This is a genomic window from Cellulosimicrobium sp. JZ28 (assembly GCF_015327065.1).
GTDB classification, from domain to species: Bacteria; Actinomycetota; Actinomycetes; order Actinomycetales; family Cellulomonadaceae; genus Cellulosimicrobium; species Cellulosimicrobium funkei.
On record NZ_CP017660.1, the window covers coordinates 2,854,868 to 2,912,538 of the forward strand.

Below are 57,671 nucleotides of genomic sequence, written 5' to 3' on the forward strand. Positions count from 1 at the left end.
GGGGCCGGTGGACTCGTAGTGCGACGCCGGGCCGTTCGGGTTCGCGTACTGGTTCGGCTTCCAGGCGCCCGGGATCTCACGGACCAGCCGGTCGGAGACCGAGTAGTAGGAGTCCGGGTGGTCGGGTGCCACAGCGGTCGGCGTGACGACGACGCGCGCGCCGTACGCGCGCAGCACGTCGCGCTTGTCCTGGCTCACCTTGTCCGGGCAGACGAAGACGCAGTCGTACCCCTTGCGCTGCGCCACGAGCGCGAGGCCGACGCCCGTGTTGCCCGACGTGGGCTCCACGATGGTGCCGCCGGGCCGGAGCTCGCCCGACGCCTCCGCGGCCTCGACCATCTTCAGCGCGATGCGGTCCTTGACGGAGCCGCCGGGGTTCACGTACTCGACCTTGGCGAGGATCGTCGCGCTGAGGCCTGCGGTGACACGGGACAGCCGGACGAGCGGGGTACCGCCGACGAGCTCGGACACGTGCTCTGCGTATCTCATGCCCCGATCATCCCCGATCCGGCGCCGCGCGCGTGCTCGGCCGGGCGCCGTCCCGACCGACGCCGGGCGTGAGGTGGCTCGCGACGGGAATTCCCGTACGGTGTAGAACGTTGAGGACGCCGACATCCCCGACCGAGAGGTGACCCGTGCCCGAGCCCACGACCGCCGCCATCCGTCCCGCGTCCCCCGCGACGGCCTCCGCGCCGCCCGCGCTCCCCCCGCTGCCCGACGTCGTCGCGCAGGCCGAGCGCCTCGTCGCGCTCGACGTCCACGAGATCGCCGGTCTCACCGCGGACACGTTCCGCGCCGCCGCGGCCGACCTCGCGGCGACCGCCCCCGCGGGCGCGCTGCTCGTCGTCGACCCGGCGCTCGCGCCGCCGTCGGCCCTCGCACCGCTGCTGCGGCTCCCGGCGAAGGACGGCGAGAAGGAGGGTTTCGTCGTCGTCGACATGACGGACGTGGACCGCTTCGCGCCGATCGAGGGGATCGTCGTCCCGCCGGGGCCGCTCTCGCTCGTGACGGGCGTCGACCGCGGCGACGACCTGGCGAGCTGGTCCCCGGACGAGGCGCTGCCGGAGCTCACGGCGCGCGGCCGGACGCCGCTCCTGCTGCACGAGGGGATCCACTGGGCGCTCCAGGTGCCGGACGTCCTCGCGCGCAACCACTGCTACATGACGGTCGGCTCACGGCTGCGCAAGCCCGACGGCCGCCTCGACACCCGCACCCCCGCGCTCTGGGTCTCGAACGGCACGGGACGCGACGGGCGCGAGCGCCGCGGCGCCCCGAAGGTCGGCTGGTGCTGGGCCGGGAACCGCCACACGTGGCTCGGCTTCGCCTCGGCCGCCGGCCGCCTCCCCGCCTGACCCCACCCGCTGAGTGCGGAAGGAGTCGCGGCGGAGACGTCCGACCGCGGCTCCTTCCCGCACTCACGGGGTGGGGCCGTCAGCCGACGAGACCCAGGACCGCGACGAGGACCACGACGACGCCGAGCACGACGACGAGCAGCGGGCGGTCGGAGGCCTCGGGCGCCACGAGCCGACCGAGACCCGCCCCGACCGCGGCGGTGACCCCGACGACGGCGGCCGCACCCGCGACGAGCGCACCGCCACCGCCCGCGCCGGCGTCGGCGAGCTGGCGGGCGATGCCGCCCGCGAGCAACGACCCCCAGAGCGCTCCGGCCACGAGGCCGAGCGCCGCGAACACGAGCGCGGCCCGGCGCTCCGTGGCGTCGCGCGTGATCCGGGTGCCGAGCCAGGCGACGGCGGCACCCGCCGTCGGGACGCTGAGAAGGATGAGGAGCGCCGCGAACGACAGCCACGCGGGCGGCGCGCCCGAGACGACCATGTAGAGGACCTGGACGCCGAGCATCGCGGCCGCCGCGACGACGAGCCCGGCCAGAAACACCGGCACCCGCGGCGGGAGGTCCGCCGCGGGTGCCGGTTCACGGGTGCTGCGCGCCACCGTCAGTCGCTGCTCTGCAGGATCGCGAAGAGGCGCAGGAACTCGAGGTAGAGCCAGATCAGCGTGACCATGAGGCCGAACGCGGCCGACCACGCGAACTTGGCGGGGACGCCGGCCTCGACGCCACGCTTGATCGAGTCGAAGTCGACGATGAGCGACGCGGCGGCCAGGCCGACCGCGATGAGCCCCACGACGATGCCGATCGTGCCGCCGCGCATGCCCCAGCCGTCGAGGACGCCGAAGAGCACGAGGACGACGTTGACGAGCGAGAACGCGAGGTACCCGACCATCGCGATGAGCAGCCAGCGCGTGAACTTCGGGGTGACGCGCACCTTGCCGGAGCGGAACAGGAACAGCGCGGCCGCGAACGTCGCGACGGTCGCGAGGACCGCCTGGAAGACGATGTCCGTGAGGTTCCCGCCGTTGCCGACGGTCATGGTGCCGAACGCGAGGCTGATGCCACCGAGGAACAGGCCCTGGGCCACGGTGTAGGCGATGATCAGGGCCGGGCTGGGGTTCCGCTTGAACGCGTTGACCAGGCCGAGCACCAGGCCGGCGATCGCACCCAGCAGGTAGAGGAACGGCATCTGCGGCGTGAGGTACCACGACGCCGCCCCGACGACGACGAGCAGCGCGAGCAGGCCGCCCGTCTTCATGATCACGTCGTCGTACGTGAGGCGCTTGGTGTCCGCCGTGGTCGCCGACGGCGCGCTGTACATCGCGTCGAGCTGCGCCGCGTCCGCGGTCTGGGCGCCGTACGCACCCCACTGCGCGCCCTGCGGGGGCGTGCCGTACGCGGGGCCCTGGCCCTGTGCGGGCGGGCTCCCGTAGGCGGGCGCGGCCTGCGTGGCCGCCCCACCGCGCCGGTTCTTCGGCTCGCCGAAGACCGCGCTGTTGTTGAAGACGGGGTTGCTCATGAGCTCCTCCTGGTCGCGGCGTCCACTACCTCTCAGCGGGCCTCGTCATCGGCGTCTCGCCTCGAGTCGGGTGTCGCTGGCCTGTGTTCATCCTAGGGAACGTGCGAGTCCCGGCCACTGTTCCCGCGGGTTTTCCGCGCCTCGCGGGCGAAGTCCCGACCAGCGGACCACGCGCCGGGACGTCGCGTACGCCGCGCGGCGTACACACTCCGGGTCACGCCGGCGGCAAGATACGTCGCAAGGTGGCTGCCCGGCACCGAGCCCGTCCGTAGGCTCGAGACGTACCTCGCGGTGAGGGGCCCGGCCGGACCGGAGCGACCTTCCCGCGGTGCACCAGGACCATCCCGGACGAACGACCCTCGGAGGGGCGAAGTCATGATCGAAGCACGCGGCCTGACCAAGAGGTACGGGCCCAAGACCGCGGTGGACGGCGTCTCGTTCACCGTGCGTCCCGGGACCGTGACCGGCTTCCTGGGCCCCAACGGCGCGGGCAAGTCCACGACCATGCGCATGATCATGGGCCTGGACCGCCCCACCGCCGGGACCGTCACCGTCAACGGGCGCCCCTACGCCCAGCACCGCTCACCGCTGACCGAGGTCGGCGCGCTGCTGGACGCCAAGGCCGTGCACACCGGCCGCTCGGCCTACAACCACCTGCTCGCGATGGCCGCCACGCACGGCATCCCGACCAAGCGCGTGGACGAGGTCATCGAGATGACCGGCCTGCAGCCGGTCGCCAAGAAGCGGGTGGGCGGCTTCTCCCTCGGCATGGGCCAGCGCCTGGGCATCGCGTCCGCGCTGCTGGGCGACCCCAAGACCCTCATCCTGGACGAGCCCGTCAACGGCCTGGACCCCGAGGGCGTGCTGTGGGTGCGCAACCTCGCGCGCTACCTCGCCTCCGAGGGCCGCACCGTCTTCCTGTCGAGCCACCTCATGAGCGAGGTCGCCCTCACCGCCGACCACATCATCGTCATCGGCAAGGGCCGCATCATCGCGGACGCCCCGGTGAGCGACATCGTCAACGGCTCGCAGCAGCGCACGGTGCGCGTGCGCACCCCGCACGCCACGCAGCTCGCGGAGCTCCTCACGAGCGACGGCGCGACCGTCACGAGCGACGAGCCGAGCCTGCTCGTCGTCACGGGCGCGGACGCCCCCGGGATCGGCGAGCTCGCCGCGGCCAAGGGGTTCGTGCTGCACGAGCTCACGCCGGTCACGTCCACGCTCGAGGACGCCTACATGGCCCTCACGGCGGACGCGGTCGAGTACCAGACCGACTCCGCGCAGAACCACATCGGCCACGGTGCCGCGGGCGCGACCGCGGGCGCACCGGCCCCCACCGACTCCCTCGAAGGAGCGCAGCGATGAGCGCCACGACCCTCGCCACCGGCGCCGGCCCGACGGCGTCCCGCACCTCCCCCTACCGCCTCTCGTTCGGCCACGTGCTGCGCTCGGAGTGGATCAAGTTCCGCACCCTGCGCTCCACCTGGTGGACGCTCGGCATCACCGTCGTCGTCATGGTGGGCTTCTCGCTCATGTTCGCGGCCGTCATGTCCTCGATGCAGTCCGCGGGCGCCACGCCCGAGGAGGCCGGCATGGGGTCCGCCGACGGGGTGGGCATCACCGTGATCACCGTCGGCTACACGTTCGCGCAGCTGGCCGTGGCCGTGCTCGGGGCGCTCACCGTGACGGGCGAGTACTCGACCGGCATGATCCGCTCCACGCTCTCCGCCGTGCCGAGCCGTCTCCCCGCGCTCGCGGCGAAGATGATCGTCGTCGGCGTGGTGACCGCGGTGACGACCGTCGTGGCCGTCGGGCTGTCGTGGCTGGTGACGTACCCGATCCTGTCGGGCAAGGACATGACCGTCGACTTCTCGTCGGCGGACGACCAGCGCGCCCTGATCGGCGTCGTGCTCTACCTCACGACCGTCGCGCTCTTCTCCGTCGCGGTCGGCGTGCTGCTCCGCAGCTCCGCGGGGGCGATCTTCACGCTCGTCGCCGTGTTCTTCGTCCTGTCGATGGTCCTCGGGATCGTCATGGGCGTGACCGGTGCCGACTGGGTCCAGACGCTCTACAACTCCCTGCCCGCGTCCGCCGGCGAGCAGATCGTGCTCGGCGGCAACATGTCGGGCAGCGACACGATCGCGCCGTGGCCCGGCTACGCCGTGCTCCTCGGCTGGACCGCCGCGCTGGTCGCCGCGGCCGCGGTCGTCCTCAAGCGCCGGGACGCGTGACCACCCGGCCCACCACCCCGCCGACGCCGGACGAGCAGGCCGCTCGTCCGGCGTCGGCCGTGGCGCGCCCGGAGCCGGTGGAGCCCGCCGCCCCGGGGAGCCCGGGCTCGTCGACCCACCCCCTGCGCCCCGCGCCCGCTCCCTTCACCGAGCTCGACGCGCGCCGGCTCGGCCCCGTCCGCCGGTACTTCGCGCGGCACCCGGTCGTCATGGACTGGGTCGTCGTGGCCGTCTTCGTCGTGCCCGGCGTGCTGTACGCGCTCACCGCGTCGCAGCCCCGCGGGACGACGGCGCTGTCGCTCGTGTTCTTCCTCGTCGGCGGCGTGCTCCTGTACTGGCGCCGCCGTCGGCCCGTCACGGTCGCGCTCGCGCTCACCGTGGTCGGGGTCGTCGCCATCGGAGTCACCGGCGACACGGCCGGGTTCGAGGTCGCGGCCATGTTCGCCGTCTACGCCGTCGCGGCGTCGCGGCCCTCGCGCATCGCGTGGCCCGTGCTCGCGATCACCGTCCTCGCGCTCTCCGGCGCGACCCTGCTCTGGTACGACGTCGTCACCACCCCGGAGGGGGAGGTCCTGCGCCAGAGCGTCGAGCCGGGCCGCGCGACCGTCGACCGCATCGTCGGCATGCTCGTGACCACCATCCTCTGCCTCGTCGCGCTCGCGATCGGCACGAACGTGCGCGCGCGCCGTCAGCACGTGTCTGACCTCGTCGAGCGCGCCAACTCCATCGCGCGCGACCGCGACCAGCAGGCGCAGCTCGCCGCCGCCGCCGAGCGCACGCGCATCGCGCGCGAGATGCACGACGTCGTCGCGCACTCCCTCACCGTGATGGTCGCCCTCGCGGACGGCGCCAAGGCGTCGGGCGCCAAGAACCCCGAGCTCGCAGGCCACGCGCTCGACGAGCTCACCGCGACCGGCCGCGCCGCGCTCGCCGACATGCGGCGCGTCCTCGGCGTCCTGCGCGAGCCGGGCGGCGAGCAGACCGTGCCCCTCGCGCCCGCGCACGAGACGCCCGAGCTCGAGGAGATCGTCGAGCGGTTCCGCACCGCCGGGCTGCCCGTCCGGCTCGTGCGCTCCGGCCCGCAGCCGACGCCCGGCCCCGCCCTGCGCCAGACCGCGCACCGCATCGTCCAGGAGGCCCTGACGAACGTGCTGCGCTACGCGCCCCTGTCCCCCGTGGTCCTCGTGGAGGTGTCGCGCCGCGCCGAGCCCGGCGCCGACTGGCTCGAGCTGCGCGTCGTCAACCAGGCGGGCCGCCGTCCCGGGGAGGGCGCGAGCGCCGACGAGCGCGGGCTCCCGCCGTCCGTCGCGGAGCAGCACCCGCCCGGCGTCCCCGTCGGCACCGGGCGCGGGATCATCGGGATGCGGGAGAGGGCCGCGGTCTACGGCGGTACCGTGTCCGCGGGGCCGAGCGGGACGGGCTGGGAGGTGCGGGCGAGCCTGCGCCTCGACCTCGACCCCGGCCGCCAGGCCGGCGCACGCGACGACGGACGGGAACGCACATGACGGGAACGGGGGCACCGATCCGGGTGCTGCTCGTCGACGACCAGGCCCTGCTGCGCATGGGCTTCCGCATGATCCTCGCCGCCGAGGACGACATCGAGGTCGTCGGCGAGGCCGGGGACGGCGAGACGGGGGTCGCGCAGGCGTCCGCGCTCGCGCCGGACGTCGTGCTCATGGACGTGCGCATGCCCGGCACGAACGGCATCGAGGCGACGGAGCGGATCGTCGCCGCCCAGCCCGGGTCGCGCGTCATCATCCTCACGACGTTCGACCTCGACGAGTACGCCTTCGCCGCCCTGCGCGCCGGAGCGAGTGGCTTCCTCCTCAAGGACGCCAAGCCCGGCGAGCTCGTCGGGGCGATCCGCGCCGTCGCGAGCGGCGACGCCGCCGTCTCCCCGCGCATCACGCGCCGCATGCTCGAGATGTTCTCCGGCCAGCTCCCGCAGGACGGCACCGCCGCCCCCGCCCAGGCGCCGACCGGCCGGGACGACCCGCGACTCGCCGACCTCACCGCGCGCGAGCTCGAGGTCTTCGAGGCCCTCGGTGAGGGGCTGACGAACGCCGAGATCGCCGAGCGCTTCGTGCTCTCGGAGGCGACGGTCAAGACCCATGTCGGGCGCGTCCTCGGCAAGCTCGGCCTGCGCGACCGCGTCCAGGCCGTGGTGCTCGCCTACGAGACGGGCGTCGCCCGCCCCTCCTGACTCTCCCGACCCCCCGCGCCGAACAGGTGGTCCTGGCGCGTCCAAGACCTCTGACGCGCCAGGACCACCTGCTCGGCCCGCCGGGATCGCCTGGTCGGCGGTCCCGACGGGTCCGGGGGGTCGGGGACGGTCGGGCGGTTCAGGCGTTCGCCGTCGTCTCCTCGGCGGCGGCGGCCTTGTCGGCCTCGGCCTGGGCCTGGGCCTCTTCCTTGGCCGCCTTCCTCGCCGCGCGCTTCTCGCCGCGGCGCTCGGCGAGCGTGTAGAGCACCGGGACGACGACGAGCGTGAGCAGCGTCGAGCTCAGCAGGCCGCCGATGACGACGAGCGCGAGCGGCTGGGAGATGAACGCGCCGCCGCCCGTGATCCCGATGGCCATGGGCGTGAGCGCGAAGATCGTTGCGGCCGCGGTCATGACGATGGGGCGCAGCCGCTTGCGCGACCCCTCCAGGACGGCGTCGTCGAGCGCCCGCCCGCGCTCGCGGTACTGGTTGATGAGGTCGATGAGCACGATCGCGTTCGACACCACGATGCCGACCAGCATGAGCAGGCCGATGAGGGCCGGCACACCCAGCGGCGTCCCTGTGGCGAGCAGCAGGAGCAGCGCGCCCGTCGCGGCGAACGGGATCGACACGAGAAGGATGAACGGCTGCAGGAGGCTGCGGAACGTCGCGACCATGACGAGGTAGACGATGAGGATCGCGACGAGCAGCGCGAGGCCGAGGTCGGCGAAGGCGTCGGCCTGGTCGGCGGCGACGCCCCCGACCTCGACCGTCGCGCCGCCCTCGAGCTCGAGCCCGTCGATCGCGGTCGTGAGCTCGGTGGTCAGCGCGCCGAGGTCCTGCCCCGCGGGGGTGACGGCGATCGTCGCGCTGCGCTCGCCGTCGACGCGCGTGATCGAGGTGGGGACCTCGACCTCCGCGACCTCGGCGACCTGCGTGAGCGGCACGGGGCCCGCGGCGGTGGGCAGCACGACCTGCTCGAGCTCGGCGACCGTCGCCGGCGCCGCGCCCGCGACCACGCGCACCTGCACCGGGCCGTCGCCGAGGTTCACCGTGCCGACCGGGGCCGGGGACATCGCCCCCGCGACCGTCCCGGCCACCTGCGTCTCCGTGAGCCCGACGGCGGCCGCCGCCTCACGGTCGACCGTCACCTGGACGGTGGCCTGGGCGGCGGCGAGGTTGTTCGTCACCTGCGCGGCGCCGTCGGTCCCCTCCGCGAGCTCCTGCACCTCGGCGGCGGCCGCGGCGAGGGTGTCGGTGTCGGGCGCGCGGACCACGAGGTCGACCGTGGAGCTGCCGAACGCGGCGTCGGCGCCCGCGACCTCGATGCCCTCGCTCGCGTCCCCACCCAGCCCGGAGACGGCGTCGCGCACGTCCTCCTGGGCCGCCACGGCGTCGGCGTCCGCGTCGAGCGTGACGGCGAACGTCGCCGTCGGGGACCCGCCGCCGCCGAAGAACGCGGCCTCCGGGCCGCCCGCGGTGCCGACGGTCGTCTGCACCGTGGCGACGCCGTCGACGTCGAGGAGCGCCTGCTCGACGTCGCGCGCGGCCGCGTCCTGCGCGTCGAGCGACGTGCCCGGCGCGAACGACTCGGTGACGGTGAGCGTGTCCTGGCCGGTGTCGCCGAGGAAGTTGGTCTCGAGCCGCGGCACGAGCGCGAGCGTCCCGGCGAGGATCGCGACCGACACGCCGAGCGTGATCGCGGGGTGGCGCAGGGCCGCCCGCAGCGTCGGGAGGTACGCGCGCTGCCACAGCCCGCGACGCTCCTTGGCCTCCGCGGCGGCGCGGGCGCGCTCGCCCGCGAGGCGCGCGGCCTCCGGGTCGGCCGGAACGGGCGGCGACGTGATGAACCAGTACGCGAGGACCGGGACGATCGTCAGCGCGACGAAGAGCGAGGCCAGCATCGCGATGGCGACGGTGAGCGCGAACGGCCGGAAGAGCTCACCGACCATGCCGCCCACGAGCGCGATCGGCAGGAACACGGCGACGGTCGCGACGGTCGAGGCGGTGATCGCGCCCGCGACCTCCTTGACCGCACCGATGATGGCGCCGACCTTCTCCTCGCCGTACGACAGGTGCCGCTTGATGTTCTCGATGACGACGATCGAGTCGTCGACCACGCGGCCGATCGCGACCGTCATCGCCCCGAGCGTGAGGATGTTGAGCGTGTAGCCCGTGGCGTTCATGACGATGAACGTCACGAGCAGCGACAGCGGGATCGACACGGCGGAGACGAGCGTCGAGCGCAGCGACGCGAGGAACAGCAGGATCACGACGACCGCGAAGAGGAGCCCGAGCAGGCCCTCGGTCGCGAGGCCCTCGATGGACTCCTCGATGAACGGGGCCTGGTCGAACACGACCTCGACGCGCACGTCCTGGGCGTCGAGCACACCGGAGAGGTCGTCGACCGCGTCCTGGACCGCGTGCGACACCTCGACCGTGTTGCCGGCGGGCGTCTTGGTGATGGCGACGGCGAGCGCGGGCTCGCCGTCGAGCCGGGAGAACGACGTCGCGGGCTCGGGGCCCGCGGTGACGGTCGCGACGTCGCCGAGCGCGACGGGCGGGGTGCCGGGCGCCGCGGTCGGGGACACGAGGGGCAGCGCGGCGAGCTCGTCGACGGTCGTGACGGCCGTGCCGACCTGCACGCTGAGGGTGCGGTCGCCCTCCGCGACGGTGCCCGCGGGCACCACGACACCGTTGTCCTGGAGGATCGTGGAGACCTGCTGCGGGCTGAGCCCGGCGGCGGCGAGCGCGGCGGGGTCGAGGGCGATCGTCACCTGCTGGTCGGCGACGCCGCTCACGGCGACGCTACGGACCCCCTCGACGTCCTCGAGCGCGGGGACGAGGCTCGACGTCACGGTGTCCGCGAGCGCCGCCTCGTCCGCGCCGCCCGACACGGCGAGCTGGATGACCGGGAGGTCGTCCACGGAGCCGGTCACGACCTGCGGCTCGACGTCCTCCGGGAGCTGGGACTGCAGCCGCGTGACGGCCGTCTGGAGCTGCGAGGCCGCGGCGTCCATGTCCGTGCCGTACGCGAACTGGACGGTCGTCACCGAGAGGCCGGTCGACGACGTCGACGTGACGTCCTCGACCCCCTTGACCCCGCGCGCGGCCGTCTCGACGGGGACGGTGACCTGCTGCTCGACGATCGCCGGGGCCGAGCCCGGGTACGCGCCGACGACGGCGGCCGTGGGGATCTGCAGGCTCGGGATGAGCTCCTGCTTGAGCGATCCCATGCTGAGGACGCCGAAGATCGCGATCGCGACGGTGGCGAGCGCGACGAGCGCGCGGTTGGCCAGCGACAGCCGGGCGAGACGGGACACGGAGCCTCCAGGGGTTCCAGGTCGGGCGGGAGACGACGTCGGCGTCGCGATTTCGTTAGCGTAACGCGAAGCATCTCGGGATGGTTCCCGCGCCCACCGATAGAGTCGGCGCCGTGACCCACCCCGCCGACGACGAGCGCGCGACGCTCGCCCGGCGCCTCGAGGACGCTCAGCGCCGGCTCGCCGACCTGCTGCTCGCGCAGCGCCTCGAGCCGCTGCTCCGCACGACTCTGACGGTCCCCCAGCTCCGCGCGCTCGCCGTGCTGCAGCTCGACGGGGAGACGAGCTCGCACCGGCTCGCGGACGTGCTCGGCATCTCCCCCGCGACGCTCTCGGGGATCGTGGACCGGCTCGAGGCGGCGGGCATGGCGTCGCGCCGCCCCGACCCGCAGGACGGTCGCGTGCGCCTCGTCGCCGCGACCCCGCGCGGCGCCGCGGCGGTGCGCCGGCTCGTCGCGCAGGAGGACGAGCCCCTCACGGACCTCCTCGACCGGCTCGACGTCGCGGACCTGCGCGCGCTGACGGCCGGGATCGAGGCCCTCACCCGGGCCGCGGAGTCGGCCGCGACCGAACCCGAGCCCGACCCGGCGGCCAGCGCGCCGTCGGGCACCTCGGGCGACGGCTCGGCCGACGCCGGGACCGACCCGGAGGGCTGAGGGTCCTGGGCCGCGCGGCCCAGGACCCTCTCCCCCGTCGTCGGCGACGCCGGCGGCTCAGACCTCGCCGAGCGCCTCCTCGGGCGTCCCCTCGACGGTCCGGGCCCGGCGGTTCCACCGGGACCACAGGACGCGCTCGCCGAGCTCGCCCGCCATCCGGTGCCCGTACGCCACGAACACGACGACGCCGAGCACGAGGATCCCCGCCCCGAGCCAGAACGGCGCGGTCGCGGACACCGGGTGCAGGAGCCCCGCGATGACCGGGGCGGGGGCGGCGAAGCCCCAGCGCACCAGGTTGAACGCGCCGGTGGTCACGCGGCGGTCCGGGTCGCCGAGCGCGAGCGAGAGGTCCGTGAGGTTGGCGTTCGCGATGCCCATGAACACGCCGGCACCGACGAGCACGACGACGGACCAGGCGGTCCCGAGGTCGAGCGCGAGGAGCACGAGCGCGACGAGGACGCCCACGACGGCCACGCCCAGCGTCTGGACGGCGCCGACGCGGTGCGCGAGCCGGTGCCCGACGACGAGGATCCCGACCGCGAGCCCCACGCCCCACGCGGTGAAGACGAGACCGAGCGGCACGACGTCGAGCCCGAGGAACACGGGGGTGTACCCGAGCACGACGAAGAAGCAGAAGTTGTACGCGGCGGTGACCGCGGCGAGGGCGAGGAAGCCGGGCTTGCGGAACAGGCGGAAGACCTGGCCGACGCGCAGCGGCGCGGGCTTCGCGGCGGGGTCCTTGAGCCGGGTCACGGACACGAGCAGCGCCACGAGCATGAAGACGCCGCACACGAAGAACGGCACACGCCAGGAGATGCCGCCGAGCAGCCCGCCGAGGAGCGGCCCGACGGCGAAGCCGAGACCGACGCACGTCTCGAAGAGCTCGACGACCCACTCGCGGTCGTTCGCCAGGGAGACGAGGAGAACCATCGCCGTCGCGAAGAACATCGCGTTGCCGAGGCCCCACAGGCCGCGGAGCGCGGCGAGCTGGCCGATGCTCGTGCTCAGCGCCGCGAGCACGGCCGCGACGGCCACCAGGCTGACGCCCGTGGCGAGGATCTTCTTGTAGCCGAAGCGCCCGGTCGCCATGACGGCGGGGATCATGCCGAGCGCCATGACGGCGATGTAGGCGGTGAAGAGGAGCTCGATCTGCCAGGTCGACGCCCCGATCTCCTCACCGATCACGGGCAGGATCGGGTCGACGACGGCGATGCCGGCGATCGCGAAGAACGCGGTGAGGGCGGTCGCGTAGATGGCGGTGCGGTTCGGTTCGTTGCGTGTGGAGGCCACTCGGTCGCACTTCCTGGTGAGGGAGGCCGCCGCACGAGGGGCGGTGGCGGGATAAGTACCTGTATCTAGCAGGCAACTATCTGTAGAATACACCCATGTCGGTTGCCGAGGGAAACGATCAGCCGCAGGCCGAGGCGCGCGGGGACGCGACCGCCCAGGACGTGCTGGGCACGATCGAGCTCGAGGTCGCCCAGCTCCTGCGCCGCGCGGAGCGCACGCGCGCCTCCGGGAGCCCCGGGACGTCGCGCCGGGGCGGCACGCTCGACCGGTCCGGCTACCTGCTGCTCCACACGCTCGGCACCCACGGCCCGCTGCACGTCAACGCGCTCGCCGAGCGCCTCGGCCTCGACGCCTCCACCGTCACCCGCCAGGTGGTCGCGCTCGAGCGGGCCGGGCACGTGCGCCGGGCCCGGGACCCGCACGACGGCCGAGCGGTCGTCGTCGAGCCCACGAGCGCGGGCCTCGACGAGCTCGCGGCCCACCGCGTGGCGCGCACCGCGCTCTACGCGGACGTGCTCGGGGACTGGTCGCGCCTCGACCGGGCCCTCCTCGCCGAGCTCCTCGGCCGGCTCAACGACGACCTCGACGCCTACCGTCGCCGCCGCGACGAGGCCTGACCCGCCGGGCGAGCCTCGCCGTCAGGCCCCGGGGAGCGCCCACCGCAGCAGCCGCGTGACCGTCTCCCCCGCCGGGTGCGCCCACCGCTGGGGCAGTCCCCGCACGCGCGGCATGCCCGCGCGTGCCCAGTCCGGCAAGGACGCCCTCGCGGCCACCGCGAGCCCCGCGTACACCCGACGCACCGCCCACGGCAGCGGCGGCTCGACGAGGAGGAACCGCGCGGCGTCGAGCGCTGCCGGGGTGAGGCCGAGCACCGGCCGGTACCCGGCGACGGCGTCGTCCAGCTCGCGCACCGTGACCGGCACGTCCTCGACGCCCAGGGCGCGGCCGACCACCGCCGCCTGCGCGACGTACTCGTCGCACCCGGCGGCGTCGAGCGGGCGGTGCCCGAACTCCTGGTGCGCGACGAGGAAGCTCTGCGTCTCGGCGACGTGGACCCAGCGCAGCAGGTCCGGGTCGCTCGCGCGGTAGGGGCGGCCGTCGGGCGCGACGCCGCGGACCCGCTCGTGGACCGCCCGGACCGCCGCCACGGCGCCGGCGGCGTCGTCGGCCGTGCCGAAGGTCGTCGTGGCGATGAACGTCGAGGTCCGCTGGAGGCGCCCCCACGGGTCCCCCCGGTAGCCCGAGTGCGCCGCGACCCCGGCCATCGCGAGCGGGTGCAGGCTCTGCAGGAGCAGCGCACGCAGCCCGCCGACGAACATCGACGCGTCGCCGTGCACCCGCTGGACCGCGGACCCCGCCGGGAACCAGCGCGGGCCGGGCGTCTCGTGGATGCGTGCCCGCGTCGCCGTGGCGTCCGGGCCCGCGACCCGCAGGAAGATGGCGCGCTCCGCCGCGCCGCGCACCCGCTCCGCCACCTGCGTCATGCGCTCGATGCTCGCACCTCGCGCACGCTCCCGCTCCCCGCGCGGGCCGTCCGACACATGCCAACATCTCGCTGCAAAGAAACTCTTGCAAAGCGTCGTTTGCATCGCTACGGTCGTCGTATGCCCACCGACAGCGCACCGGAACCCGTCCCGGCCGAACGCCACCCCGCGCTCGGCCCCGCGCAGCTCAAGGCGCTCGCGCACCCACTGCGGGTGCAGATCCTCGACCTGCTCTCGACGCACGGCGCGCTCACCGCGAGCCGCCTCGCCGACCTCGTGGGCGAGTCCAGCGGGTCCACGAGCTACCACCTGCGCCAGCTCGCGCGGCACGGCTTCGTCCGGGAGGTCGCGGGCCGCGGGACGGCGCGCGAGCGCTGGTGGGAGCGCCCGCCGGGCGGGTTCACGGTCGACGTCCCGCACGACGAGGAGGACGCCGCCGCCACGCTCGCGGGCGCGATGGTGAGCCGCGAGTTCGAGTCCGCGAGGGCGCGCAAGATCCAGACGTTCCTCGAGCGCTCCCCCGAGCTGCCGACGCGGTGGCTCGACGGCAGCCGTCTGACGACGGCGAGCATGTGGCTCACCGCCGACCAGATGCTCGAGGTCGCGGAGGCGTGGGACGCGTTCGACGCGACGCTCCAGCGGTTCCAGGGCCAGGAGCAGGCGCCCGGCGCGCGGCCCGTGCAGATCCACTTCAACGTCTTCCCGACGATCGACGGCAAGGAGAACCCCTCATGAGCGCGTACTCCCCCACCCTGCCCCGCACGGCCGAGCCCCGTGGCACGGACCGTCTGCTCGTCCTCGTGGGCTCCGCCCTGGCCGACCTCGGCCGCCGCCGCGCGGCCGCCCGGTCCCGGGTGTCGACCACCCCGCGCGCCGCGGCGGCCGCCGTCCGCCCGGACGGCGCGTCGCTGCACGCGGCCGAGGACCGCACGCGCGACCGGGCCGCGCTGTCCCGTGCGTCCCTTCTGCCCTGATCAGGGGAATATTCCACCCTCCATGGGGACTGCTCCCCATGCCCTGAGCGACCCTGCCTCGGTTACCCTCGTCGGGGCGTTCTGCGGGCAGTCTGCGGGCACCGGAGCACCCGTTCCCCTCGTCACCGCCGCTCGGCGGGACCGGGAGGACGTGTGCCCCGCCCAGGAACAGAGGAGCACAGGTGGGTCTTCTCACGACCATCCGCGAGCATCGTCGTACCGTCGCGTCGGTGAGCACCGTGTCGGTGTTCTCGACGGCGCTGGTGGGCATGGCGCTGCTCTACGAGGGCGAGGCCACGGCGGACGTGGACCTCAACGACTCGGGCGTGTGGGTGACGAAGACGTCGGCCGGCCTGGTGGGGCGGTTCAACTACGAGTCCCAGGCGATGGACGGCACGCTCAACGCGGGCAGCGCGTCGTTCGACGTGCAGCAGGACGCGGGCCGCGTCCTCCTCGACGACCAGGGGACGAGCACGTCGTCCCCCGTGGACGTCGCCCACCTCAAGCTCACCGGGCAGATCCGCCTGCCGGCCGGGGCGCAGGTCGCCTCCGGCGGTGCGACGACCGCGATCCTCGACGGCGAGGAGGGCCTGCTGTGGGTCCTGCCGTTCGACGGCGCCACCTCGTTCGACGCCGAGAAGCTCGACCCGACGGCCGAGGTCGGCGGTGACGGTGCGCTGACGGTGTCCGAGGACGGGACGGTCTTCGTCGCGGTCCCGTCGACCGGGGCCCTGTGGACCGTCGAGACCACGAGCAAGGGCGCCGTCTCCGGCGACCCGGCGTCGACGTCCCTCCCGGTCGGGAAGGGCGCCGAGGTCGAGGTGACGGCCGTCGGTGACGAGCCCGTCGTCCTCGACCGCTCCGCCTCGCAGCTCGTGCTGCCCGGCGGCCGGACCGTCGCGGTCGAGGGCGCGGAGCAGGCGCGGCTCCAGCAGCCGTCCGCCGGGTCGGGCGACGTCGTCGTCGCGACGACCGACGCGCTCGTGACCCAGCCCCTGAAGGGCGGCGACGCCCAGCGCCGCGCCGCCCAGGGCGTACCGGCCGCCCCGGTGCGCCTCGGGTCGTGCACGTACGGGGCGTGGGCCTCGACCGGCCAGGTGATCCGCGACTGCGAGGGCACCGACCGCGACGTCGACGAGCGCCTCGAAGGGCTGGACCCCCAGACCCGCCTGGAGTACCGGGTGAACCGGCAGGTGATCGTGCTCAACGACCTGTCGGCGGGGACGTTGTGGATGGCGGCGGACGAGTACCAGAAGGTCGACGACTGGGACGTCCAGATGCCGGAGGAGGCCGAGGGCGAGGAGGCCGACGCGGAGCTGACGAACCCCGAGCAGGTGGACCAGTTCATCGCGGACCGGTCCCAGCCGAACCGGCCGCCGCAGCCGAAGGACGACGCGTTCGGGGTACGTCCGGGGCGCACGACGATCCTTCCGGTGCTGGGCAACGACGTGGACCCGGACGGGGACGTGATGACGGCGTCGCTCGTCGGGGACTCGCCGTCGAACGCGACCGTGCAGACCATCATGGGCGGCGCCGCGCTCCAGGCCGTGGTCCCCGAGGACGCCGAGGGCACCGGGTCGTTCCGGTACTCCGTGTCCGACGGCCGCGGCGGCGTCGCCGAGGCGGGCGTCACCCTCAAGGTGTCCCCCTGGGGCGAGAACGCTCCCCCCGAGCAGACCGGTGACCCGGTCCTGCGCGTCGCCCAGGGCGGCGCCGCGACGATCAAGGTGCTGCCCTTCTTCAAGGACCCGGACGGCGACGACCTGTACCTCGCGTCGGCGGCCGCGACGGTCGCGGGCGACGACGTGCGCTCTCGCCCCGACGGCACGGTCGAGCTGCGCGACGGCGGCGGCTCGACCGGGCGCAAGATCGTGACCCTGCTCGTCTCCGACGGCGAGCTGTCCTTCGAGGGCAAGCTGCTGGTCGACGTGGTGCCCGGTCCGCAGCCGCCGGTCGCGGTGAGCGACCACGTGGTGGTCCCGGCGGGGCAGCCGGTGACGGTGGAGCCGTTGCGCAACGACACCGACCCGAACGGGGACGAGCTGCGCCTGGCGTCGGTCTCGGAGTCCGCCCCGGCGCAGATCACGCCGAACTACGACGCGGGGACGTTCACGTTCCTCTCGATGGAGCCGCGCTCCTACGACCTGACGTACCAGGTGACCGACGGCCCGAACGCGACCACGGGCCTCGTCCGGGTCGACGTCCTGCCGCCGTCCGCGGCCGAGGGCGCGCCCGTCGTCGTCACCGACACCGCGCTCCTCCCGGCGGGAGGGTCCACGCTCGTGGACGTCCTCGCGAACGACACGGACCCCGCGGGCGGCGTGCTCGTCGTGCAGTCCGTGCGCGTGCCCGCCGACGCCGGGGTGTCGGTCGCGATCCTGGCCCACCAGATGCTGCGGGTGACCGAGATCCGGCGCCTGGACGCGCCGGTGACGGTGGAGTACACGGCCTCCAACGGCACCGAGACCGCGACCGGCCAGGTGCGGGTGGTGCCGGTGCCGGCGCCGACGCGGTTGCAGCCGCCGAACGCGGTCGCGGACGAGGTGACGGTGCACGCGGGGGACGTGGTGACGGTCCCGGTGCTGAAGAACGACACGCACCCGGACGGGTTGGAGCTGTTCCTGCAGCCCGAGCTGGAGCAGGACGTGGACCCGGCGCTGGGCGAGGCGTTCGTGTCGGAGGACACGCTGCGGTTCAAGGCGGGCTCGGAGGCGGGCACGGCGTACGCGATCTACCGGGTGCGGGACGTCAACGGGCAGGAGGACTCGGCCCAGGTCACGATCCGGATCCGCGACGGCGAGGACAACGCCCCGCCGCAGCCGCGCGAGATCGAGGCCCGGGTGCTGTCTGGGTCCAGCGTGCGCATCGCGGTCCCGCTGGACGGCATCGACCCCGACGGCGACTCCGTCCAGGTCACCGGCATCGCCACCCCCGCGGGCAAGGGCACCGCCCGGGTCGTGGACGGGATGATCGAGTACGCGGCGTCGAAGAACGCGACCGGGGCGGACACGTTCACCTACTCCGTGCTCGACGCGCGCGGCGCCACCGCCACGGGCACGGTCAACGTCGGCATCGCCCGTCCCGCGGACACCAACCAGTCGCCGGTCGCGGTGGACGACGAGGTGACGGTGCGTCCGGGGCGTACGGTCTCGGTCGCGGCGTTGGCCAACGACACCGACCCCGACGGCGACCAGGTCGGCCTGGTCCCGGGCGGGATCGAGGACACCCACGACCTGGACGCCGAGGTCGTGGCCGACCGCATCGTGCTGACCTCGCCCGACCAGGACGGCTCGTACACGTTCTACTACCAGATCCAGGACACCTACGGCGCCCGCGCGACCGGCGCGGTCACCGTGAACGTCTCGGCGAACGCGCCCCTGCTGCCCCCGGTCGCGCGCGACGACACCGTGCCCGTGGAGGACATCCTGGGCAAGACCGAGGTCACCGTCCCCGTCCTGGACAACGACGAGGACCCCGACGGCGCCGCGAGCGAGCTCACCGTCACCACCGACGCGACCACCGCGAGCGTCACGCCCGACGGCGAGCTCACCGTCACCCTCACCGAGGGCCGCCAGGTCATCACCTACACCGCGACCGACATCGACGGCCTGACCGCCAAGGCCTTCGTCAAGGTCCCCGGCCTCACCGACCAGGCCCCGACCCTCCGTCCCGGCATCACGCCCCTGGAGGTCGTGAGCGGCGAGCCGCTGCCCATCGACATCACGGACTACGTCCTGGTCGTCGAGGGCAAGACTCCCCGGCTCACCACGGAGGAGAAGGTCACGGCGCTCGAGGGCACGCGCGAGGTCCTCTCGACCACGGAGATCACCTACACGTCCGCGGCGGACTACGTCGGTCCCGCCGCCGTGACCTTCGAGGTCACCGACGGCTCCGGTCCCGACGACCCCGACGGCCACACCGCGCTGCTCACGCTGCCGATCAGCGTCGTGCCGCCGGAGAACCTGCCGCCGGAGCTGTCGACCCCGACGCTCGACGTCGCGGCGGGCGAGGAGGCCTCGATCGACCTCGCGCGCTTCGCGACCGACCCCGACGGCGACCCCCTGACCTTCAGGGCCACCGGCCAGGCGCAGGGCGTGACCGTGTCCGTCGAGGGCACCACGCTGCGCGCCCAGGCGACCCCGGACGTGCCCAAGGGCTCGGTCGTGCAGGTCCCGATCACCGTCACCGACGGCGAGCACCCCCCGGTCGAGGGCACCGCGACCCTGACCGTCGTGGCCTCGACCCGGCCCCTGGCCCGCGCCAACCCCGACACCGTCGACGACGCCCATCAGGGCAAGGCCACCACCGTGCCCGTCCTGGCCAACGACTCCAACCCCTTCCCCGACACGCCGCTCGAGATCGTGGCGGCGAGCGTCGAGACGGGCAGCGGCGACGTGTCGTACAGCGGAGGCGACGTCGTCGTGACGCCCGCCGACTCGTTCGTGGGCGTCATGGTGGTCGTCTACCGGATCCAGGACGCGACGAAGGACCCGGACCGCATGGTCGAGGGCCGCGTCCAGCTCAAGGTGCTGGGCAAGCCGGAGGCGCCCTCGACCCCGCAGGTCGTCGAGGTCCGCTCCAAGACGGTCGTGCTCAGCTGGGACCCGCCGAACAACAACGGCGCCGACATCACCGGCTACACCGTGCGCTCCCAGAACGGCTACGAGAAGGCCTGCGGCACCACCACCTGCACCCTGGACGGCCTGACCAACAACGTCGAGTACACCTTCACCGTCTACGCGACCAACGCCGTCGGCGACGGACCCGCCTCCCCGGCCTCCGCCGTCGCGCGACCGGACGAGAAGCCCGACCCGCCCGCCGCACCCACCCTCGAGTTCGGCGACAAGTCCCTCACGGTCACCTGGACCAACAAGACCTACACCGACCGCTCGCCGATCGAGACGGTCGACCTCGAGATCTCCCCGGCGCCGAAGGGCGGCGCCGTCCAGGTCACGGCGCTCTCGGGCACCCAGTACGTGTGGAACGGGCTCGAGAACGGCACCGCGTACAGCGTCCGGGTCCGGGCGAACAACCTCGCCCCCGACCCCTCGGACTGGGGCGAGTACTCGGCCGAGGAGATCCCGGCGGGCCTGCCGGACGTCCCGGAGACGCCGAGCGCGGTCCGCGCCGCGGACTCGCCGCTCAACGGCGGCTCGATCGACGTGTCGTGGAAGGCGCCGTTCGAGAACGGCGACGCGATCAAGGGCTACACCCTGCAGCGGTACAAGAACGGCTCCCGCGACGGCGCCGCGCTCTCCCTCACCGCGACGAGCCACAAGGCGACGGGCCTCGACAACGAGTCGTCGTACACGTTCACGGTGACGGCCGAGAACAAGGCGGGCCGGACGGCGGAGAGCGCGGCGTCCGCAGCCGTGGTCCCCTACGGGCGCCCCGAGGCTCCGCCCCGGCCGAGCGTGCAGAACGTGGGCGGCGGCGGGCAGGACAGCGGCATCCCGCGCGTGTCGTGGGGCGCCGCCGACGCGAACGGCAGCCCGATCACGAAGTACACCGTCACGGCGTCGCCCGGGGGCGCGAAGAGGGACGTCGACGGTACGTCCGTCGACTTCACGGGCCTCCCCGCCGGGAACTACACGTTCACCGTCACCGCGACGAACAAGGGCGGCACGTCCACGTCGAGCCCGGCGTCGGGGCAGATCAGCGCGTACGGCAAGCCCAGCGAGCCGGGCGTGTCCGTGTCCCGACTGAGCGCGACCTCGGGCCGCTTCTCGATCTCCGCGCCCTCGTCGAACGGCGGCAACGGCGTCTCGCGCTACAACTGGCAGATCGAGGGCGGGTCCAGCGGCTCGGGGCAGACGGTCGACGTCGGGAACGACTACGACCAGACGTTCCGCCTCCGGGCGCAGGCGTGCAACGCCGCCGGGTGCGGGCCGTGGAGCGGGTGGGCGACGCACCGCACCGACCCGCGCCCGGTCCCGCCGAGCGTCTGGGTGACGCGCGGTCCGCAGCGCAACACGCAGCCCGGCTACGGCAACTGCACCGGCCACATGTGCACGGTCTTCCGGGTCAACGCGAACTCCACGTTCCCGTCCGGCACCTACACCTTCCGGTGCTACTACGACGGCAACCAGGTCGGGAGCTACTCCTGGACCGAGTACCTCGCGGCCGGCAGCTACGTCGACCTCGGGTGCATCCTCGGCAACCCGTACGGCACGCAGCGCACCGCGACGGTGACGGTGAGCATCTCACCGGGGAACGGCGTGACCGTCGAACCGAAGCCCTGGCCCATCCTGTGACGCGGTCCTGAGACGGCCGATCTGCCGTCGGCGAATGAGCCGACGGCAGATCGGCCTCCTCGCGAGGCCCGGGCGGGCGCAGGGTGGTCGCATGACCACGCACCTGACCGGCCGACCCGCCGTCGGCGACCACCACCGGACCCCGCGCGCGGAGGCCGCCGCCCCGGCGGCCTCGTCGTTCGACGACCAGCTCACGACGCGCCTGCTCCACCAGCGCATCGTCGTCCTCGGCACGGCCGTGGACGACGCCGTCGCGAACCGCCTGTGCGCACAGCTCCTCCTGCTCTCGGCGGAGGACCCGCGCGCGGACGTCGCGCTCTACGTCAACTCCCCCGGCGGCTCGGTGAGCGCCGGCCTCGCGATCTACGACACGATGCGGCTCATCCCCAACGACGTGTCGACCGTCGCGATGGGCTTCGCCGCGAGCATGGGCCAGTTCCTCCTGTGCGCGGGGACGCCGGGCAAGCGGTTCGCGCTGCCGCACGCGCGGATCATGATGCACCAGCCGTCGGCCGGGATCGGGGGCACCGCCGTCGACATCGCGATCCAGGCGGAGAACCTCGTGTACACCAAGGGGCTCATGCACCGGCTCCTCGCGGAGAGCACCGGGCAGTCCGTCGAGACCATCGCCGACGACTCCGACCGCGACCGCTGGTTCACCGCGCAGCAGGCGCTCGAGTACGGGATGGTCGACCGGATCGTCGAGAGCGTCGACGACGTCCGCCCCGCCCGCGCGGCCCGGAAGGTGGGTCTGTGATGGCGAGCTACACGATCCCGACCGTGGTCGAGCGCACGCCGCTGGGCGAGCGCGCGTTCGACGTCTTCTCCCGCCTGCTGTCGGAGCGCATCGTGTTCCTCGGCACGGAGATCGACGACGGCGTCGCGAACGTCGTCATGGCGCAGCTCCTGCACCTGGAGTCGGACGCCCCGGACCAGGAGATCGGGCTGTACATCAACTCCCCGGGCGGCTCCGCGACCGCGCTCATGGCGATCTACGACACGATGCAGTTCGTCCGCTGCGACGTCTCGACCATCTGCATGGGTCAGGCGGCCTCGGCCGCGGCCGTCCTGCTCGCGGCGGGCACGCCCGGCAAGCGGTTCGTGCTGGAGCACTCGCGCGTCCTGCTGCACCAGCCGTCGGGCGGCGGGGAGGGCACGATCTCGGACCTGTCGATCCAGGCCGAGGAGATCCTCCGGATCCGGTCCGAGACGGAGGAGGTGCTGGCGCGGCACACGGGCCAGACCGTGGAGCGCCTGCGCGCCGACACCGACCGCGACCTGGTGCTCACCGCGCGCCAGGCCGTGGAGTACGGCGTCGCGGACGCCGTCGTCACCTCGCGCAAGCTCGCCGCGGCGGCGTGACGCCCGACCGCGGGGGTGGCCCGGACGTCGTCAGCCGCGTCGTCGGCCGCGTCGTCGGAACCACGACCGGCGGCGCGGCTCGGGGGTCGTCTCCGCGGGCGACGGCTCGGGCACGGCCGGGTCCGGCGCCGCGGCCGCAGGCTCGGGCGCGGTCGGCTCCTCCGCCGGCGGCTCCGGGACGGTGAGCGCGGGCGCCGTCGGCTCCGAGGCCGCAGGGTCTGCCGAGGCCGGCTCCGACGCCGCGGCCTCGGGCTCCGCCGCTGCGGCCTCGGGCTCGGCGGCCAGGGGCGCGGCGGCCTCGGGCGCAGCGGCCTCGGGCGCAGCGGCCTCGGGCGCGGCGGTCCGTCGGGACGACGCGGAGATGCCCGCGATCCGTCCGCGCTCGTCGAACCGCACGGTCACGGTGCCGTCGGGCACGTCCAGCACGACGGCGCCGGTCCCGTCCTCGACGGCCGGCAGGCCACGTGCGCTCGCGTAGGACGCGACGGCGCGCCGGTGGTCGACGACCGTGACGGACAGCAGCCCTTCGCTCAGCGTCCGCACGACGCGCGGCACGCTCGGTGCCGGCAGGGCGAGGTCGGCGTCGTCCAGGAGGAACCACGCCCGCGTGCCGCCGCCGACGGGGGCGCTGTAGTGGGCGAACGAGCCGGTCACGGCCTTGGCCGCGAGCGCGAGCCGGTGGGCGAGGTCGTCGGCCAGCGGGAGCTCCGGCTCGGCGGCCTCGCGCAGCCCGGTCCGGCGCGTGCTCTCGGCGGCGGTGAGCACGGCGTCGGGGAAGCCGTTGACGTTCTGCCACGCCCACATCCACGTGCCCGGCCCGGGCGCGGCCGTGCCGAGGAACTGGAGGCGGCACGTCGCGGTCCCGCCGTCGGGCGCGGTGAAGGTGAAGACCCCGGTGGTCAGGTCGGCGGCCCAGGCGTCGTCGCCGTGGAGGTCCGTCAGGTGGAGCTGGTGCTCGTGGGAGAGGAACGCGGCGTCGTCGACGAGGTCCTGGAGGGCCGGGACGTCCTGGGCTGCCGTGCCGTGCGCGGTCTGCGGCTCCGTCATGGACCGACGGTAGCGGCGCGCACGGCGCCCGGCCCCCGCACGACACGCGGTGCGACGGGACCGCCGCTCAGGCCGCGAGGAGCAGGACGTCGCCGGCGCGCGCCGTCGGACGTCGGAGCGTCTCGGCGACGGGGAGGTCCCGCACGGGCTCGCCCACCGGGGCGACGTGCCGTGGCGCGGAGAGGGCACCGCGCTCTCGCGCGGAGGACAGCACGCGGACGGGCGCGAGCGGCCGGAGCTCCTCGCCCGTGCGGGCGACGAGGTCGACGAGCCGCAGGCCGAGGGCGCCGCACACGGCGGCGAGGACCTCGGACGACGCCTCCTTGCGCCCGCGCTCCACCTCGGACAGGTAGGCGGTGGAGACGCGCGCGGCGGCCGCGACGTCGACGAGCGTGCGCCCCTGCGCGAGCCGCGCCCGCCGCAGGATCCCCCCGATGACGTGGCGCAGGAGGGGCTCCGCCCGTCCGCCCGCCCGGGAGCGGGGGCTGGGCGTCACCCCGTCCGGCACCACGTCCGGCAGCGTGCCCGGCACCGCGCTCGTCGCGTCCATGCGTTCACGCTACCCGCGGCCCACCCGAGTGCCGAGGCACCCGGGTGGGTATCTGCTGCTGGCGTAAGGCCGGGCGCACGACGCGACGCCGGCCGCGCGCCCGGCCGGACGGGTCACCAGCGCTCGAGCGACCAGGCCATCTGCCAGAAGCGGATCTCGTGGCGGCAGCTCAGCTCGAACGCGCGCTCCATGCGCGCGCGCTCCGCCTCGCCCGCGTCCGCGGCGAGCGCGTCGAGGCGTGCGCGCAGGTCCGTGAGGACGTCCTCGGTGCGCTCGGCCGCGTAGAACTGCCACCAGCCCGCGAGCGGGTGGTCGTCGCCGAGGGCGCCGGGCGTCGTCTCGCGCTCGCCGAGCCAGAAGCGCCGCGCGGACCAGATGTAGGTCCACGGGCACGGCAGCAGCGCGGCGAGCAGCACGCCGAGCGAGTCGCGGCCGGCCGCCGTCATGTGGTCCACGTAGGCCTGCGCGCTCGGCGCGAGGCGGTGCGTCTGCGCCTCCTCGTACGTCACGCCGAGGAAGTCGCACATCGCGTGGTGCGCGTGCGACTCGTCGTCGAGGAGGAATCCGGCCTTGTCATGGAAGTAGGCCGCCCACGACCGGTCGGGCGCGAGGGCCATGCCGAGGCCGTAGCAGCGTAGGTAGGCCGTGAGGTACTGGTGGTCCTGGCCCACGTAGTGGCGGACCGCGGCGGGCTCGACGGAGCCGTCGCGCAGCCCGGCCAGGAAGGGGTGGTCGTAGAACGTCTCGAAGAGGTCCGCGTACCGGCGGGCGAGGTCGGCGGTGAAGCCGGTCTCCTCCTGCCGGACGAGCGCGGTCGGGTCGTCCGCGAGGACAGGGTTCAGGGTGATGGCAGCAGGCGTCGTCATGCCCACGTTCCTCCGCTCGTGCTAGCGAGATCAGGTTCGACGGGTCCGGGCGGCCGTACCGCTCGTCTCAGTCCCTCGGCCCAGGCCGTGGCCTGGGCGGGACGCCCCGCGTGGTTCGCGCCGACCCTAGCAAGGACGACGTGGCTGCGGCAGCCCTCGCCACGGCGTGGGAATATAGTTGTAGCGACAACAAGTTGGAGGAGACATGACCACGAGCACGCCGGGCGCGCCGACCGACCGCCTCCTGTCCCCGTCCACGAGCATGGACGCCGTCACGCTGCGCGTGGGCGACCTCGAGCTCATGACCTCGTACTACACGGGCGCGTTCGCCCTCGCCCCGCTCGAGGAGCGGTCGCGCGGCTCGGAGGTGCACCGTGTGCTGGGCCGCGGCCGCACACCCATGCTGCGCCTCGTGCACACGCCCGGGCTGCCGCCCGTCGACCCGCGCCAGGCCGGCCTGTTCCACACGGCCTTCCTGTTCGACGACGGCCCGAGCCTCGCCGCGACCGTCTACCGCGCCGCGCAGGACCGCCGCGGCACCTTCGTCGGGTCGAGCGACCACCTCGTCAGCGAGGCGTTCTACTTCACCGACCCCGAGGGCAACGGCGTCGAGCTCTACACCGACCGCCCCCGCGAGACGTGGGTGCGCGAGCACGGCCAGATCCTCATGACGACGACGTTCCTCGACCCGAACGCCTACCTGCGCACGCACCTCGACCAGGAGACGTTCGACGCCGGCCCCTCGCTCGCGGGCCGCGTCGGCCACGTGCACCTCCAGGTGGGCGACGTCGCGACCGCCCACGCCTTCTACGTCGACGCCGTCGGCTTCGAGGCGACGCTCACCGGGTACAGCGGGGCGCTCTTCGCGTCCGCGGGCGGGTACCACCACCACGTCGCGATGAACGTGTGGAACAGCGCGGGCGCCGGGCCCCGCGCCGCGAGCCTCGGGCTCGGCGACGTCGCCGTCACGGTGCCGGGCCGCGAGGACCTCGACGCGCTCGTCGCGCGCCTCCGCGCCCGCGGGCTGGAGCACGCGGACGACGGCCGCTCCGTCGTCGTGCACGACCCGTGGGGCACGCGCGTGACGCTGTCCGTCCCGGGTACCACGACCGAGGAGCTGCTCGCGCGCTGAGGCGCGGCGCCCCGGGCACGGAGCGCGCGCCCGGGGCACGAGGCGCACGATGGGAGGACCCGCCGAGCGCACCGAGGAGCGACCGTGTTCCGCAGCCTCTTCCCCGTCCTCACCGTGGCCGACCTCGACCGGTCCCTCGGCTTCTACCGCGACCTGCTGCGCGGGACGGTCGAGTACGCGTTCCCCGACGACGGCCCGCCCGTCTACGTGAGCGTGCGCGTGGGCCGGTCGCCGCTCGGGCTCGGGCAGGGCGACCCGCCTCCGGCGGACACCCGCGTCGTGCTGTGGGTGTACGTCGACGACTGCGACCGCGCCGTCGAGCACCTCGCGGCCGCGGGCGTGCCCGTCCTGGAGCCGCCCGCGGACCAGCCGTGGGGCGAGCGCGTCGCGCGCGTACAGGACCCGGACGGCACCGTCGTGATCCTCGGCCAGGAGGCCGCTCTCCCGGCCGAGCCGGAGGGCCCGACGGGGCTGTCCTAGCCCGGGGAGGCCTGGCGCCTCGGAGCCGACCGCCCGTCGGCATGGTGCCCCCACCGGGACTCGAACCCGGAACACGCCGGGTTTAAGCCGGCCGCCTCTGCCAGTTGGGCCATGGGGGCGCGGGCCGAATCTACCGCGCGCGCGGGGCTCCCCGGGCCCGTCGCCACGACGGCCGCCCGCTCGGGACCGGGACGCGACGAGGGGCGAGCCGCACGCGCGGCTCGCCCCTCGTCGTCGGGCACGACGGCCGGGCCGGGCCCGGCCGCGACCTCAGGAGGCCTTCGCCGCCGGCGTCCGGTCGTCGGCGTCGACGGTGCCCGCACCGGACTCCGCCGCGGCCGCCGAGCCCTGCGCGGTCTGCTTGACCGGGTCGCCGTCCTTCTTGGGCGGGACGGACGCGGCGCGGAACTCCGCGCGCGGGTCGTGCAGCGAGCCGAGCGACACGAGCTCGCGGCCCATGAGGAACTGGCCGATCCAGCCGATGAAGATGCGGATCTTGCGGTTCCCCGTCGGCATCGCCATGACGTGGTAGCTGCGGTGCATGAGCCACGCGAGCGTCCCGCGGAGCTTGAACACGCCGAACAGCTCCGCGACGCCCTTGTACAGGCCGAGCGACGCGACCGTACCGACGCTCTTGTGGCGGTACTCGACCGGCGGCTCGCTGTGCAGCTCGAGCGCGAGGTTGTCGGCGAGGCGCGTGGCCTCACGGATGGCGTGCTGCGCGTTCGGCGGGCAGAACTTGCCCGGGTTCAGCACGTCCGGGACGGCGGCGCAGTCGCCCGCGGCCCACGCGTTCGGCACGACGTTGCCGTCGGCGTCCGCGACCTGGAGCGTCGGCAGCACGGTGATGCGGCCCAGCTTGTCGACGGGGAGGTCGGACGACTCCTTGAGGACCGGGTTCGCCTTGACGCCCGCGGTCCACACGATCGTGTCGGAGTCGAACTCGACCCCGGTCGACGTGACGACGTGGCCGTCCACGCACGACGACAGGAACGTGCTGAGGTGGAACTCGATGCCGCGCTTCTTCAGCTCGTCGAGCGCGTACTGCGCCATGGGCTCGCTCAGCTCGGGCAGGATGCGGCCCGCGCCCTCGATCATGACGAAGCGGAGGTCCTTCTCCTCGATCGTCGCGTAGTTGCGCGTCGCGTAGCGGGCCATGTCCTCGATCTCGGCCAGCGCCTCGATGCCCGCGAACCCGCCGCCGACGAACGTGAACGTGAGCATGCGGCGACGCAGCTTCTCGTCCCACGTGGACGACGCGACGTCCATGCGGTTGAGCACGTGGTTGCGGACCGCGATGGCCTCCTCCACGTTCTTGAAGCCGATCGCGTTCTCCGCCAGGCCCGGGATGGGCAGCGTGCGCGACACCGAGCCGAGGCCGACGATCAGGTGGTCGTACGTGACCGAGTAGTCGTCACCCTCCTCCGGGTGGATCGTCACGCGGCGGTCCGTGTGGTCGATCGAGACGACCTTGCCCTGGAGCACGTCGACGCCCTTGAGCGCACGGCGGTGCGGCGCGACGACGTCGCGGCCGTCGATCGAGCCCGCGGCCGCCTCGGGGAGGAACGGCGCGTACGTCATGTACGGGCGCGGGTCGACGACGACGATCGCCGCCTCGCGGCGACCGAGCTTCTTGCGCAGCCGGCGGGCGGCGTACAGACCCACGGAACCGCCGCCGAGGACGACGACGCGGGGCACCTTGCGGGGCCGCGGCGAAGCGGTCTGGGCACGGCTGACCGAGGTCAGGTCATTCTGAGGCATGGTTCCAGAGTATTACCGGTTGCGGCACAGGCGAGCCGGAGCGTCCGCCTGACGGGCGTGACGCGCCCCACGCCGCACGGACGGACGGGCACAGAGGCGGGCACACGCGGGCACAGGCGACATTCCGCAGGGCCCGGGGCCGGGGTGGTGCGCCGCCGTCCGCGGTCGGCGCACCACCCCGGGCCTGCCGGTCAGCCGATCGCGCCGACGACGGGCGTCGGGCCGGTCGGTGCGGGCGGCACCCCGCCCGTCGGCGGCGTCGCGGGGGCCTCCTGCGACGGCGCCGGATCGCCCTCGGCCGGCTCGTCGGCCGGCGCGTCGCTGGCCCCGCCCGTGCCCGACGACGTCTCCCCCGTCCCGACGCTCGACGGCACCGCGGTCGGTGCCTGGAGGAACGGCCACGGCATGTCGCGCGTGCGCGTCCCCGTCGCGGGGACGGGGCGGCCGTCGCCCTCGGGGTACTCGACGTCCTCCCCGGCGACCGCGCGCAGCGGGTAGACGTTCCACCGCTCGCGCCCGTCCGTCGAGACGGCGGGCTGGAAGTACCACGTGCCCTCGACGTCGGGCACCGCCCACGCCCCGGAGGCACCCTCCTCGGTGATCGTGCGGACCTGGCGGCCGCGGTCGTCGAAGACCTGGACGTCGCGGAGCGGCTCGCCCGCCGCGTCGTAGACGAAGAGGTTGGACACCTGCGCGCCGTCGACCCACACGCCCGCCGTGCCCGGGGAGTCCCCGCTCCCGAACGACACGCTGCTCACGAGGCCGCTGCTCGCGTCGCTGCGGCCCTGCTCGTAGCCGCGGTCCCACGCGTACGGGCTCGACGCGCTCGCCGAGGCGGCGACGAGGACGGCGGGCACGGCCGCGACGGCCGCGGCGACCGACAGCGGACGGCCGACCTTCCGCAGCCCGCGGGTGGGCAGCCACCGGCCCCGGCCCCACTGCACGCTCACGACGACCGCGATCAGCACGACGACGCGCGCGGACAGGTCCGGCGGGAGCACGGCCACCTGGTATCCCGCGACCAGGGCGAGCAGGAGCGTCGCCACGACCCAGCCGCGCAGGATCCACCACGCGGGCGTGAGGGCGCGCAGGAACTCGGCCGTCGAGGCCCACTGCGGCGACGTGGTGACGGGCTGCCACCCCGCGCGCCAGTCCGCCGCGAGCATCTCGCCGAGCCCGGCCAGCCGACGGCGCACCCCGGGGCGCGGGCCGCGCGCGGCGCCCGGGACAGCAGGAGGCAGACCGGCCGCGGTGCGCAGCTCGGCGGCGTACTCGGCGGGCGGACCGAAGAACGCGACGAGGTCGAGTCCCGTGTCGTCGAGCACCTCCGCGCCGTCCGTGCCGTCTGTGCCGTCTGTGCCGGCCGGAGCGCCGTCGGACGACGCCGGAGCGGGGGCGCGGCGCGGGAGCGCGCCGGGCGCGTCGACGACCGCCTCGGCGAGGTCGGCCTCCAGCCCGTCGGCGAGCTCCTCGACCTGGTCGGGGCGCAGGTCGGCGAGGTGCGCGCGCACCTCCTGGGCGTAGGCGTGGACGTGCCCGTAGAAGGCCCGTCCGACGGGCGCGCCGGCGGGCGGCTGCGCGGGGGTCGTCGTGCTCATCAGGCGGCCACCTCTCCGGTCCGCAGCAGCGCGGACACGGTGCCCGCGAACGTCTGCCACTCCTTGCGGTGCAGGTCGAGCATGGCCCGGCCCTGCGGGTTGATCCCGTAGTACTTGCGGTGCGGCCCGGCGTCGGACGGCACGACGTAGGTGGTCAGCGCCCCGCCCGCGTACAGGCGCCGCAGCGTCCCGTACACGGACGCGTCCCCCACGTCCTCGAGCCCCGCCGCGCGCAGGCGCCGCACGACGTCGTACCCGTACCCGTCCTCGGCCTCGACCGCGGCGAGCACCGCCGCGTCGAGCACCCCCTTGAGGAGCTGCGTGGTGTCCATCCGTCCCTCCGTCGGGCGTGGCCCCGGTCCGTCCCGGTGCTCGGCCACCGGGATCACGGGATGCACACTACCGTGCGATGCGCAGTACCGTGCACACGACACGCCCCTCGCCCGAAGACGCCGGAGCCCGGGCCGCGGGCACCGGGCGGCCGGTGCCACGCGACGCCGGGCTCGGCGGTCGGGCAGGAGGGGCCGCCGGGGCGACCCCGGGTCAGGCGAGCGACCAGGCGATGCCGTCGAGGATGTCGTGCTCGCTCGTCACGACCTCGGTGAGCGACCCGCCCGCGGCGGCGACGTCGTCGCGTACACGGCGCACGACCTCCGACCACACGAGCGCGCCCGCGCCGATGACGTCGACGCGCCCGGGGTGCATGAACCCCAGGGCGGTGCGCTCGGCGCGCGTGCGGTGCAGCAGGTCGTCGCAGGCGGCGAGCACGGTGTCGACCGGCAGCACGGACCCATTGATCCGGTCGCGGTCGTACCGGGCGAGGCCGAGCGCGTGGGCCGTGACCGTCGTGACGGACCCGGCGAGCCCGACGAGCGTCGCAGCCCGCCCGAGCGGCACCACGCGGGCCGCGTCGTCGAGCGCGGCCCGCACGTCGGCGCGGGCCGCCGCCTCCTCCTCGGGGGTCGGCGGGTCGGAGCGCAGGTGCCGCTCCGTCATGCGCACGCACCCCACGTCCATCGAGTACGCGGCGTCGGGCGTCGTCGTGCCGAGCACGAGCTCCGTCGAGCCGCCGCCGAGGTCCACCACGACGTAGGGGCCGGGGCGCACGGCCGCGACGGTCGACGTCGCCCCGCGGAACGACAGCGCCGCCTCCTCCTCGCCCGAGACGACCTCGGGCTCGACGCCGAGCGCGTCGAGGACGCCCGCGACGAACTCGTCGCGGTTCTCGGCGTCCCGCGTGGCCGACGTCGCGACGAAGCGCGTCCGCGTCGCGCCCAGGTCGGCGATCACCTGCGCGTAGCGGCGCGCGGCGTCGAGCGTGCGCGCGAGCGCCTCGGGGGCGAGCCGACCCGTGCGGTCGACGCCCTGGCCGAGCCGGACGACCTCCATGCGGCGGTCCAGGTCGACGAGCGTCCCGGCCTGCGGGTCGACGTCCGCGACGAGGAGGCGGATCGAGTTGGTGCCGCAGTCGATCGCCGCCACGCGCGAGGCGCCGGGCGGGACGGGGGCGGGCGAGGTGGCCGGCGCGGCGGTCGCGCCCGGGTCCCGGGTGAGCGGAGAGGTGGAGCCAGAGGTCATGCGTCCAAGCGTGCCACGCGGTCAGCAGGTGCAGCGGTCGGGGCGCCACACGTCGCGCACGCGCTCGAGCGCCTCGTCGCCCAGCGGGTTGACGCCCGGCCCGGCCGCGAGCGCGTGGCCCACGAGGACGTGCAGGCACTTCACGCGCGTGGGCATCCCGCCCGCCGAGATGCCGTCGATCTCCTCGACGTGGCCGAGCGCCTCGCGCTGCGCGAGGTAGTGCTCGTGCGCGCGCCGGTAGGCGACGGCGAGCTCCTCGTCCTCGGTGAGCCGCTCCGACATCTCCTTCATGACGCCGTTCGCCTCGAGCGTCGACGCGGCCGCGACCGCGCCCGGGCTCGTGAGGTAGAAGGTCGTGGGGAACGGCGTGCCGTTCTCGAGCCGCGGCGCCGTGCGGACGACGAGCGGGCGCCCGCACGCGCACCGCGCGGCGATGCCGACGACGCCGCGCGGGGTGCGCCCGAGCTGCTCCGCGAGCGTCTCGAGGTCGCGCTCGGTGACGACGGCGTCCGGGTCGTCGGCGGGGATGGCCAGGCGGGCGTCGGGCACGGGACTTCCTTCGGGTCGGTCGGTGGCGTCGGGACGACGCCTCACCCATTCTCCCCGCTCGGCGGAGCGCCCTCGTCGCCGGCCGGTTCCTCGCCCGCGGGCGCGGTCCCGTCGGACGTCCCCGCGTCGTCACCGGCGGACGTGCGCGGACCGCCCGCGACCTGCACCGACTCCCAGATGGCCTCGTACCAGGGCGTGCCCTCCTCATACCCCCGGACGGGCCCGTCCGTGATCGTCCGCCCGGTCTGCGGGTCGGTGTCGTCGACGACCGTCTCCGGGTCGAGCACGCGCCACGGCCGCTCCCCCGGCATGACGAAGTTGAGCCGGTCCCGCGCCTCGCGCTCGACGTACGCCTGGTCGTCCCAGCGGGCGAGCTCGGCCTCGAGCTCGGTGTGCTCGGCCTGCGCCTGCTCGAGGCCGGCGCGCAGCTCGCGCAGCTCCCCCGTCTGGTTGACGTACGCGCGCAGCGTCGGCAGCAGGAGCACCGCGGCGAGGAGCACGACGACGGACAGGACCAGGGTCCGGACGGTCACCACCTCGGGCAGGAGGAAGCCGTAGCGGCTCCGACGCCGGTCCTCGGGCGCCGGGCCGGCCGCACGTCGCGTCGACGTCGCGCTGCTCGGTCGGGCGGCGGGGCGGCGCGCTCCGGACGACGACGGGGTCCGGGCGGTCGAGCCGCCGCCCGGAGACTTCGCCGAGGAGCCCGACGCCGTCCGCGGGGCGCCCGTGGACGCCGGGCGCGGGCTCGCGGTCCCCGAGGACGCGGAGCGCTTCGTGGGCTTCGTCCCGGACGTGCCGCGCGCGGGCCCGGAGCCCGGCCGCGCGGGGGCACCGGGGCGCGGGGGACGACGCGAGGACGGCATGCCCCGATTGTGCTGCCGCGAGACGCGGCGCGCCGGGAGCACGCGCGGTGCGCCCGCGAACGTGAGGCGATCGACACGACTTCTTCACCCGCCCGGACACGCCGGAGCCCGGCGGGCCGACGAGCGGCCCTCCGGGCTCCGGGTGCCGGGTCGCCCCGGCGGGATCGTGCGCGACCGACGGTCAGCCGCAGGTCAGCCCTGCACCGTCCAGCGCGGGAACGCGCCACGGCCGGCGTAGCGGGCGGCGTCGTCCAGCGCCTCCTCGATGCGCAGGAGCTGGTTGTACTTGTTGATGCGCTCGCCGCGGGCGGGGGCACCCGTCTTGATCTGGCCGGCGTTCGTCGCGACGGACAGGTCCGCGATCGTCGTGTCCTCGGTCTCGCCCGAGCGGTGCGACACCATCGCGGTGAAGCCGTTGCGCTGCGCGAGCTCGACGGCGTCGAGCGTCTCGGTGAGCGTGCCGATCTGGTTGAGCTTCACGAGGAGCGAGTTCGCCGCCTTGAGCTCGATGCCCTTCGCGAGGCGCTCCGGGTTGGTGACGAACAGGTCGTCGCCGACGATCTGCACCCGGTCGCCGACCTCGGCGACGAGCTGCGACCAGCTGTCCCACTCGTCCTCGGACAGCGGGTCCTCGATGGAGACCAGCGGGTAGTCGCGCACGAGCTGCTCGTAGTAGGCGATCATCTCGGCCGGCGTCTTCGCGCCGCCCTCGAACTGGTACGCGCCGTCCTTGAAGAACTCGGTCGACGCGACGTCGAGGGCGAGCGTCACGTCGGTGCCCGGCGCGAAGCCGGCCTTCTCGATCGCGACGAGGATGAGGTCGAGCGCCTCGCGGTTGCTCGCGAGGTTCGGCGCGAAGCCGCCCTCGTCGCCGAGGCCGGTGGCCAGGCCCTTCTCCTTGAGCACAGACTTCAGCGCGTGGTAGACCTCGGCGCCGGTGCGCAGCGCCTCGCGGAACGAGGACGCGCCGATCGGGGCGACCATGAACTCCTGGATGTCGACGTTCGAGTCCGCGTGCGACCCGCCGTTGAGGATGTTCATCATCGGCACGGGCAGGACGTGCGCGTTCGGGCCGCCGACGTAGCGGTACAGGTCGAGGCCCGCGCTCTTCGCGGCGGCCTTCGCGACGGCGAGCGAGACGCCGAGGATGGCGTTCGCGCCGAGCTTGCCCTTGTTCGGGGTGCCGTCGAGGTCGATGAGGGCGGCGTCGATGAGGCGCTGGTCCTCGGCCTCGAAGCCGATGAGCTCCGGGGCGATGTCGTCGATCACGGAGTTCACCGCGCCCTCGACACCCTTGCCCAGGTAGCGGGACTTGTCGCCGTCACGACGCTCGACGGCCTCGAACGCACCGGTCGACGCGCCCGAGGGCACTCCGGCGCGGGCGAACGTCCCGTCGTCCAGGACGACCTCGACCTCGACGGTCGGGTTTCCGCGGGAGTCGAGGATCTCGCGCGCTCCAACGGCTTCGATGCTGGCCACAGGTGCTCCTTCGGGGCAGGGCTGCGGGCGCTTCGAACGGTGGTGGCGGACCCGGGCAGGGAAACCCGGGACGCCGCGTGCGCGCCCGCGACGATGGTGGGTTTACGACCACAGCCTAGTGCCCGGTTGTGACCTGCGCCGCTGCGTCCGGTCCGTGGGCCCCGGGTCGGGGACCTGCGCGTCGACGATCGGGACGAACGTCCCGCCTCAGCCCTGCACCGCCGGGCCGGGCTCCGCGGGCGCCCCTGCCGACGTCTCGGCCGCGACGATCCGCGCCTCGACGCGCCGCAGCTCGCCCCGCAGCGCGGCCTCCGCGTCGAGCCCGTCGGCCTCCGCGCGGGCCACGAGCGCGAGCAGCTCGCGCCCGAGCCGCTCGTCCGGCGTCGGGCCGGCGCCGTCCTCGCCGGCCGCACCCGGCCCGGTGCCCGACGGCGCCGCGAGCGCCGCGCCGACGACGTCGCCGAGGCCGCCGCGCCCGGCCCGGGACAGGACCTTCTGCGCGCGGGCGAGCGCCCCCTGCGTGTGCGAGATGCCCTCGAGCACCGACGAGCGCTGCTTCTCCGCCTTCTTGATCGCGTCCCACTGCCCGTGCAGGTCGGTCGCGTCGGCGTCCGCGAACACGTGCGGGTGTCGCCGCACGAGCTTCGCCGCGAGGTCGGCGGCGACGTCGTCGACGGTGAACGGGTCCGGCTCCTCGCTCGCGATGCGCGCGTGGAACAGCACCTGCAGGAGCAGGTCGCCGAGCTCCTCGCGCATCCCGGCGCGGTCGTCGGTCTCGATGGCGTCCGCGAGCTCGTGCGCCTCCTCGAGGAGGTACCGCACGAGCGAGACGTGCGTCTGCTCGCGGTCCCACGGGCATCCGCCCGGGGAGTAGAGGCGGTCCATGACGGCGACGACGTCGCGCAGCGGGTCGGTCGCGGCGTCGGGCGCGCGGTCGTGCGTCGGCTCGTGCGGGTCCGGGGCTGCCGAGGGCTCGGGGGCGGTCACCGCCTCATCGTAGGTTCGCCGGGCACGCGGTCGCCGTCGGTCGAGCGTGCCGTCGCTGCCTGGCCCCAGCACGCGGTCGTGGCCCGGGCTGGGCCACGACCGCGTGGTGGGGATGGCGGCAGCGCTACGACCGCCAGGTGTCCGACAGCGTCACGGAGCCGTCAGCGCCGACCGTCGCCGTGCGGTTGCTTCCGCTCTCCCAGACGACGTTCCCGCCGCCGTCGCGCTTGACGTACTTGTACTGGAAGGTCGTGCCGGCCGGGAGGTCGACGCGCGCGGTCCACACCGGGTAGGCCGACGACGACAGCGGGACGCCGTTCGCGGGCGCCCAGGAGCCGAGCGCCGGGATGCTGCCGACGACGTGGACCGTCTGGCCCCACGTGGTGGTCGCGGTGACCGAGAACGACGCATCGCCCTGCCCCTCGACCGGCCCGCCCGGCGACCCGCCGCCGTCGCACGGGTCGCCCGCCGTGACCGTCCCGCCGGAGACGGCGACCGCGGCGCCGGACAGGGAGTAGTCCTTGCCGCCGTTGCTGTCCCAGGCGCCCGAGCCGTTCGTGAAGGCGGCGGTGACGGTCGCGGCCGCGCCCGTCGCCCCGCTGGGCAGGCTGATCTGCCGCGAGACCCAGCCCGTGCAGGCCGCCGTCATCGGGACCCCGGGGACGGCGGTCCAGGCGCCCGTGCCGACCTTGTAGTGGACGTTGTACGCGTTCCAGCCCTTGTCGGTCGCGTAGTAGACGGTCGTGGTGCCGGCCGGGTCGACGGGCCCGGGGCCCCCGGTGCCGCCGTCGCCGCGCGCCCCGACGTGGAGCGCGAGCGCCCCGTACGCGGGCACCGTCGCCGTGAAGGTGCCCGAGCCGGAGACGGAGACGGTCTTCGAGCAGTCCTTCGACGCGACGACGTCGCAGTACGTCCCGGCGGGGAGCGAGGTCTGGTAGGTGCGCGTCACGGCGTTCGCGGAGTTGTTGATCGTCACGTAGCCCTTGGCGCCTCGCCCGTAGGCGATGTGGTTGTTCCCGTCGTCCCACCAGCCCGTCACCGCGGTCCCGGCGACCGCGTTGTGGAAGCCGACCATGCCCGCGATCTCGGTCCAGCGCTGCGTGCAGACCCACGCGCTGTCGGCACAGCTCGCGTCGGGCACGGAGGTGGCCGAGGCGCCGGGCGCACCCGCGTCCTTGTCGCTCCACGTGTAGCCCGAGTAGACGCTCGGTGCGCCGTAGGGCCACGAGAGCATGAACGCGTTGGCGAGCCGGTACTTGGCGCCCCACTTGTAGTTCATCGTCTCGCCGTTGCGCTCGGTGTCGTGGTTGTCGACGAAGACGCCCGCGCGGTCGGAGGGCAGCTTGTTGTCGCCGATGGTGCGCAGGTCCTTGATCTGGCCGTCGAACCGGGACGTGAGCTCGCGCGCGTAGAAGAACTCGTGCGAGTCGCCGGAACCGAGGTACTCCGAGGGCTGGATCGGCTCGCCGCTCGCGCCGATGACCTCGTGCACCCAGAAGACGTTCGGGTTCGTGAGCCGCGCCTTGATCGCCGCGAGGTCGGCGGCCGGGATGTGCTTCGCGGCGTCGATGCGGAAGCCCGAGACGCCGAGCGACAGGAGGTCGTTGAGGTAGCCCGCGATCTTGCCGCGCACGTAGTCGGAGCCCGTCCGCAGGTCCTGGAGCGAGACGAGGCGGCAGTTCTGGACGTTGTACCGGTCGCCGTAGTTGCTGATGTTCGACCGGCAGTCGTTGAAGTCGTTCGGCCCGTACGGGACGCCGGGGAAGCTGTCCACGGAGTAGCTCGTCCCGCCGGTCCCGGTGCCGGACCCGGTGTCGGCGCCCGCCGTGTGGTTGACGACCGCGTCGACGATCACGCCCACGCCCGCCGCCTTGCACGTGCTCACCATGCGCTGGAACTCGGCGCGGGTGCCGAGCTTGGACTCGAGCTTGTAGCTGACGGGCTGGTAGGAGGTCCACCAGGCCGTGCCCTGGATGTGCTCCTGCGGCGGCGAGACCTGGACGTAGCCGAACCCGGCCGGGCCGATGGTGCTCGTGCACTCGGCGGCCACGGAGTCCCACGTCCACTGGAAGAGGTTGAGGATCACGTCGCCCCGGCCGTTCGGGGAGTCGACGACGGGCGTCGGCACGGGCGGCGCGGCCGCGGCGGGTCCGGCGACCGGGACCGCGGCCAGCGCCGCGGTCAGCGCGAGGGCCGCCGAGGCGCCGGCCGCGAGGACGCGGCGCAGGCGCCCGCGGTGCGGGCGGGCGGGGCGTCCTGCGGGGACGGGGGTGGGCGCCGGGGGTCCGGCGAGGTCGGTGGTGCGCGTCATTGCAGCTCCTTCGAGGATGCGGCCGCCCCTCGCTCGGCGTCGAGCACGGACGGGCCACGCGGTGATGACGAGCGCCCCGGGGTGGCGGGCGCGACCGGCACCTGCGGCTTTGCAGGATGTTTCCGGATGTTGCTGCAACCTTACAGAGACCGGCGCGGGCTGTCACGACCTGTGTCGACGGGTCGTGCGGTCGGGTCGTGCCGGTGCGGCGGCGGCCCGGACGGCATAGCGTCGGAGGACGAACCGAGAGGAGACGCCATGGGAACCAAGCGCCGGTGGAAGGACCTGACGAAGGGTCAGCGGATCGCCGTCGGGGTCGTGGGAGCCGCCCAGGTCACGCTCACCGCCGCGGCGTACCGGGACCTCGTGCGTCGGCCGGCGGAGCAGGTGAACGGGACCAAGCTCGCGTGGGGCCTCGCGCTCCTCGTCAACTGGGTCGGGCCCATCGCCTACTTCCTCGACGGCCGCAAGAGCTGACCGCGGGAGGGCTCAGCCCTCGACCGTGAGCCCGGCCGTCGGCTCCAGCAGCGTCAGCGCGCGCCGCAGCGCCGTGCTCGACGTGTGCACCGTGTAGGGGAAGTAGACGACCTCGACGCCCACCTCGGCGAAGCGACGCTCCAGCTCCGCGCCCTTCGGGGTGCCGCGCCAGTCGTCGCCCTTGAAGAACACGTCGAACGGGCGCTGGCGCCAGGTCTCGAGCTTGTCGGGCTGGGTCTCGACGAACACCTCGTCGACGAACCGGACGTGGCGGACGATCTCCGCGCGCTCCGTGACGGGGACGACCGGGCGCCGGCCTTTGGCGAGCTCGAGCATGTCGTCGTCCACGACACCCGCGACGAGGTAGTCGCACTCGCTGCGGGCGTGCCGGAGGACGTTGAGGTGCCCGACGTGGAACAGGTCCCACGCACCGGGGGCGTACCCGACCTTCATGCCCGTCCTCCCGTCCTCGGCCGCGCGCCCCGCACGGCGAGGGGGCCGCATCCAGGCTAGGACCGGGAGGAGGCCCGGAACCACGCCCTCCGAGGGTGAAGAAGGAGGCCCACCGGGTGAATTGTGGGCTCGACGAGCGCGTGGGAGCGCACCCGCCCGCCCGCCCGGCAGGGGCCCGATCGCTGCGTGCTACCTTCGGTCGGTCGCCTTTCCGGACGACGTCCCCGCGCACCGGAGGGAGTGCCGACCTCAGTCATGCCGTCCCAGGTCCTCACCGTGTGCACCGGGAACGTCTGCCGCTCCCCCACCGCCGAGAGGCTGCTGAGCATCCGCAGCGACACGAGCGTCACGGTGTCGAGCGCCGGGACGCACGCGCTCGAGGGGGCACCGCTCGACGAGCCGATGGCGCGGCTGCTCGCGGCACGCGGCCTGGAGGCGGCGACGCACACCGGGCGGCAGCTCACGGCGGCGATGATCGAGCAGGCGGACCTCGTCCTCACGATGTCCCGGGCCCAGCGGGCCGCCGTCGTCACCCTCGTCCCGCAGGCAGTCCGACGCACCTACACGCTCCTGGAGCTCGCCGCGCTGCTCTCGGCGATCGACCTGCCCGTCGACCCGGACGAGAGCGACGCCGACCGCATCGCCCGCCTCCCGGAGATCGCGAGCGCCCAGCGCGTCCGGACGATCACCCCGCGCACGCCCCTCGACATCCCGGACCCGCACGGCCGCTCCGAGCGGGCCTACCGGCAGGCGTTCACGACGATCGACACCGCGGTCGCGGCGGTCGCCCGCGTCGTGCACCCGCCCGCCGCCCGGCGCCTCGAGTGGTCCCCCACCCTCACCGAGCGGGGCGCGCGCACGCCGCCGTTCCCCGGCGGCGGGGACGGCACCGACCCCACCGGGCGCGGCGGCAGCAGCTCCCCCCGACACGGCGGCCGGCGGAGCTGGCGCCTGCGCTGACCGCGCGTCAGCGGGCCGACGACGTCCCCACCGTCGCGGCCGCGCTCACCTCGCCGAGCACCACGGCGTCGATGAGCTGGCGCGCCCACCCGAGGACCTCCGCACCGCGCAGCGGGCGGCCGCCGATGCGCGCCGTCGTCGGGTACGGGACGAGGATCGCGCGGATCGCGGGCTTGAGCAGCGTGCCCGGGTAGAGGCGCTTGAGCCGCAGCTGCGCCGACTCGGGGAGGTCGACCGGCGCGAACCGGATGAACTTGCCCTGCGCCGTGACGTCCGTGAGCCCCGCGCGGCGGGCGTGGTTGCGGAAGTCCGCGACGTCGAACAGCGCGGACGCGACGTCCGGGAGCGCGCCGTAGCGGTCGACGAGCTCGGCCCGCACCTCGGCGAGCTCCGGCGCGTCGGCCGCGGCGGCGATCTTCTTGTACGCCTCGAGCCGCAGGCGCTCGGTCGCGATGTAGGACTCCGGCAGGTGCGCGTCGACCGGGAGCTCGATCGAGACCTCCGGCTGCTCCTCGGGCCCGTCGCCGCGGTAGTTCGCGACGGCCTCCCCCACCATGCGCACGTACAGGTCGAACCCGACGCCCGCGATGTGGCCGGACTGCTCCCCGCCGAGCAGGTTGCCCGCGCCGCGGATCTCGAGGTCCTTCATGGCGACCTGCATGCCCGCGCCGAGGTCGGTGTGGGCCGCGATCGTGGCGAGGCGATCGTGCGCGGTCTCGGTGAGGGGTCGCTCGGGCGGGTACAGGAAGTACGCGTACGCGCGCTCGCGACCGCGGCCCACGCGGCCGCGGAGCTGGTGGAGCTGGGACAGGCCGAGCATGTCCGCGCGCTCGAGGATGAGCGTGTTCGCGTTGGAGATGTCGAGGCCCGTCTCGATGATCGTCGTGCAGACGAGGACGTCGAGCTCCTTCTCCCAGAACGCCCGGATCACCTGGTCGAGCTGGTGCTCGTTCATCTTGCCGTGCGCGACGCCCACGCGGGCCTCGGGGACGAGCTCGCGCAGCCGCGCCGCGGTGCGCTCGATCGTCTCGACCTTGTTGTGCACGTAGAACACCTGGCCCTCGCGCAGGAGCTCGCGGCGCAGCGCCGCGGCGATCTGCTTCTCCTCGTACGCCCCGACGTACGTGAGGACGGGGTGGCGCTCCTCCGGCGGGGTCGCGAGCGTCGACATCTCGCGGATGCCCGTGACGGCCATCTCGAGCGTGCGCGGGATCGGGGTCGCGGACATGGCGAGCACGTCCACGTTGGTCCGCAGCTGCTTGAGCGTCTCCTTGTGCTCGACGCCGAACCGCTGCTCCTCGTCGATGATGACGAGGCCCAGGTCCTTGAACCGCACGCTGCCCGTGATGAGGCGGTGGGTGCCGATGACGACGTCCACCGTCCCCTGGGCCAGCCCGTCCACGACCTCCTCGGACTCCTTGGGGGTCTGGAAGCGCGACAGCGCCTTGACCGTCACGGGGAAGCCCGCGTACCGCTCGGAGAACGTCTCGAGGTGCTGCTGCACGAGCAGCGTCGTGGGCACGAGCACCGCGACCTGCTTGCCGTCCTGGACCGCCTTGAACGCCGCGCGGATCGCGATCTCCGTCTTGCCGTAGCCGACGTCGCCGCACACGAGCCGGTCCATGGGGACCGTCTTCTCCATGTCGGCCTTGACCTCGTCGATCGTCGCGAGCTGGTCGGGCGTCTCGACGTACGCGAACGCGTCCTCCAGCTCGCGCTGCCACGGGGTGTCCGGGCCGAACGCGTGACCCTGCGTGGCCATGCGCGCCGAGTACAGGCGGATGAGCTCGCCCGCGATCTCCTTGACGTGCTTGCGCGCGCGGGACTTCGTCTTGGCCCAGTCCGACCCGCCCATCTTGTTGAGGCTCGGCGCCTCGCCGCCCGTGTACTTCGTGACCTGGTCGAGCTGGTCCATGGGCACGAAGAGGCGGTCGCCCGGCTGGCCGCGCTTGCTCGACGCGTACTCGATCACGAGGTACTCGCGCGTCGCGGCGTTGCCGCCCGTGCCGAGCGTGCGCTGCACGAGCTCGACGAAGCGGCCCACGCCGTGCTGCTCGTGCACCACGAAGTCGCCCGCCTTGAGCTGGAGCGGGTCGACGACGTTGCGACGCCGGCTGGGCATCTTGCGCATGTCGCGCGTGCTCGTGCCGGCCCGGCCCGTGAGGTCGGCCTCGGAGAAGACGGCGAGCCGCAGCCCCGGCGCGACGAAGCCCTTGCCGACCATCGCCGGCGTGACGAGGACGATGCCGCCCTCGGGCTCGTCGTCGAGCCGCGGCACGAGGCGCGCGGGCGTGTCCGCCGCACCGAGCTGCTCGACCATGCGCTTGGCCGGCCCGTGGCCCTCCGTCGTGAGCACGAGCCGCCAGCCCGCGTGCTGCAGGCCGCGCACGTCGTCGAGCGCGCGCGCCACGTCGCCGCGGTAGGACTCGACGTCGCGCGCGCCGAGCGTGAAGGTCGGCACGCCGTCGGCGCTCTCGCCGACGTGGGCGGCCGTCGTGCCCGCGCCGCCGCTCGACGTGGCGGCGTCCGCAGCGGCGCTCCCGCCGGCGTCCGGCGGGACGTCGAGGTCGGGGTTGTCGAGCGCGAACGACGACAGGGTCCACCAGCCCAGGCCGCGGCGCTGCGCGACCGCGCGCACCTCGGAGAACGTCTCGAACGACGCCGCGGACAGGTCGACCGGCGCCTTGCCGCCCGCCACCGCGCCCGTCCAGGCCGCGGCGAGGAACTCCTCCGTGGTCGCCACCAGGTCGTGCGCGCGACGGCGCACGCGCTCGGCGTCGTCGACGACGAGGAGCGCGTCGTCGGGCACGAGCTCGAGCACCGGGACCATGCGGTCCACGAGCACCGGCGCGAGGGACTCCATGCCCTCGACCGCGACGCCCGCCGCGAGCCGGTCGAGCATCTCGGTCGCGCCCGGCAGGTCCTCCACCAGCGCGGCGGCGCGCGCCCGCACCGAGTCCGTGAGCAGGATCTCGCGGCACGGCGGCGCCCACAGCCCGTGCTCGGCGATCTCCAGGCTGCGCTGGTCGGCGACCGCGAACCAGCGGATCTCCGACACCTCGTCGCCCCAGAACTCCACGCGCAGCGGGTGGTCCTCCGTGGGCGGGAAGATGTCGAGGATGCCGCCGCGGACCGCGAACTCGCCGCGCCGCTCGACCATGTCCACGCGCGTGTACGCCGCCGCGACGAGCCGCTCCGCGACGTCGGTGAGGTCCGCCGTCGTGCACGCGTGCAGCTCGACCGGCTCGAGGTCCCCCAGCCCGTCCACGACGGGCTGCAGGAGCGCCCGGACCGGCATGACGAGCACCCGGACGGGACCGGACGGGCCGACCTCCGGGTCCGGGTGCGCGAGGCGGCGGAACACCGCGATGCGCTTGGCGACCGTGTCCGCGCGCGGGCTCAGGCGCTCGTGCGGCAGCGTCTCCCAGCTCGGCAGCACCGCGACGACGTCGCCCAGCTCGTCCGGCAGGTAGGCGCGCACGCTCGCGGCCAGCTCGTCCGCGTCGCGCCCCGTCGCGGTGACCACGACGAGCGGGCGCGAGCCCGCGGCCCACGCCGGGCCACCCCCGCCGCCCGACGCCGGGGCGTCGCCGTCCGGCACCGGCCCCGTCGCGCGCGCCCCCGCCATCGCCGCGAGGAGCGGCGGGCGGACGCCGGCCGGGCCGACGACGTCGGCCTCGCCGCGGGCGCGCACGTGCTCGACCGCGGCCGCCGCGGCCTGGTCGGCGAGCAGCGCGGGCAGGATGCCGGTGAGGTTCATGGAGGTCCTTCGAGGAGAGGGCACGACGACGGTCCCGACCGGGGCGGGCGATCGGGTCCGGCGTCCACACTACGCGCGTGGACCCACATCGTTCCGCGCGCGGGCGTGCGTCAGGCCCCCGCCACCGGGGCTTCCTCCGAGCGCCCCGCCGCCGCGGCCCGCCGTCGGGCGCGCAGGTCCCGGGCGACCCAGATCGAGTTCGGCACCACCTGGAAGACGAGGATCGCGACCGCCGACCCGACGACCGGCCCGGCCGCGCCCAGCGGCTCGATGAGCACCCAGGAGAGCGCCACGTTGCTCACGGTCATGAGCAGGACGGGGACGACCTGGAACCGCAGGCCGCGCTCGTCGGTCATGTACATGCCGGGCGGGTAGTTGAGCGCCTGGACCGCGACGAGCGCGCAGTAGCCCAGGACCAGCGCGAGCGGCACGGTGATCTTGCCGTCGGCGACCACGTCCTGGAGGAGCGGCAGGCACAGCGCGAGCACCGTCGACAGCAGCACGCCCCCGGCGAGGAACGCGAGGGAGATCCGGAACGGGCTCATCACCTCGTCGCGCGCCCGCGCCTGCGCGAAGTAGGGCCACATGCTGACGCCCGCCGCGATGATCGCCTGCATGACGAGCCCGAAGAGCTGGGTCGCGAACGTGTACTGCGCGAGCGCCTGCGTCGTGGACAGGTGGGACAGGAGCAGCCGGTCGCTCTGCATCGCGACCGGCATCGCGACGGACTGCACGAGCATCGGCACCGCGACCGCGGCCACCGGCACCCCGGGCACCGCCCGGCGCCGCGGGACGTCGCGGAACGCCCGGCCGACCTGGGGCGCGAGCAGGCGCGCCGCGACGCTCACCGTGATCGCCGACGCGAGCCCGGCCGCGACGTAGGAGACGAGGGCGACGTAGTCGCCGCCCTGCCCCTTGCCGACGAGGACGAGCACGACGACGCCGACGAAGAAGAGCGGCGACACGATGCCCTGGAGGAACGTCTGGAGCACGTTCTGCTTGAGCCCGATGAGGACCCGGATGCCGATCCCCAGCGGGAGCGACAGCCCGAACACGACGAGGCACAGCGTCGCGACGACGTCCCCGCCCGCGACGAGGCCGTCGCCCAGCAGGAGGGGCCACCACCCGAGGAGCTGGATCGCCACGCACACGGCGGCGATGGTCAGGCCCGAGACGGTGAGGACGCGCAGCGCCGTCGTCAGCGTCCGGTGGACCCGCTCCGACTCGCGCGGGGACGACGCCTCCGCGATGGCGTTGATGACGACCGCGCCGATGCCCAGGTCGGCGAACGGCAGGAGGTTGCGCAGCCCGTTGAGCAGCCCGTACTGGGCGTAGGACGCGACGCCGAAGTGCTCGATGATCAGGCGGCTGGTGACGATCCCGAGGAGCCCCGCCAGGCCCATCACGGCGACCTTGGCGCCGGCCGTCCCGGTCACCGAACGCCAGAGGCCCACTCGTCCTCCTCGTGCTCCCGGTGCGTCGCCCGCAGGCCCGAGCGCCGGTCCGCTGCCCGGAATTCACGATCTTAGGACCTTCTCCACGAGATCCGACCGTCGCGGGAGGGTGAATCCCGCCCGACCTGCGGCGACCGTCCGGTGCGCCCGACTACGGTGGACGGCAGGGCCCGTCGCCGACGGTGCCGACCGGCCGCGGAGGGCGAGAGATGACGCTGCGCGAGTACGTGACCGCGGTGCTGCGCCACTGGGTCGTGGTCGCCGTGTGCGCCGTCCTGGGGGCGGTCGCCGGGTTCGGCTACGCGCGCTCGGAACCGAAGGTGTACCAGTCGTCGGCGTCCGTGATGGTCGTCCCCGAGCAGGGCGAGAACGCCGCCGAGCTCGTGCAGGGCTCGAACTACGTGCAGAACCTCGTGGCGTCGTACGCGGTGCTCGCGCAGTCGCCGTACGTGCTCGAGCCCGTGATCGAGGACCTGGGCCTCGACACCACGCCCGCCCGCCTGGCCCGCAGCGTCAGCGTGAACACGCCGCTCAACACCGTCGTCATCGAGATCGCGGTGAGCGACACCTCGCCGGACCGCGCGCGGGAGATCGCCGACGGGATCAGCGACCAGCTCGCGCTGGCCGTCCCCGAGCTGTCGCCGCAGCTGGCCGACCGCTCGTCGGCCGTGCGGATCACGACGATCGCCCCCGCGCGCCAGCCCGTGAACCCCATCGCGCCCAACACGCGCATGCTCATGATGGTCGGCCTCGCCGCGGGGCTCGCCGTCGGCGTGACGTACGCCGTCCTGCGCGAGCTGCTCGCGCGCCGCGTCGTCAGCTCGTCGTCGATCCAGTCGATGCTCGGGGTGCCGTTCCTCGGCGAGGTGGTCAAGGTGCCGTCGCGCACGTCGCTGCCCGCCGTCGTCGCCGCCGGTCCGGGGAGCCGCCCGTCCGAGAGCGTGCGCACGCTCGTCGCCAACGTGCGCTTCGCGGACGTCGACCACGGCCGCCGCGTGCTCATGGTCTCCTCCGGCGACGCGGGCGAGGGGAAGAGCTCGATCGCGATCAGCCTCGCGCTCTCGCTCGCCGAGGACGGGAGCAGCGTGCTCCTCGTCGACGCCGACCTGCGCCGGCCCTCGATCGCGCGCGTCACCGGGCTGGAGGGGTCGGTCGGCCTGACGAACCTGCTCGTCGGCGACGTGGCCCAGGAGGACATCGTGCTCCCTTGGACGCGCCCCAACCTCTTCGTGCTGCCGAGCGGCGTCCTGCCCGCGAACCCCGGCGTGCTGCTGTCCTCCGAGCGGCTCGTCGCCGTGATCGGCGACCTGCGGACGCACTACGACTACGTCGTGATCGACACCGCGCCGATCCTCCCGCTGAGCGACCCGCTCTGGCTCTCACGCGCCGTGGACGGCGTGCTCGTCGTCGCCCGGGCCCGCAAGACCCGCATCTCGCGGCTGCGCCAGACGGTCGACAAGTTCGAGCGGGGCGAGGCGGACGTCATCGGCATCGTGCTCAACGACGTCAAGCCGCGCGGGCGCAGCGCCTACTACGTCAACGACTCCCGGGTCGGCGTCCCCGGCGCGTTCTCGCGCGAGGCCGGGTCCCCCGACGTCAGCCCCGCCGCGACGGCCGACGACGCGGCGGCGCCGCGCGCCGTCGAGGACGCGGACCGCCGCACGACGCCGTGACGACCGGGTGACGACGCGATGACGGCGCGCGCCGGGGCCGAGCCCGGGACCGGGCCTTCGACGACCGTCCCGACGGCGGAGCCCCTCCCGGGGGTGTCCGACGTCGCGACGCGCATCGCGGCCGGCGCGGCCGCCCTCGCGTGCGGCGCCTGGATCCCGATCGTCGCGGGGATCACCCCGGCGATCGTCGTCGGGCTCGTGCTGCTCCCCGTGTGGCTCCCCGTCGTGCGCCGGTCCCGGCCCGGCCGGTGGTTCGTGGGGCTCGGCGTCCTCGCCCTGCTGAGCGGTGTCCTGCTCACCGAGCTCTCCGCCCCGGACCGCGTGCTGTCGTCGCTGGCCCTGCGAGACGGTCTCATCACGCTCTCAGCGCTCGTCCTCGGCGCCGGGGTGCTCCTGTGGTGCCGCGCCGTCCTCGAGACGTCCACCGTCGCCGTCCTCTTCGGGGTCGGCGCGCTCGTCGCGGCCGCCCTGCGCACCGGCGGCGCCGACAACCCCTGGAAGTACACGTACGGCATGCCCGTGACCGTGCTCGTGCTCGCGCTGTGCCTCAGCACGCGGTCCCGCGGGCTGCAGGTCGTCGCCGCCCTCGCGCTCGCCGGGGTCTCCGCGGTCAACGACTCGCGCTCGGCCGCGACGACGATGCTCATGGTCGCTCTCCTCGTCGCCTGGCAGGCGATGCGCACCGGCCTGCGCGTGCGGTCCGGCGGGGTGCGCGTCGCGACGCAGCTCGGCGTGCTCGCGCTCGTCGTCTTCCTCGGGATGCAGACCCTCGTGCTCGACGGCTACCTGGGCGCGGACGCGCAGCAGCGCACGGAGATGCAGATCCAGACGTCGGGCTCCGTCTTCACGGGCGGACGGCCCGAGATGGGGGCCGCGACCGCGCTCGTCGCGGCCCGGCCCTGGGGGTACGGCGCGGGGGCCGTGCCCAACCTCCAGGACCTGCTCACCGCGAAGACCGGGATGGCACGTCTCAACTACGACCCGAACAACGGCTACGTGGAGAAGTACCTCTTCGGGTCGGGCTTCGAGGTGCACTCCGTGCTCGGCGACCAGTGGATCCGGTTCGGGCTCGTCGGCATGCTGTTCGCCGTCGCGTGCGTCGTCGTCGTCTGGCGCGGCACGCTGGCCGACCTCGGCCGCAACGCGGCGTCGGCGCTTTTGCTCTACCTCGCGCTCTCGTGCGCGTGGGACCTGCTCTTCAGCCCGTTCTACTCGGTGTCCGCCACCGTCCTCATGCTCGGCGTGGCGATCGCGACGCCGTACACGCTGCCCGACCGCGGCAGCACCACCCCGCTCGGTAGCCCCTGAACACCCACCGAGCCCCCTGGACGCGCCGGTGCCCCCGGGTCGAGGACCCGGGGGCACCGGCGGACGTGCGGGGCGGCGGGCCTACGGCTCGCGCACCACCTTGACGTCGTCGAACGACACGCGCGTGGTCGGGTTGGTGGACGCCGAGCTCACCGCCACCTTGATGCTCACCGTGCCGGGCGCCTGGAGCGCCGCCGTCGTGTCGGTCGCCTCGAGGTGCCACGCCTGCGCCGGTCCGGCCGCCGTGGGCCAGACCTTGGCGGAGAGCGTCGTCGGGGACGTCCCGACCGCCGAGATCGACACCGTGTACCGCGCGCCGGGTGCGTACGTCGCGGGGAGCAGCTGGTTCCCGAGGAGCGTCTCGTCCCGGAGCAGGTACAGCCGCATGAGGCCGTTGGGCTCGAGGCGGACGCGCGCGGAGTACGTGCTCGTCCCGACCTGCCGGCCGATGAGCGTGACCGACGTCGTCCCGCCCACCGACGCGACGTCCGACCAGAACGTCGTCTCGGTGCGGGCCCGCGACTCCGAGACCCCCGCCAGGCGCGCCTCGCGCGTCCAGGAGGGCGACATCGCCAGCGTGCCGGCCGAGTCCGCGACCGAGAAGGCCGCGGCCCCGCCGAGCGCGGACCACGCCGCGCCCGACGTCGTCGTGCCCCAGCCGGAGGTCACCGCGCGGTCGAACGTGTCGCGCACGACGACGTTCTCCGCCGGCGCGGTCGCCACGACGTCGTGCGACACGGAGGACGTGCCCCCGCGGTCGTCCGTCACCGTGAGCGTCACCGTGTACGTCCCGGCCTGCGCGTAGGTGTGCGAGGCCGTGGCGCCCTCCGCGGTCGCGTCGTCCCCGAAGCTCCACGCGTACGACGCGATCGTGCCGTCCGGGTCGCTCGACGACGAGCCGTCCACCGCGACGGTGAGGTCCGTCGCGGAGGCCGTGAACGCCGCCTGCGGCGTCACGTTCGGCGCGAGCACCTGCACCGAGGTCGTCGCCGTGGCCGTCGCCCCGCGGTCGTCGGTCACGTCGAGCGTGATCGTGTACGTCCCCGGCGCGTCGTAGGTGTGGGTCGCCGTCGCCCCGGTGCCGGTCTCGCCGTCACCGAAGTCCCACGCGTACCCGGTCAGGGTGCCGTCCGGGTCGCTCGAGCCCGACCCGTCGACCGACACCGTGAGGCCGTCGGCCTGCGCCGTCACGACAGCCTGCGGCGGGACGTTCGGCGTGGTGCCGGAGCCCAGCTGGAAGTGCTGCTTCACCTGGGCCGGCGTGAGCGCGACCGGGTAGACGGCCGCCTCGTCGAGGTAGCCCTTCCAGTAGGTGTCGCCCTCCCAGCCGTTGTCGCCGCCGAGCCGCCAGTAGCCGGTGTTGTTCTCCGGCACCGCCTTGTCGTTCGACCCGACGAGCTCGCCGTCGAGGTAGAGCCGCATGCCCGCGCTCGACTGCGTCGCCACGACGTGGTGCCAGGCGTTGTCCCGGTACGACCCGGTGGTGCTGAGCACCTGCTGCGCGCCGTCGTACGTGCCGAACTTCACCTTGCCGTCCGGCGACATGTACACGTGGCGGTCGTAGTTGGAGCTCGTGCCCGTCCGGCTGCTGCCGAACCCGATGAGTTTCCCGCCGGTCGTGGTGTCGGTCTTGAACCACGTCTCGACCGAGTACACCGTCGGGTTGGCGTAGCTGCGCTGGCTCGCGACCAGCCCGCCGTTCCAGGTGCCGAAGATGTTCTTCGTCGGCTGGAAGCGCACCGCCTTGTCCGTCACGCCCGTGAGCGCGCCGGTCTGCGACTTCGTCACGGGGCCGGAGTACGAGCCGTCGGACGCGTCGGGGCCGGAGTCCTTCGCGACCGAGCCCGAGGACTCGCCGAGCCGCCAGTAGAGCGTCGGCTCGAGCGAGTAGACCGCCTGGCCGTACGCGTCCTGCGGTGCGGCAGCCCCGGCCGCGGGACGGCCGCTCGCCGTCCAGTGGTCGGAGACCTCGCCGCGGGTGAGCGCACGGTCGTACACCGCGACGTCGGAGATGGTGCCGTTGAAGAAGTTCGAGCTCCCGCTGTTCGGCCAGCCCGACTGGCTGTCCCCACCGACGCGCCAGTAGCCCGAGTAGGACTGCGCCGACGTCGTGTCGCTGCGCTGACCCGCCTTGACGCCGTCGACCCAGAAGGTCATGCCGGAGCCGTCGAGCGTGCCGACCACGTGGTGCCACGCGCCGTCGTTGTACGAGGCGGCGGTGGTGATCTCGCGGACCATCCCCGGGTGGACGCCGAACGTCAGGCGCCCCGAGTTGTTCATGTAGATGTGCCGGTCGTAGCTCGACGACGTGCCGGTCTTGGCGTTGCCGAAGCCGACGATCTTGCCGCCCGACGTCGAGGTCGTGCGGAACCAGGCCTCGACGGAGAACCGCTGCGGTCCGGTGGTCGCGGTCGGGGTGCTCCCGGAGACGCCGTTGGCACCCGAGAAGCGCGTCGCCTTCGCCGTCGGCGGGACGTCCTTGCCGTCGACGCCGCGGGTCGTGCCGTTCGTGAGCGCGAGGTCGGACAGCGAGGCCCAGTCGGTCGCGCTGCTCCCGCTCGCCTCGTTCATCGGCCAGTAGCTCACCGGCGAGTCGCCGAGCACCGAGTCGTTGTAGGCCGTGCTCGACCCCTGCGCCGCGATCGTGACCGGCGTCCAGTTCGAGACCGTGGAGTTGCCGTCGCCGTCGATCACCTTGACGCGGTACTCGACCGTGCTGCCCGGCGCGAGGCCCGAGTCGGTGTAGCCCATGGTCGGGCGCACCCAGAACGTGGACGACGCCTTCTGCGTGGAGATCGGGGCGGTCGTGCCGCGGCGGTACAGCTCGTACGTCAGCTCGGCGTTGTCCTGGTCGATGTTCGCCGGCCAGGAGACGCGGGCGCTCCCGCTGACGAGCGACCGGGTCGAGATGGTGTACTGCCCGCCCTGGATCGTCGGGCCGATCTTCGTCGGGGCGACGTCGCGCCGCGCGAACCGCACCAGCCCTTGCTGCCGGGCGCCGGCGACGCGCGTGAACTCGCCGCCGTACACGACGTACTTGTCGTTGGCCGTGATGTCCCACCCGGCCTGCGAGATCCCGGACGCGCTGCCCGTGCTCCACGTCGGGTACCAGTGCAGCAGCTTGCCCGCCGTCTGGCCCGTGAAGCTGCGGTAGCCCCAGATGTCCGGCGTGATCTTGCGGTCCGACGGCTCCTTGGCGAAGGCCAGCGAGTGGTTCACCGTCCAGGGGTCCGTCTGCGGGAACTCGCCGATGTTGCCGCAGTAGTGCGCGTGGGTCGCGACGTAGACGGAGTCACCGGCCGGGTACACGGAGTAGGTGTCGCCGTGGCAGTCCTCCATCCAGACGAGCGACCCGTCGGACCAGCTCGCACGGAACGAGCCCTCGAAGTCGTCCTCCGTCTTGCTGCCGCCGTAGTCGTAGCCCGACCCGTAGACGCTGTCGCCGTCGGACGCGAGCGAGTAGATCGCGGCGTTGTCGCCGCCGTTGCGGATCACGGAGTTGACGGCCCACGGGAGCACGGTGCCCGTCGTCGCGTCGAGGGCCGCCATGCCGCGGCCGGGGTTCGTCGACCCGTTGGTGCTCGTGAAGGAGCCCGCGACGACCACCTTGGCGCCGTCGGGCGAGATCTCGATCGCGCGGCCGCCGTACCCGCCGGCGAGCTCCGGCGCGAAGCCGAGCAGCGCGCCCGTGGACGCGTCCAGCGCGGCGATGCGGGCGCGCGCGGTGTTGTTGACGTTGGAGAACTCGCCGGTGATGTAGACCGTGGAGTTCGTCGCCTTGATGTCGTAGACCGTGGAGTTGGTGCCCGGGTTCCAGCTCGAGACGAGCGCGCCGGTCGCGGTGTCGAACGCCGCGAGGCGGTACCGCGTCTGGCCGGCGATCTCGGTGAACGCGCCCGCGACGTAGAGCCGCTTGCCGTCCGGCGACGACGAGATCGCGAGGACGCGACCGTTCGTGCCCGGGTTCCAGGACGCGTCGAGCACGCCGGTCTCGACGTCGTACCGCAGGATGTTCGCGCGCGGGGTCTCCCCCGTCCCGGCCGCCGCACCCGCGGGGCGTGCCGAGGTGAACTGGCCGCCGGCGTACGCGCGGCCGCCGACGATGGTCTGCGCCCAGACGATCCCGTCGATCTGGGTCGTGGGCAGGGGGTCGGCCGTGACCGGGACGGTCGCGTCGGCCGGGGTGGCGGCCGCGGCGACCGGCGCGTCGGGCGCGACGGCGGCGGGGGCCGCGGCGGGCGCCGCGCTCTCGACCGCGCCGGCCGCCGGGGCGACGAGGGCCGTCGCGACGAGGGCGGCGACGGTCAGCCCGGCGACGCGGCCGACGACGCGTCGCCGTCCCGGCGGCGCGCCCCGAAGAGAGCCCTGGACGACCGTCCGACTCACATCATTGTTTTTCATGGGTCACTCTCTTCGTCGCGGACCCGCGGAAATGCCGGTCCATCAGCCGGACGTTGTGACTGTAGCGCCGGCGAACCGGCCGCAGAACGGCGCGAGCGGGCGAAATTTACCGCCCCTTCCCGCGCGGGTCAGGACAGATCGCCGCGAAATACCACGGTCGACGTGCCCGGCGCGTACTCCACCGCGACGGTGACGTCGTCGCGGTCGGCGTCGGGGATGGAGAACAGGACGACGCCCGTCCCGCTCTCGCCCGGGGCGAGCTCGCCCTCGAAGGGCCGGCCGCCGGGCTGCACGAGGCGCCCGGCCGGCGCGCGGTCCTCGCCCGTGTAGGCGTTGACCACGGCGTAGGAGAGGTCGAGCGGGGCGTCGGTCCCGTTCGTGACCTCGACGGTGAGGCGGACGGCCGGACCCGAGGTCTCGCCCGCGGCCACGGCCTCGCCCTCGACGTGCTCGACCTGCGCGAGCCGCACGGTGACGCCGTCGGGCGCCTGGACCGTCTGGTCGGGCGCGGCCGGCTCGAGCTCGGGGGCCACGGGCACGACGGCGGGGTCCGCCCCGTCGGTCTCGCCCGTCCCGGCGGCCGCGTCGCCGTCCGCCGCGGCGGCGCCGTCCCCGTCGCCCGCGTCGTCCGCGGTCGCGTCCGCCGAGGCGTCGCCGCTCTCCTCCGGGGAGGCGACCGGCGCGGGCGTGACCGTCCCGCCCGGGGACTCGTCGCCGTCGGACCGCCACGGCTGCAGCACGACGAGGGTGACGGCGACCGCGAGCGCGACCGCCGCCCCGATCACCGCGACGGCACGGCGGGAGGGCCGCCGCGTCGGGGTGGCGCCCTCGGGGGCGCCGTCGTTCTCCGCGTTCATCGTCCGCCTCCGGTCGTGCTCCGTGCCGGCTCTCGCCGGTCCGCCGTCGCGGCGCCCTGCCGGGCCGCCCGCCGGCCGTCGCGCAGCCCGCGCCAGGCCGCCCGCAGCGGGACGACCGGCCGCAGGAACTGGCGCCGGCCGCCGCGCCGCAGGACCGCGCGGGCGTTGCCCGGCGCGCTGCGCCGCCAGCGCCGCACGGACACCTCGTCGAGGTGCTGCGCGGCGAACAGCATCCGGTTGCGGATGTTGTAGTAGTAGTACGTCTCCGACTTGGCCTCCGGCCGCTGCCGGCCGTCGCGGTGGGTCCCGCCCTCGTCGTGGACCGCGACGGCGTCCTCGACGACGGCGACCCGGCCGCCCGCGCGCTGCAGGCGGTAGGACAGGTCGACGTCCTCCCAGTAGAGGAAGTAGGCGTCGTCGAACCCGCCCGTGCGCTCCCAGACCTCCCGGGTGACGAGCAGGCACGCGCCGCTGAGCCACTCCACGCGCGCGGCGCCGGGGTGCTCGTCGCGGTGCGACGGCGCGCGGAACGTGCCGTCGTCGAGGTAGACGTCGAGGCCCCCGAACCAGCGGCGTCCGGCGGGCGTGAGGACGACCGGGGACACGAGGAGCAGGCGGTCGTCCTGGACGGCCGCCCGCAGGGTCCGGACGTCGGCCGCGGCGATCGTCGCGTCGGGGTTGAGGAGGAGCACCTCGGCGGCGCCCGCGTCGAACGCCGCGCGCATCCCCAGGTTGGCGCCGCCGCCGAAGCCCAGGTTCTCCGCCGGGGCGAGCAGGTCCCAGCCGCGCTCGTCCGCCAGGCGGGAGACCCGCTCGCGCTCCGGCGTCGTCGACCGGTTGTCGACGACGAGCACGCGCGCCTCCCCGACCCCGCCGCGCGCGCCGAGGTTGCGCTCGAGGAGCGCGGCGGAGCCGTAGCTCACGACCACGATCGCGAGGTCGCCGGAGGCGTCCGAGACGTCGTCCACGGTCGTCACCTCCAGGTCCCGGCACGTCGGCCGTCGCGGCGATCCTAAGCCCGCCGTCGGGCCGTGACGCCGGAATTCACCCGGGCGAGATACAACCTCACCCGCTGTTCACCCGCGCCCGCCTGGATACGATTCTCGGCACGGTCGGGGGCGGGCAGACAATCCGTCGCCGCCGCTTCCCAGAAGCTCCCCCCGTCTCTTTCGCGAGGTGCCCATGTCCGAGTTCGGCGCGGCGATGACGCGACTGCACGACGCGCAGAAGTCGTCGAGCGGCGCGGCCGCGTACTCGCGCTTCGTCAACCGCCCCCTCGGCCGTCCGCTCGCCGCGGGCGCGTACGTGCTCGGCCTGACGCCCGACGCGGTGACGCTCGTCAGCGCGGCCACCACGCTCGCCGGGATCGCGACCATCGCGCTCGCCGAGCCGACGCTCGGGTCGTCGCTCGCGGCCGTCGTGCTCCTCGTCCTCGGGTACGCCCTCGACTCCGCGGACGGCCAGCTCGCGCGGCTCTCGCGGTCGGGGAGCGCGGCGGGCGAGTGGCTCGACCACTTCTTCGACGCCTTCAAGACGGTGGCCCTGCACCTCGCGGTGCTCGTCTGCTGGTTCCGGTACTACGACGTCGACGCCGGCTGGCTCGTCGTGCCCCTCGCGTTCTGCGTCGTGAGCAGCACGTTCTTCTTCGGGATCGTCGCGGTCGACCTGGTGCGCCGCGCCAAGGGCTCGCCGGGCGGGGCCGCGCACGGGACCGGGGGCCGGCTCCGCGAGCACCCGCTCTACACGCTCGCGGTGCTCCCGACCGACTACGGCTTCCTGTGCCTCTCGTTCGCGCTGCTGTGGCTCCCCTCCGCGTTCCTCGTCGTGTACACCGCGCTGGCCGTCGTGAACGCGCTCGTCCTGCCCCTCGCGGCCGTGCGGTGGTACCGGTCGCTCCAGGCCCTGGAACGCGGCGCGGCGACGACGGCGGGAGTCCCCTCGTGAGGCCCGTGCGGGTGATGCAGTCGTTCCGCGCGCCGCGGTCGACGACGAACCCGTACATCACCCAGCTCGACGCGGCCCTCGCGGCGGAGCCGTCCGTGGAGCACCTGCGCTTCGACTGGCGCACGGCGATCGTGGGCCGCTACGACGTCTTCCACTGGCACTGGCCCGAGGGCAAGCTCGAGGGCACCACGTGGTGGAAGGCCGCCGCGAAGCACGCGCTCGTCGCCGCGATCCTCGTGCGGCACCGCCTGAGCCGCGTGGTCGTCGTGCGGACGGTCCACAACGTCGAGCTGCCCGACGTCCCGCGCGTCTCGCGCTGGCTCCTGGTCCGCGTCGACCGCTCGACGGACCACCGCATCGTCCTCAACGAGACGACCGAGCTGCCCCCGGAGCAGCCGCGCACCACGATCCTCCACGGCCACTACCGCGACTGGTTCGCCCGGTACGCCCGGGACGAGCGGGTCCCGGGACGGGCGGGCTACTTCGGCGGGGTGCGGCGCTACAAGAGCGTCGGCGACCTCGTGCGCGCCTACCGCGAGGCGCGCGCCCTGCGCGACGACCTGAGCCTGGAGATCGGTGGGCGCCCGTCGTCGACCGAGCTCGAGACCTCGCTGCGCGCGGAGACCGCGGACCTGCCCGGCGTCGAGCTGACCCTGCGCTTCCTCCAGGACGACGAGCTCGTCGCCCTCGCCTCGCGCTCCCAGCTCGTGGTGCTGGCCTACCGGTTCATGCACAACTCCGGGAGCGTGCTCGCCGCCCTGTCGCTCGACCGCCCGGTCCTCGTGCCGCGCAACGCGGTGAACGAGGCCCTCGCGAAGGAGGTGGGCGACGAGTGGGTGCTCATGTTCGACGACCGGCTCACGGGCGAGCGCCTCGTCGGGGCGCTCGCCGAGGCGGCCGCGATCCCGGAGGGCGCGCGTCCGGACCTGTCGCGCCGCGAGTGGACGGACGCGGGGGCGGCGCACGCCCGCGCCTACCGCACCGCGCTCGCAGGCCGCCGGTCGCGCCGCCGCGCCGGGCGGGAGGGGGCCGCGTGATCGCCGAGGCGGCGTTCCGCGCCAAGACCGCCGTCGTGGGCCGGGACAGCACGGCCCAGCTCGACGCGTTCGTGCGGCACGACGCCCTCACGGCGGCGGCGCTGGAGCAGCTCTCGCGCGAGCGCGCCCTGCGGCACGCCCGGTTCGCGTCCGAGCACAGCCCGTTCTACCGGGACCTCTACCGCGACGCCGGGATCACCGCGGCCGACCTCCGGGACGCCGCGGTGCTCGACGCGCTCCCGCTGGTCGACAAGCCCGCCCTGCGCGAGCACTTCGACACGATCCGCACGGACGAGGCGACGGACCGCACGTCGGCGACGTCGCGCACGGGCGGCAGCACGGGCCTCCCCCTGCACGTGCTGCGCGACCTGCGCTTCCCGGCGCGCGCGCTCGAGTGGCGGCTGTTCCGGTGGTGGGGCGTCGAGCCGTGGGAGGACCGCGGGATCATCACCCGGCACATGCTGGAGGGCCTCGCGCGCGTCCGCCACGACCTGCAGTGGCTCCCGAGCCGCCGCGTGCAGCTCGACGCGTTCCGCATCACCGACGAGACGGTCACCGAGTTCGCGCGCCGCTGGAACCGCCTGCGACCGCCCTTCCTGCTGGGCTACGGCGGGGGCGTGCTGGAGCTGGTCCGGCGCACGGGACGGCTCGGCATCGAGCTCGCGCCGCCGCGCGCGGTCGCGGTCACGGCCGCGCCGCTCGCCCCGGGCGTCCGCGCGGAGATCGCGACGGCGCTCCGGGCGCCCGTCTACGACCACTACCGCAGCGCCGAGGTGCCGTGGATCGCCGGCGAGTGCGCCGAGCAGTCCGGGATGCACGTGTTCTGGGACGTGCGCCGCGTCGAGATCCTCGACGACGACGACCGTCCGGTCCCCGACGGGCAGGAGGGCAACGTCGTCGTCACCGACCTGACGAACCGCGTCTTCCCCGTGGTGCGGTACCGCCTCGGCGACGTGAGCAGCATCCACCGCGAGACGTGCGCGTGCGGGCGCTCCCTGCCCCGGCTCGGCGCGGTCTCGGGGCGGGCCTCCGACGCCGTCCGGCTCCCGGACGGGACGACCATCGCCGGGGCGCTCGGCCACATCTTCGACCACGCGCCGCTCTCGGTGCGGCAGTTCGAGATCGTGCAGGGCCGCGACTACGCCGTGACGCTGCGCTGCATCCCGGCGAGCGACGAGCGCGCCGACATCGAGCGGGCCCTCGCGACGCTGCGCCGCGCGACGCGCGGCCTCGTGCCGGTGACGCTGGAGCTCGTCGACCACATCCCGCAGGTGGGCGGGAAGATGAGGTTCATCCGCAGTGACGCCCCCTCCTGAGCTCCGGCTGGTCGTCGCGGTCCCGACGTTCCGGCGCCCCGCCACGCTCGCCGGGCTGCTCGCGCGGCTGCCCGAGCGGCTGGCCGAGGTGGAGGGTGCCCGGGTGGAGGTGCTCGTCCTGGACAACGACCCCGCCGGGTCGGCGCGGCAGGTCGTGCGGGACGCCCCGCTGCCCGTGCGCTACGTC

Annotated in this window: 46 protein-coding genes, 1 tRNA gene and 1 riboswitch (2 of these 48 running past the window's edge); of the genes, 22 read left to right on the top strand and 25 right to left on the bottom strand. The window is 74.3% G+C overall.

What is annotated here, in order from left to right; genetic code table 11:
- Positions 1-489: the 5' portion of a cystathionine beta-synthase gene (locus BJP59_RS12860; protein ID WP_021483369.1), read on the bottom strand. It extends 921 nt beyond the left edge of the window; only the first 489 of its 1,410 coding nucleotides appear in the window; it begins with the start codon at positions 487-489; its stop codon lies beyond the left edge, outside the window.
- A gap of 146 nt (positions 490-635) precedes the next feature.
- Here BJP59_RS12860 and BJP59_RS12865 point away from each other — a divergent pair, with 146 nt between their 5' ends.
- Complete coding sequence (locus BJP59_RS12865; RefSeq protein ID WP_228485048.1) at positions 636-1,352, top strand: DUF5701 family protein; 717 nt, start codon at positions 636-638, stop codon at positions 1,350-1,352.
- Positions 1,353-1,431: 79 nt separating this feature from the next.
- Here the strand turns inward: BJP59_RS12865 and BJP59_RS12870 are convergent, their stop codons facing one another.
- Together BJP59_RS12870 and BJP59_RS12875 are read right to left on the bottom strand one after the other, a co-directional pair.
- Positions 1,432-1,899, bottom strand: a complete 468-nt coding sequence (locus BJP59_RS12870; RefSeq protein ID WP_194521117.1) for a hypothetical protein — start codon at positions 1,897-1,899, stop codon at positions 1,432-1,434.
- Between the two features lie 53 nt (positions 1,900-1,952).
- Positions 1,953-2,867, bottom strand: a complete 915-nt coding sequence (locus BJP59_RS12875; protein ID WP_021482325.1) for a Bax inhibitor-1/YccA family protein — start codon at positions 2,865-2,867, stop codon at positions 1,953-1,955.
- A gap of 375 nt (positions 2,868-3,242) precedes the next feature.
- Here BJP59_RS12875 and BJP59_RS12880 point away from each other — a divergent pair, with 375 nt between their 5' ends.
- From BJP59_RS12880 to BJP59_RS12895, 4 genes are read left to right on the top strand one after another with little or no spacing between them, the layout of a single operon-like run.
- The gene (locus BJP59_RS12880; RefSeq protein ID WP_021482324.1) at positions 3,243-4,232 is read left to right on the top strand and encodes an ABC transporter ATP-binding protein; all 990 of its coding nucleotides are present in this window, start codon (positions 3,243-3,245) and stop codon (positions 4,230-4,232) included.
- Positions 4,229-5,098: an ABC transporter permease subunit gene (locus BJP59_RS12885; protein ID WP_021482323.1), complete on the top strand. Its 870-nt coding sequence runs from the start codon at positions 4,229-4,231 to the stop codon at positions 5,096-5,098. The genes BJP59_RS12880 and BJP59_RS12885 overlap by 4 nt, the downstream gene beginning before the upstream one ends.
- Complete coding sequence (locus BJP59_RS12890) at positions 5,095-6,603, top strand: sensor histidine kinase (RefSeq protein ID WP_194521118.1); 1,509 nt, start codon at positions 5,095-5,097, stop codon at positions 6,601-6,603. The genes BJP59_RS12885 and BJP59_RS12890 overlap by 4 nt, the downstream gene beginning before the upstream one ends.
- The gene (locus BJP59_RS12895; RefSeq protein WP_034655510.1) at positions 6,600-7,301 is read left to right on the top strand and encodes a response regulator; all 702 of its coding nucleotides are present in this window, start codon (positions 6,600-6,602) and stop codon (positions 7,299-7,301) included. The genes BJP59_RS12890 and BJP59_RS12895 overlap by 4 nt, the downstream gene beginning before the upstream one ends.
- A 139-nt stretch (positions 7,302-7,440) precedes the next feature.
- Here BJP59_RS12895 and BJP59_RS12900 read toward each other — a convergent pair whose 3' ends face one another.
- Complete coding sequence (locus BJP59_RS12900; protein ID WP_194521119.1) at positions 7,441-10,623, bottom strand: efflux RND transporter permease subunit; 3,183 nt, start codon at positions 10,621-10,623, stop codon at positions 7,441-7,443.
- Between the two features lie 113 nt (positions 10,624-10,736).
- On the opposite strand from BJP59_RS12900, the gene BJP59_RS12905 reads away from it, so the two are divergent.
- Positions 10,737-11,279, top strand: a complete 543-nt coding sequence (locus BJP59_RS12905; RefSeq protein WP_194521120.1) for a MarR family winged helix-turn-helix transcriptional regulator — start codon at positions 10,737-10,739, stop codon at positions 11,277-11,279.
- Positions 11,280-11,336: 57 nt separating this feature from the next.
- Here the strand turns inward: BJP59_RS12905 and BJP59_RS12910 are convergent, their stop codons facing one another.
- Positions 11,337-12,569 carry an MFS transporter gene (locus BJP59_RS12910; RefSeq protein ID WP_194521121.1) on the bottom strand — a complete coding sequence of 411 codons (1,233 nt, stop codon included), beginning with the start codon at positions 12,567-12,569 and terminating at the stop codon, positions 11,337-11,339.
- 95 nt (positions 12,570-12,664) lie between these two features.
- Between BJP59_RS12910 and BJP59_RS12915 the strand changes: the two genes are divergently transcribed.
- Complete coding sequence (locus tag BJP59_RS12915; RefSeq protein ID WP_194521122.1) at positions 12,665-13,186, top strand: MarR family winged helix-turn-helix transcriptional regulator; 522 nt, start codon at positions 12,665-12,667, stop codon at positions 13,184-13,186.
- A gap of 21 nt (positions 13,187-13,207) precedes the next feature.
- Here BJP59_RS12915 and BJP59_RS12920 read toward each other — a convergent pair whose 3' ends face one another.
- The gene (locus BJP59_RS12920; RefSeq protein ID WP_144723553.1) at positions 13,208-14,053 is read right to left on the bottom strand and encodes an oxygenase MpaB family protein; all 846 of its coding nucleotides are present in this window, start codon (positions 14,051-14,053) and stop codon (positions 13,208-13,210) included.
- Between the two features lie 120 nt (positions 14,054-14,173).
- On the opposite strand from BJP59_RS12920, the gene BJP59_RS12925 reads away from it, so the two are divergent.
- The 5 genes from BJP59_RS12925 (at position 14,174) to BJP59_RS12945 (ending at position 22,643) form a co-directional block, all read left to right on the top strand.
- Positions 14,174-14,788: an ArsR/SmtB family transcription factor gene (locus BJP59_RS12925; RefSeq protein WP_051876942.1), complete on the top strand. Its 615-nt coding sequence runs from the start codon at positions 14,174-14,176 to the stop codon at positions 14,786-14,788.
- Complete coding sequence (locus tag BJP59_RS12930; protein ID WP_194521123.1) at positions 14,785-15,027, top strand: hypothetical protein; 243 nt, start codon at positions 14,785-14,787, stop codon at positions 15,025-15,027. Before BJP59_RS12925 ends, BJP59_RS12930 begins: the two co-directional genes overlap by 4 nt.
- A 230-nt stretch (positions 15,028-15,257) precedes the next feature.
- Positions 15,258-21,281 carry an Ig-like domain-containing protein gene (locus BJP59_RS12935; protein ID WP_228485049.1) on the top strand — a complete coding sequence of 2,008 codons (6,024 nt, stop codon included), beginning with the start codon at positions 15,258-15,260 and terminating at the stop codon, positions 21,279-21,281.
- Between the two features lie 91 nt (positions 21,282-21,372).
- The gene (locus BJP59_RS12940; RefSeq protein ID WP_043659111.1) at positions 21,373-22,038 is read left to right on the top strand and encodes a ClpP family protease; all 666 of its coding nucleotides are present in this window, start codon (positions 21,373-21,375) and stop codon (positions 22,036-22,038) included.
- Positions 22,038-22,643 (top strand): ClpP family protease, encoded by a 606-nt coding sequence (locus BJP59_RS12945; protein ID WP_009866251.1) that lies wholly within the window; start codon positions 22,038-22,040, stop codon positions 22,641-22,643. The genes BJP59_RS12940 and BJP59_RS12945 overlap by 1 nt, the downstream gene beginning before the upstream one ends.
- A gap of 30 nt (positions 22,644-22,673) precedes the next feature.
- On the opposite strand, the gene BJP59_RS12950 is transcribed toward BJP59_RS12945, so the two are convergent.
- From BJP59_RS12950 to BJP59_RS12960, 3 genes are all read right to left on the bottom strand, one after another.
- Positions 22,674-23,690 (bottom strand): DUF6882 domain-containing protein, encoded by a 1,017-nt coding sequence (locus BJP59_RS12950; protein ID WP_194521124.1) that lies wholly within the window; start codon positions 23,688-23,690, stop codon positions 22,674-22,676.
- A gap of 67 nt (positions 23,691-23,757) precedes the next feature.
- The gene (locus tag BJP59_RS20240) at positions 23,758-24,240 is read right to left on the bottom strand and encodes a helix-turn-helix domain-containing protein (RefSeq protein ID WP_009866253.1); all 483 of its coding nucleotides are present in this window, start codon (positions 24,238-24,240) and stop codon (positions 23,758-23,760) included.
- A 113-nt stretch (positions 24,241-24,353) separates the two neighbouring features.
- A complete protein-coding gene (locus BJP59_RS12960; RefSeq protein ID WP_021483086.1) occupies positions 24,354-25,106 on the bottom strand; it encodes a TenA family protein in 753 nt (250 codons plus the stop codon).
- A riboswitch (TPP riboswitch) is annotated at positions 25,097-25,225 on the bottom strand. Its footprint overlaps the gene before it by 10 nt.
- A gap of 86 nt (positions 25,226-25,311) precedes the next feature.
- On the opposite strand from BJP59_RS12960, the gene BJP59_RS12965 reads away from it, so the two are divergent.
- Together BJP59_RS12965 and BJP59_RS12970 are read left to right on the top strand one after the other, a co-directional pair.
- Complete coding sequence (locus BJP59_RS12965) at positions 25,312-26,238, top strand: VOC family protein (RefSeq protein WP_114553774.1); 927 nt, start codon at positions 25,312-25,314, stop codon at positions 26,236-26,238.
- Between the two features lie 84 nt (positions 26,239-26,322).
- Complete coding sequence (locus BJP59_RS12970; protein WP_194521125.1) at positions 26,323-26,718, top strand: VOC family protein; 396 nt, start codon at positions 26,323-26,325, stop codon at positions 26,716-26,718.
- Between the two features lie 42 nt (positions 26,719-26,760).
- On the opposite strand, the gene BJP59_RS12975 is transcribed toward BJP59_RS12970, so the two are convergent.
- The 10 genes from BJP59_RS12975 to BJP59_RS13020 form a co-directional block, all read right to left on the bottom strand.
- A tRNA-Leu gene (locus BJP59_RS12975) sits at positions 26,761-26,837 on the bottom strand.
- A 151-nt stretch (positions 26,838-26,988) separates the two neighbouring features.
- Positions 26,989-28,479 carry an NAD(P)/FAD-dependent oxidoreductase gene (locus tag BJP59_RS12980; RefSeq protein ID WP_043656236.1) on the bottom strand — a complete coding sequence of 497 codons (1,491 nt, stop codon included), beginning with the start codon at positions 28,477-28,479 and terminating at the stop codon, positions 26,989-26,991.
- A gap of 191 nt (positions 28,480-28,670) precedes the next feature.
- Positions 28,671-30,077, bottom strand: a complete 1,407-nt coding sequence (locus BJP59_RS12985; RefSeq protein ID WP_194521126.1) for a hypothetical protein — start codon at positions 30,075-30,077, stop codon at positions 28,671-28,673.
- The gene (locus BJP59_RS12990) at positions 30,077-30,409 is read right to left on the bottom strand and encodes a PadR family transcriptional regulator (RefSeq protein ID WP_034651541.1); all 333 of its coding nucleotides are present in this window, start codon (positions 30,407-30,409) and stop codon (positions 30,077-30,079) included. Before BJP59_RS12990 ends, BJP59_RS12985 begins: the two co-directional genes overlap by 1 nt.
- A gap of 211 nt (positions 30,410-30,620) precedes the next feature.
- A complete protein-coding gene (locus tag BJP59_RS12995) occupies positions 30,621-31,655 on the bottom strand; it encodes a Ppx/GppA phosphatase family protein (RefSeq protein ID WP_086150888.1) in 1,035 nt (344 codons plus the stop codon).
- Between the two features lie 21 nt (positions 31,656-31,676).
- Complete coding sequence (locus tag BJP59_RS13000) at positions 31,677-32,204, bottom strand: DUF501 domain-containing protein (RefSeq protein ID WP_228485050.1); 528 nt, start codon at positions 32,202-32,204, stop codon at positions 31,677-31,679.
- A 41-nt stretch (positions 32,205-32,245) separates the two neighbouring features.
- Positions 32,246-33,067 carry an FtsB family cell division protein gene (locus BJP59_RS19825; protein ID WP_228485051.1) on the bottom strand — a complete coding sequence of 274 codons (822 nt, stop codon included), beginning with the start codon at positions 33,065-33,067 and terminating at the stop codon, positions 32,246-32,248.
- A gap of 192 nt (positions 33,068-33,259) precedes the next feature.
- Positions 33,260-34,546 (bottom strand): phosphopyruvate hydratase, encoded by a 1,287-nt coding sequence (gene eno / locus BJP59_RS13010; protein WP_021483383.1) that lies wholly within the window; start codon positions 34,544-34,546, stop codon positions 33,260-33,262.
- A gap of 207 nt (positions 34,547-34,753) precedes the next feature.
- Positions 34,754-35,533, bottom strand: a complete 780-nt coding sequence (locus tag BJP59_RS13015; RefSeq protein WP_228485052.1) for a MazG family protein — start codon at positions 35,531-35,533, stop codon at positions 34,754-34,756.
- A gap of 124 nt (positions 35,534-35,657) precedes the next feature.
- Entirely contained in the window at positions 35,658-37,844 is a 2,187-nt protein-coding gene (locus BJP59_RS13020) for a carbohydrate-binding module family 20 domain-containing protein (RefSeq protein WP_194521127.1), read from the bottom strand.
- A 258-nt stretch (positions 37,845-38,102) separates the two neighbouring features.
- Between BJP59_RS13020 and BJP59_RS13025 the strand changes: the two genes are divergently transcribed.
- On the top strand, positions 38,103-38,321 hold the full coding sequence (locus BJP59_RS13025; protein WP_021483198.1) for a PLD nuclease N-terminal domain-containing protein: 219 nt from the start codon (positions 38,103-38,105) through the stop codon (positions 38,319-38,321).
- Between the two features lie 12 nt (positions 38,322-38,333).
- On the opposite strand, the gene BJP59_RS13030 is transcribed toward BJP59_RS13025, so the two are convergent.
- The gene (locus tag BJP59_RS13030) at positions 38,334-38,774 is read right to left on the bottom strand and encodes an adenylyltransferase/cytidyltransferase family protein (RefSeq protein ID WP_021483197.1); all 441 of its coding nucleotides are present in this window, start codon (positions 38,772-38,774) and stop codon (positions 38,334-38,336) included.
- Between the two features lie 255 nt (positions 38,775-39,029).
- Here BJP59_RS13030 and BJP59_RS13035 point away from each other — a divergent pair, with 255 nt between their 5' ends.
- Positions 39,030-39,734 (top strand): arsenate reductase/protein-tyrosine-phosphatase family protein, encoded by a 705-nt coding sequence (locus BJP59_RS13035; protein WP_171468269.1) that lies wholly within the window; start codon positions 39,030-39,032, stop codon positions 39,732-39,734.
- A 7-nt stretch (positions 39,735-39,741) separates the two neighbouring features.
- Here the strand turns inward: BJP59_RS13035 and mfd are convergent, their stop codons facing one another.
- Positions 39,742-43,494 (bottom strand): transcription-repair coupling factor, encoded by a 3,753-nt coding sequence (gene mfd, locus BJP59_RS13040; RefSeq protein ID WP_194521128.1) that lies wholly within the window; start codon positions 43,492-43,494, stop codon positions 39,742-39,744.
- Between the two features lie 110 nt (positions 43,495-43,604).
- Positions 43,605-44,948, bottom strand: a complete 1,344-nt coding sequence (locus tag BJP59_RS13045; protein ID WP_228485053.1) for an oligosaccharide flippase family protein — start codon at positions 44,946-44,948, stop codon at positions 43,605-43,607.
- Between the two features lie 209 nt (positions 44,949-45,157).
- Here BJP59_RS13045 and BJP59_RS13050 point away from each other — a divergent pair, with 209 nt between their 5' ends.
- Together BJP59_RS13050 and BJP59_RS13055 are read left to right on the top strand one after the other, a co-directional pair.
- The gene (locus BJP59_RS13050) at positions 45,158-46,621 is read left to right on the top strand and encodes a polysaccharide biosynthesis tyrosine autokinase (RefSeq protein ID WP_085387461.1); all 1,464 of its coding nucleotides are present in this window, start codon (positions 45,158-45,160) and stop codon (positions 46,619-46,621) included.
- A gap of 18 nt (positions 46,622-46,639) precedes the next feature.
- Positions 46,640-47,929: a hypothetical protein gene (locus BJP59_RS13055; protein ID WP_194521129.1), complete on the top strand. Its 1,290-nt coding sequence runs from the start codon at positions 46,640-46,642 to the stop codon at positions 47,927-47,929.
- A gap of 81 nt (positions 47,930-48,010) precedes the next feature.
- Here BJP59_RS13055 and BJP59_RS13060 read toward each other — a convergent pair whose 3' ends face one another.
- The 3 genes from BJP59_RS13060 to BJP59_RS13070 all read right to left on the bottom strand — a co-directional run bounded on the left by BJP59_RS13060 (position 48,011) and on the right by BJP59_RS13070 (position 54,155).
- Entirely contained in the window at positions 48,011-52,330 is a 4,320-nt protein-coding gene (locus tag BJP59_RS13060) for a LamG-like jellyroll fold domain-containing protein (RefSeq protein WP_194521130.1), read from the bottom strand.
- Between the two features lie 128 nt (positions 52,331-52,458).
- A complete protein-coding gene (locus BJP59_RS13065) occupies positions 52,459-53,187 on the bottom strand; it encodes a hypothetical protein (protein ID WP_061268687.1) in 729 nt (242 codons plus the stop codon).
- Positions 53,184-54,155 (bottom strand): glycosyltransferase, encoded by a 972-nt coding sequence (locus tag BJP59_RS13070; RefSeq protein ID WP_228485054.1) that lies wholly within the window; start codon positions 54,153-54,155, stop codon positions 53,184-53,186. Before BJP59_RS13070 ends, BJP59_RS13065 begins: the two co-directional genes overlap by 4 nt.
- Positions 54,156-54,369: 214 nt before the next feature.
- Between BJP59_RS13070 and BJP59_RS13075 the strand changes: the two genes are divergently transcribed.
- The 4 genes in view from BJP59_RS13075 to BJP59_RS13090 are tightly spaced (each overlapping or abutting the next) and all read left to right on the top strand, a layout consistent with a single transcriptional unit that may run on beyond the window.
- The gene (locus BJP59_RS13075) at positions 54,370-55,131 is read left to right on the top strand and encodes a CDP-alcohol phosphatidyltransferase family protein (protein WP_194521131.1); all 762 of its coding nucleotides are present in this window, start codon (positions 54,370-54,372) and stop codon (positions 55,129-55,131) included.
- Entirely contained in the window at positions 55,128-56,168 is a 1,041-nt protein-coding gene (locus BJP59_RS13080) for a glycosyl transferase (RefSeq protein WP_228485055.1), read from the top strand. Before BJP59_RS13075 ends, BJP59_RS13080 begins: the two co-directional genes overlap by 4 nt.
- Positions 56,165-57,484, top strand: a complete 1,320-nt coding sequence (locus tag BJP59_RS13085; protein ID WP_194521132.1) for a phenylacetate--CoA ligase family protein — start codon at positions 56,165-56,167, stop codon at positions 57,482-57,484. Before BJP59_RS13080 ends, BJP59_RS13085 begins: the two co-directional genes overlap by 4 nt.
- A protein-coding gene (locus BJP59_RS13090) for a glycosyltransferase family 2 protein (RefSeq protein ID WP_144723083.1) crosses the window boundary here: on the top strand, positions 57,468-57,671 show its 5' portion. 810 nt of this gene lie beyond the right edge of the window; 204 of the gene's 1,014 nt are visible here — the first part of the coding sequence; its start codon is at positions 57,468-57,470; the stop codon falls past the right edge of the window. The genes BJP59_RS13085 and BJP59_RS13090 overlap by 17 nt, the downstream gene beginning before the upstream one ends.

Bases quoted from the DNA above. Each gene is read 5' to 3' on its own strand.
- BJP59_RS12875 (WP_021482325.1), bottom strand. From the start codon at position 2,867: ATGAGCAACCCCGTCTTCAACAACAGCGCGGTCTTCGGCGAGCCGAAG.
- BJP59_RS12880 (WP_021482324.1), top strand. From the start codon at position 3,243: ATGATCGAAGCACGCGGCCTGACCAAGAGGTACGGGCCCAAGACCGCG.
- BJP59_RS12885 (WP_021482323.1), top strand. From the start codon at position 4,229: ATGAGCGCCACGACCCTCGCCACCGGCGCCGGCCCGACGGCGTCCCGC.
- BJP59_RS12895 (WP_034655510.1), top strand. From the start codon at position 6,600: ATGACGGGAACGGGGGCACCGATCCGGGTGCTGCTCGTCGACGACCAG.
- BJP59_RS12915 (WP_194521122.1), top strand. From the start codon at position 12,665: ATGTCGGTTGCCGAGGGAAACGATCAGCCGCAGGCCGAGGCGCGCGGG.
- BJP59_RS12920 (WP_144723553.1), bottom strand. From the start codon at position 14,053: ATGACGCAGGTGGCGGAGCGGGTGCGCGGCGCGGCGGAGCGCGCCATC.
- BJP59_RS12925 (WP_051876942.1), top strand. From the start codon at position 14,174: ATGCCCACCGACAGCGCACCGGAACCCGTCCCGGCCGAACGCCACCCC.
- BJP59_RS12930 (WP_194521123.1), top strand. From the start codon at position 14,785: ATGAGCGCGTACTCCCCCACCCTGCCCCGCACGGCCGAGCCCCGTGGC.
- BJP59_RS12940 (WP_043659111.1), top strand. From the start codon at position 21,373: ATGACCACGCACCTGACCGGCCGACCCGCCGTCGGCGACCACCACCGG.
- BJP59_RS12945 (WP_009866251.1), top strand. From the start codon at position 22,038: ATGGCGAGCTACACGATCCCGACCGTGGTCGAGCGCACGCCGCTGGGC.
- BJP59_RS12950 (WP_194521124.1), bottom strand. From the start codon at position 23,690: ATGACGGAGCCGCAGACCGCGCACGGCACGGCAGCCCAGGACGTCCCG.
- BJP59_RS20240 (WP_009866253.1), bottom strand. From the start codon at position 24,240: ATGGACGCGACGAGCGCGGTGCCGGGCACGCTGCCGGACGTGGTGCCG.
- BJP59_RS12960 (WP_021483086.1), bottom strand. From the start codon at position 25,106: ATGACGACGCCTGCTGCCATCACCCTGAACCCTGTCCTCGCGGACGAC.
- BJP59_RS12965 (WP_114553774.1), top strand. From the start codon at position 25,312: ATGACCACGAGCACGCCGGGCGCGCCGACCGACCGCCTCCTGTCCCCG.
- BJP59_RS12980 (WP_043656236.1), bottom strand. From the start codon at position 28,479: ATGCCTCAGAATGACCTGACCTCGGTCAGCCGTGCCCAGACCGCTTCG.
- BJP59_RS12985 (WP_194521126.1), bottom strand. From the start codon at position 30,077: ATGAGCACGACGACCCCCGCGCAGCCGCCCGCCGGCGCGCCCGTCGGA.
- BJP59_RS12990 (WP_034651541.1), bottom strand. From the start codon at position 30,409: ATGGACACCACGCAGCTCCTCAAGGGGGTGCTCGACGCGGCGGTGCTC.
- BJP59_RS12995 (WP_086150888.1), bottom strand. From the start codon at position 31,655: ATGACCTCTGGCTCCACCTCTCCGCTCACCCGGGACCCGGGCGCGACC.
- BJP59_RS19825 (WP_228485051.1), bottom strand. From the start codon at position 33,067: ATGCCGTCCTCGCGTCGTCCCCCGCGCCCCGGTGCCCCCGCGCGGCCG.
- BJP59_RS13020 (WP_194521127.1), bottom strand. From the start codon at position 37,844: ATGACGCGCACCACCGACCTCGCCGGACCCCCGGCGCCCACCCCCGTC.
- BJP59_RS13025 (WP_021483198.1), top strand. From the start codon at position 38,103: ATGGGAACCAAGCGCCGGTGGAAGGACCTGACGAAGGGTCAGCGGATC.
- BJP59_RS13030 (WP_021483197.1), bottom strand. From the start codon at position 38,774: ATGAAGGTCGGGTACGCCCCCGGTGCGTGGGACCTGTTCCACGTCGGG.
- BJP59_RS13035 (WP_171468269.1), top strand. From the start codon at position 39,030: ATGCCGTCCCAGGTCCTCACCGTGTGCACCGGGAACGTCTGCCGCTCC.
- mfd (WP_194521128.1), bottom strand. From the start codon at position 43,494: ATGAACCTCACCGGCATCCTGCCCGCGCTGCTCGCCGACCAGGCCGCG.
- BJP59_RS13050 (WP_085387461.1), top strand. From the start codon at position 45,158: ATGACGCTGCGCGAGTACGTGACCGCGGTGCTGCGCCACTGGGTCGTG.
- BJP59_RS13055 (WP_194521129.1), top strand. From the start codon at position 46,640: ATGACGGCGCGCGCCGGGGCCGAGCCCGGGACCGGGCCTTCGACGACC.
- BJP59_RS13060 (WP_194521130.1), bottom strand. From the start codon at position 52,330: ATGAAAAACAATGATGTGAGTCGGACGGTCGTCCAGGGCTCTCTTCGG.
- BJP59_RS13065 (WP_061268687.1), bottom strand. From the start codon at position 53,187: ATGAACGCGGAGAACGACGGCGCCCCCGAGGGCGCCACCCCGACGCGG.
- BJP59_RS13075 (WP_194521131.1), top strand. From the start codon at position 54,370: ATGTCCGAGTTCGGCGCGGCGATGACGCGACTGCACGACGCGCAGAAG.